The organism is Collinsella aerofaciens (genome assembly GCF_001404695.1).
GTDB classification, from domain to species: Bacteria; Actinomycetota; Coriobacteriia; order Coriobacteriales; family Coriobacteriaceae; genus Collinsella; species Collinsella aerofaciens_E.
On the sequence record NZ_CZAQ01000011.1, the window covers coordinates 13,270 to 62,396 of the forward strand.

Annotated in this window: 40 protein-coding genes and 5 tRNA genes; 29 read left to right on the plus strand and 16 right to left on the minus strand. The window is 59.4% G+C overall.

The annotated features are described in order from the left end of the window. Positions 1 to 100: 100 nt before the first annotated feature. Positions 101 to 3,298 (minus strand): hypothetical protein, encoded by a 3,198-nt coding sequence (locus tag AQ996_RS04140; RefSeq protein WP_055251310.1) that lies wholly within the window; start codon positions 3,296 to 3,298, stop codon positions 101 to 103. Positions 3,299 to 3,496: 198 nt separating this feature from the next. On the opposite strand from AQ996_RS04140, the gene AQ996_RS04145 reads away from it, so the two are divergent. Further along, on the plus strand, positions 3,497 to 4,519 hold the full coding sequence (locus AQ996_RS04145; protein ID WP_055251312.1) for a helix-turn-helix transcriptional regulator: 1,023 nt from the start codon (positions 3,497 to 3,499) through the stop codon (positions 4,517 to 4,519). After that, positions 4,506 to 5,423 (plus strand): helix-turn-helix transcriptional regulator, encoded by a 918-nt coding sequence (locus AQ996_RS04150; protein ID WP_055251313.1) that lies wholly within the window; start codon positions 4,506 to 4,508, stop codon positions 5,421 to 5,423. The genes AQ996_RS04145 and AQ996_RS04150 overlap by 14 nt, the downstream gene beginning before the upstream one ends. Here the strand turns inward: AQ996_RS04150 and AQ996_RS04155 are convergent. Together AQ996_RS04155 and AQ996_RS04160 are read right to left on the minus strand one after the other, a co-directional pair. Continuing rightward, positions 5,420 to 8,314: a helicase C-terminal domain-containing protein gene (locus AQ996_RS04155; protein ID WP_055251315.1), complete on the minus strand. Its 2,895-nt coding sequence runs from the start codon at positions 8,312 to 8,314 to the stop codon at positions 5,420 to 5,422. The genes AQ996_RS04150 and AQ996_RS04155 overlap by 4 nt on opposite strands. Further along, positions 8,308 to 9,273 (minus strand): D-alanine--D-alanine ligase family protein, encoded by a 966-nt coding sequence (locus tag AQ996_RS04160; RefSeq protein WP_055251317.1) that lies wholly within the window; start codon positions 9,271 to 9,273, stop codon positions 8,308 to 8,310. Before AQ996_RS04160 ends, AQ996_RS04155 begins: the two co-directional genes overlap by 7 nt. 85 nt (positions 9,274 to 9,358) lie before the next feature. Here AQ996_RS04160 and rlmN point away from each other — a divergent pair, with 85 nt between their 5' ends. Next, entirely contained in the window at positions 9,359 to 10,411 is a 1,053-nt protein-coding gene (gene rlmN, locus AQ996_RS04165) for a dual-specificity RNA methyltransferase RlmN (protein ID WP_055251319.1), read from the plus strand. Positions 10,412 to 10,609: 198 nt separating this feature from the next. Here rlmN and AQ996_RS04170 read toward each other — a convergent pair whose 3' ends face one another. The 9 genes from AQ996_RS04170 to rpmH all read right to left on the minus strand — a co-directional run bounded on the left by AQ996_RS04170 (position 10,610) and on the right by rpmH (position 15,649). Next, entirely contained in the window at positions 10,610 to 10,864 is a 255-nt protein-coding gene (locus tag AQ996_RS04170) for a hypothetical protein (protein WP_055251321.1), read from the minus strand. Continuing rightward, entirely contained in the window at positions 10,854 to 11,759 is a 906-nt protein-coding gene (locus tag AQ996_RS04175; RefSeq protein WP_172674610.1) for a ParB/RepB/Spo0J family partition protein, read from the minus strand. The genes AQ996_RS04170 and AQ996_RS04175 overlap by 11 nt, the downstream gene beginning before the upstream one ends. Further along, positions 11,752 to 12,552: a ParA family protein gene (locus AQ996_RS04180; RefSeq protein WP_055251322.1), complete on the minus strand. Its 801-nt coding sequence runs from the start codon at positions 12,550 to 12,552 to the stop codon at positions 11,752 to 11,754. The genes AQ996_RS04175 and AQ996_RS04180 overlap by 8 nt, the downstream gene beginning before the upstream one ends. Before the next feature lie 134 nt (positions 12,553 to 12,686). Further along, complete coding sequence (rsmG, locus tag AQ996_RS04185) at positions 12,687 to 13,352, minus strand: 16S rRNA (guanine(527)-N(7))-methyltransferase RsmG (RefSeq protein WP_253274601.1); 666 nt, start codon at positions 13,350 to 13,352, stop codon at positions 12,687 to 12,689. A gap of 168 nt (positions 13,353 to 13,520) precedes the next feature. Continuing rightward, positions 13,521 to 14,090 carry a Jag family protein gene (locus AQ996_RS04190; RefSeq protein ID WP_022093802.1) on the minus strand — a complete coding sequence of 190 codons (570 nt, stop codon included), beginning with the start codon at positions 14,088 to 14,090 and terminating at the stop codon, positions 13,521 to 13,523. Between the two features lie 44 nt (positions 14,091 to 14,134). Further along, the gene (locus AQ996_RS04195) at positions 14,135 to 14,905 is read right to left on the minus strand and encodes a YidC/Oxa1 family membrane protein insertase (RefSeq protein ID WP_055251326.1); all 771 of its coding nucleotides are present in this window, start codon (positions 14,903 to 14,905) and stop codon (positions 14,135 to 14,137) included. Positions 14,906 to 14,934: 29 nt separating this feature from the next. After that, the gene (gene yidD, locus AQ996_RS09640) at positions 14,935 to 15,159 is read right to left on the minus strand and encodes a membrane protein insertion efficiency factor YidD (protein ID WP_082435525.1); all 225 of its coding nucleotides are present in this window, start codon (positions 15,157 to 15,159) and stop codon (positions 14,935 to 14,937) included. Beyond that, a complete protein-coding gene (rnpA, locus tag AQ996_RS09645; protein WP_082435526.1) occupies positions 15,156 to 15,494 on the minus strand; it encodes a ribonuclease P protein component in 339 nt (112 codons plus the stop codon). Before rnpA ends, yidD begins: the two co-directional genes overlap by 4 nt. A gap of 20 nt (positions 15,495 to 15,514) precedes the next feature. Then, positions 15,515 to 15,649 carry a 50S ribosomal protein L34 gene (gene rpmH / locus AQ996_RS04200; protein ID WP_019127408.1) on the minus strand — a complete coding sequence of 45 codons (135 nt, stop codon included), beginning with the start codon at positions 15,647 to 15,649 and terminating at the stop codon, positions 15,515 to 15,517. Positions 15,650 to 15,994: 345 nt separating this feature from the next. Here rpmH and AQ996_RS04205 point away from each other — a divergent pair, with 345 nt between their 5' ends. The 14 genes from AQ996_RS04205 to typA all read left to right on the plus strand — a co-directional run bounded on the left by AQ996_RS04205 (position 15,995) and on the right by typA (position 31,067). Continuing rightward, a complete protein-coding gene (locus tag AQ996_RS04205) occupies positions 15,995 to 17,347 on the plus strand; it encodes an ATP-binding protein (protein ID WP_055251328.1) in 1,353 nt (450 codons plus the stop codon). Between the two features lie 15 nt (positions 17,348 to 17,362). Continuing rightward, positions 17,363 to 19,087 carry a DnaA ATPase domain-containing protein gene (locus tag AQ996_RS04210; protein ID WP_055251330.1) on the plus strand — a complete coding sequence of 575 codons (1,725 nt, stop codon included), beginning with the start codon at positions 17,363 to 17,365 and terminating at the stop codon, positions 19,085 to 19,087. 238 nt (positions 19,088 to 19,325) lie between these two features. Next, positions 19,326 to 20,429 carry a DNA polymerase III subunit beta gene (gene dnaN, locus AQ996_RS04215; protein ID WP_055251332.1) on the plus strand — a complete coding sequence of 368 codons (1,104 nt, stop codon included), beginning with the start codon at positions 19,326 to 19,328 and terminating at the stop codon, positions 20,427 to 20,429. Positions 20,430 to 20,438: 9 nt separating this feature from the next. Beyond that, complete coding sequence (recF, locus tag AQ996_RS04220; protein WP_055251334.1) at positions 20,439 to 21,545, plus strand: DNA replication/repair protein RecF; 1,107 nt, start codon at positions 20,439 to 20,441, stop codon at positions 21,543 to 21,545. Continuing rightward, the gene (locus tag AQ996_RS04225) at positions 21,532 to 22,095 is read left to right on the plus strand and encodes a DciA family protein (protein ID WP_055251336.1); all 564 of its coding nucleotides are present in this window, start codon (positions 21,532 to 21,534) and stop codon (positions 22,093 to 22,095) included. Before recF ends, AQ996_RS04225 begins: the two co-directional genes overlap by 14 nt. A gap of 105 nt (positions 22,096 to 22,200) precedes the next feature. Further along, positions 22,201 to 24,231 carry a DNA topoisomerase (ATP-hydrolyzing) subunit B gene (gene gyrB, locus AQ996_RS04230; RefSeq protein ID WP_055251338.1) on the plus strand — a complete coding sequence of 677 codons (2,031 nt, stop codon included), beginning with the start codon at positions 22,201 to 22,203 and terminating at the stop codon, positions 24,229 to 24,231. A 41-nt stretch (positions 24,232 to 24,272) separates the two neighbouring features. Further along, the gene (gyrA, locus tag AQ996_RS04235; RefSeq protein ID WP_055251366.1) at positions 24,273 to 26,990 is read left to right on the plus strand and encodes a DNA gyrase subunit A; all 2,718 of its coding nucleotides are present in this window, start codon (positions 24,273 to 24,275) and stop codon (positions 26,988 to 26,990) included. Positions 26,991 to 27,284: 294 nt separating this feature from the next. Next, positions 27,285 to 27,361, plus strand: a tRNA-Ile gene (locus tag AQ996_RS04240). Positions 27,362 to 27,428: 67 nt separating this feature from the next. Then, positions 27,429 to 27,504 (plus strand) — tRNA-Ala (locus AQ996_RS04245). A 4-nt stretch (positions 27,505 to 27,508) separates the two neighbouring features. Continuing rightward, positions 27,509 to 27,585: transfer RNA gene (locus AQ996_RS04250), tRNA-Ile, on the plus strand. A 158-nt stretch (positions 27,586 to 27,743) separates the two neighbouring features. Continuing rightward, the gene (locus AQ996_RS04255; RefSeq protein ID WP_055251340.1) at positions 27,744 to 28,244 is read left to right on the plus strand and encodes a bifunctional nuclease family protein; all 501 of its coding nucleotides are present in this window, start codon (positions 27,744 to 27,746) and stop codon (positions 28,242 to 28,244) included. 30 nt (positions 28,245 to 28,274) lie between these two features. Next, positions 28,275 to 28,631: a hypothetical protein gene (locus AQ996_RS04260; RefSeq protein ID WP_055251342.1), complete on the plus strand. Its 357-nt coding sequence runs from the start codon at positions 28,275 to 28,277 to the stop codon at positions 28,629 to 28,631. A gap of 30 nt (positions 28,632 to 28,661) precedes the next feature. Further along, positions 28,662 to 29,111: a hypothetical protein gene (locus AQ996_RS04265; RefSeq protein ID WP_055251344.1), complete on the plus strand. Its 450-nt coding sequence runs from the start codon at positions 28,662 to 28,664 to the stop codon at positions 29,109 to 29,111. Between the two features lie 117 nt (positions 29,112 to 29,228). Continuing rightward, entirely contained in the window at positions 29,229 to 31,067 is a 1,839-nt protein-coding gene (typA, locus tag AQ996_RS04270) for a translational GTPase TypA (RefSeq protein WP_006235837.1), read from the plus strand. Between the two features lie 129 nt (positions 31,068 to 31,196). Here typA and AQ996_RS04275 read toward each other — a convergent pair whose 3' ends face one another. The 4 genes from AQ996_RS04275 to AQ996_RS04290 form a co-directional block, all read right to left on the minus strand. Then, positions 31,197 to 32,342: a DUF8173 domain-containing protein gene (locus AQ996_RS04275; RefSeq protein ID WP_055251346.1), complete on the minus strand. Its 1,146-nt coding sequence runs from the start codon at positions 32,340 to 32,342 to the stop codon at positions 31,197 to 31,199. A 106-nt stretch (positions 32,343 to 32,448) separates the two neighbouring features. Continuing rightward, positions 32,449 to 33,138, minus strand: a complete 690-nt coding sequence (locus tag AQ996_RS04280; RefSeq protein WP_229057814.1) for a trimeric intracellular cation channel family protein — start codon at positions 33,136 to 33,138, stop codon at positions 32,449 to 32,451. 369 nt (positions 33,139 to 33,507) lie between these two features. Beyond that, positions 33,508 to 33,598: transfer RNA gene (locus AQ996_RS04285), tRNA-Ser, on the minus strand. Positions 33,599 to 33,646: 48 nt separating this feature from the next. After that, positions 33,647 to 33,737 (minus strand) — tRNA-Ser (locus AQ996_RS04290). 505 nt (positions 33,738 to 34,242) lie between these two features. Between AQ996_RS04290 and rpsF the strand changes: the two genes are divergently transcribed. The 12 genes from rpsF to carB all read left to right on the plus strand — a co-directional run bounded on the left by rpsF (position 34,243) and on the right by carB (position 49,034). Next, a complete protein-coding gene (gene rpsF, locus AQ996_RS04295) occupies positions 34,243 to 34,536 on the plus strand; it encodes a 30S ribosomal protein S6 (protein WP_006235831.1) in 294 nt (97 codons plus the stop codon). A 48-nt stretch (positions 34,537 to 34,584) separates the two neighbouring features. Beyond that, positions 34,585 to 35,037 carry a single-stranded DNA-binding protein gene (locus AQ996_RS04300; protein WP_006235830.1) on the plus strand — a complete coding sequence of 151 codons (453 nt, stop codon included), beginning with the start codon at positions 34,585 to 34,587 and terminating at the stop codon, positions 35,035 to 35,037. A 72-nt stretch (positions 35,038 to 35,109) separates the two neighbouring features. After that, on the plus strand, positions 35,110 to 35,376 hold the full coding sequence (rpsR, locus tag AQ996_RS04305) for a 30S ribosomal protein S18 (RefSeq protein ID WP_006235829.1): 267 nt from the start codon (positions 35,110 to 35,112) through the stop codon (positions 35,374 to 35,376). A 15-nt stretch (positions 35,377 to 35,391) separates the two neighbouring features. Next, positions 35,392 to 35,931 carry a 50S ribosomal protein L9 gene (gene rplI / locus AQ996_RS04310; RefSeq protein ID WP_022094073.1) on the plus strand — a complete coding sequence of 180 codons (540 nt, stop codon included), beginning with the start codon at positions 35,392 to 35,394 and terminating at the stop codon, positions 35,929 to 35,931. 218 nt (positions 35,932 to 36,149) lie between these two features. Beyond that, the gene (dnaB, locus tag AQ996_RS04315; RefSeq protein WP_055251350.1) at positions 36,150 to 37,547 is read left to right on the plus strand and encodes a replicative DNA helicase; all 1,398 of its coding nucleotides are present in this window, start codon (positions 36,150 to 36,152) and stop codon (positions 37,545 to 37,547) included. A gap of 93 nt (positions 37,548 to 37,640) precedes the next feature. Further along, on the plus strand, positions 37,641 to 38,927 hold the full coding sequence (locus tag AQ996_RS04320; protein ID WP_055251352.1) for an adenylosuccinate synthase: 1,287 nt from the start codon (positions 37,641 to 37,643) through the stop codon (positions 38,925 to 38,927). A 118-nt stretch (positions 38,928 to 39,045) separates the two neighbouring features. Next, complete coding sequence (purD, locus tag AQ996_RS04325) at positions 39,046 to 40,350, plus strand: phosphoribosylamine--glycine ligase (protein WP_055251354.1); 1,305 nt, start codon at positions 39,046 to 39,048, stop codon at positions 40,348 to 40,350. A gap of 21 nt (positions 40,351 to 40,371) precedes the next feature. Then, on the plus strand, positions 40,372 to 41,067 hold the full coding sequence (locus tag AQ996_RS04330) for an NUDIX domain-containing protein (protein ID WP_172622467.1): 696 nt from the start codon (positions 40,372 to 40,374) through the stop codon (positions 41,065 to 41,067). A gap of 247 nt (positions 41,068 to 41,314) precedes the next feature. Continuing rightward, the gene (locus tag AQ996_RS04335) at positions 41,315 to 43,087 is read left to right on the plus strand and encodes an ABC transporter ATP-binding protein (RefSeq protein WP_055251356.1); all 1,773 of its coding nucleotides are present in this window, start codon (positions 41,315 to 41,317) and stop codon (positions 43,085 to 43,087) included. Between the two features lie 19 nt (positions 43,088 to 43,106). Beyond that, positions 43,107 to 44,072 (plus strand): hypothetical protein, encoded by a 966-nt coding sequence (locus AQ996_RS04340; protein ID WP_055251358.1) that lies wholly within the window; start codon positions 43,107 to 43,109, stop codon positions 44,070 to 44,072. A gap of 206 nt (positions 44,073 to 44,278) precedes the next feature. Next, the gene (gene carA, locus AQ996_RS04345; protein ID WP_055251360.1) at positions 44,279 to 45,718 is read left to right on the plus strand and encodes a glutamine-hydrolyzing carbamoyl-phosphate synthase small subunit; all 1,440 of its coding nucleotides are present in this window, start codon (positions 44,279 to 44,281) and stop codon (positions 45,716 to 45,718) included. Position 45,719: 1 nt separating this feature from the next. Beyond that, positions 45,720 to 49,034, plus strand: coding sequence for a carbamoyl-phosphate synthase large subunit (gene carB / locus AQ996_RS04350; protein WP_055251362.1), 3,315 nt, complete (start codon positions 45,720 to 45,722; stop codon positions 49,032 to 49,034). Positions 49,035 to 49,127 lie beyond the last annotated feature (93 nt).

Genomic DNA, 49,127 nt, shown 5'->3' on the forward strand with positions numbered 1-49,127 from the left:
CAGCTCCAAACCCCAACGCAATGGCAATCAAGGTCAAAATCACGTAGACAGGCCAATGGCGCTTAATATACGAAAACACGTTGACTCCTTAGAGCTCCGTCTACGAACGGCGGATAACCTCGGTCACGACCTCGGATACCGTGGCAATGTTCGTCGGGCTGACATTGTGGGGCAGGTCGTCCTCGGTACGAGCGCAAGCCAGACGCGTGCCGTCCACGCCGGCGATGGTGAGGGCTCGGCGGCTCGCCTCGAGCGCGGCGTAGGCATCGGTCTTGGCATAGGGCATCTCGAGCGCGCCACAATCGACATGGAACGACTTGCACACCTTGCTGACCAGGTTCATGATGCGGCGATCGCCCTTGAGCAGCTGCTGTTCGCCCTCAACCGTCACCACCGAAAGCCTACCGGCGCCGACGGATTCAAGATTGATGAAGAAGACGCCGCGGAGCTTATCGCGATGCGAAGCCAAGAAGGCCTTCATACCGGCGCCATCACAATCCGAGGCGCCCGTTGCCACAAACCAGATATCGTGACCGAGCAGCTCATCGTCGCCCATAGAGGCGACAGCCGAGAGCATATCTTCGGAAGAAGCGCCGTCGGAAGACGTAGCGCCGCCCTTCCAGCCATCGTTATCGTCCTCGAAATTATCCCACGAACCGATGCCGCGACCGGACTTCTTGGCATCGTAATCGTCTTCGACGCCCAGCCAATCACTCATGCTGTCCTGTTCGTTTTTCTTTTTACGACCGAACAGGCCGCCCAGGCCGCGCTTGCGAGACTTGGGTGCCGCCGGGGCGGGAGCCGAAATGGTCTCGATCGGCTGAGCGCCCGACGCAACGGGCCTAGGAGGCGCAACGGGTGCCGATGTTGGTTCGGGACCCTGAGCGGTAGCAAAGGGGTCGTTGACCTGTGCGGAGGGGTCGGGAAGGTCGAACAGCGACGTGCGAGACGCAACGTTTGCCTGCTTCATCGACGGCAGCGACGGATCGGGGACCGAAGCCAGCGGAGACGAGGAAGGCGCAGGCGACGGAGCCGACGCCGGATCGGGAACATTCATCTGCGGACGCGGTGATGCCTGGGAGGAAATCTGGGCCATAAGGGAATCGACCGTTTCGTCCTGGGTGGGAGCAACATCGGCAACCGTGGCACCGGAACCACTCGGGGCCGGCATGGTGAAAATCTGCGTGGAGTAAGGCCTCGACTCATCTGTCTCGGAAGCTTCGGAAACCGCAGGCACTTCCTCCTGCTCGACCTCGGTCGAATCATCTTGCTCGGCTGCCGCGTATTGCTCTTCGTCAGAGTTGGCCTCGACGGGCTCGTCCTCGGCGACATCTTGGATTTCGACAGCATCAATGGGCTCGTCATCGTCTGCCGCGTCGCCCTGCTCATCGGAAACAGGAAGGGGCTCGGCAATCGCGGTGCCTTGCTTTTCAAACGTTATCGTGGAATCGAACTGCGCGGCATCAAACGACATGGTGCTATCGACGTGCTGCTGAGCCTCGAAAGACGTCGTCGCCTCAACAACATCCGTGGACGCCGGTTGCTGGGACTCAAAGGACGTTGTAGCTTCGGCAGCGTCGACGGGCACGGACTGCATAGCCTCGTTCTGCTCGAACTCTTGCGCCGCGCGCTCGCGAACCGCCTCGGCTGCCTGCTGCTGAGCGATAGCCTCCTGCTCGGCAGCCTCGCGTGCGACAGCGCGCTTCTCCTCGAAATCGTCGACAAATTTCTTGCCCTTTGCAAGCGCACCCTTAAAGAAGTTGGAAGCGCTGGCGCCAATCGAAGAGAACGCGGATGCAATATCGGCATGGGGCGTTGCCGCGGGAATCTCGGCCGAAAAATCAGTATCGCTCTCGTAAGACACGCGCCTCGGCTGTTCAACGTAATCGTCGTCAGGCTCGTCCGCAACGTCTTGCGCCGGCGCGGCGGGGGCCAAAATGTCCAGTCCTGCCGCGGGATCGATCGCGGACACCGCCTCGGGCTCGGCAACGGCAGCGGTAACCGCGGCAGACTCATCATCCACGGTGACGGCGGGCGCAGGTGCAGTCACGACGGGGGCAGGCTCGGGCTCAAACGTCGGCTCCTCGCCCTCCTCGTAATCGAGCGTGCAGGACTCGGGAAGCATCCCGAGCGCACGGATGGCATCCGAACCAAAGCGGATGTTGCCGGCGGCATTGCGATAGAGCTTGGGCTCGGGCTCGGCCGCGACAGGCTCCTCCGCCGGCTCGGCAGCGGAAACCTCGTCATTGAACTCTTCGGCCTGGACAGCCCGATTCTGATCCTCGGGCACAATGGCGCCAATCAGCGTCTCGTCGGCAGACGCACCCTCAAAGCCCTCGATCTGCTCGTCGAAATCCTCACCCTGTTCGGGCTCGGCCTGAGCGTCGGGAGCAATCGGCTGACCGAACTCATCCTCGGCGTAGGTAGGCTCTTCATACTCGATGGTGTTGCCGTAGTCGTTTTGCTGTTGGGCCGCGGCATACTCCGCTGCTGCGCGCGCCATCTCCTCGGCACGACGCTTCTGCTCCCCAAAATAGGTATCGAACGGAACATCGTCGGGAAACTCGTTTTCGCCCTGGAAGGGAGCAACGTTGTCCATAACGCCGAGCATAGCGGCGACAGAAGACTTGTTGCACACCGCGCCGGACGTATAGGGAAGAATGTAGCGGTTAGAAATGATGTTTGCCGCGTTGGCGAGCGCAACGAGGGAAGCGAGGATCGCGACAATCCACAGCAGAACCTTGAGCGCGCCGGGGAGCGGCAGGATACGCAGGATGGCAACGGCAGCAGGGGCAACCGTGGCAACGGGCAACAGCTTGGCGATGAGTGCACGATACGAAGCATAGGGCTCGCGGGCGAGCAGCTCAGCACGGGGAGAGTCGTAGTGTGCGACAACGACCACCGGGCGGTTGCGCGGAGACGCGAGCGGGCCCGAGGCCTTGTGGTAGGCGATGACATTTTGGCTCACGCCCGTCTTGCCCAGGCGCGAAACCACGGGGTGGCCCGTGCGCTCGAGCACGTAAAGAACGGCGCCGATAATGGCCAGCAAGGTGCCGACCAAGCCGATACCGCCGCCGATGCCCATCAGCAGGGCGCCGGCAAACGCAAGAATACCGGTAACGGCAAATGCCAACCTACTGGGCGCCGGGGCATTGAACTCCTGAACCTCGGGATCAAAGCCGTGGTTGCGGAAGATCTGAGCGATATCCTCGGCAGCCAAGCGCTCTTCTTCGCTGCATGCCGGCGTAATGCCGGTGTTCTGCAGCAGGTGGTTAATATAGTTCTGGGTGTTCGCCATGTGCGCTCCACATCCATAATCCGACAAATAGGCCCAATGCATGCACATTAGAACCGTATATAGTCGAAAGTATACCCCGAGCGAGCGCAAACGACCGAATTCGGGCCATCTTAACGCCCCGAGCGGACAAGGATATAGCCTAATCTCCATATCGGACTAAAATCATGGCAGCAAACCACCTTCTCATGCGAGGACTCTATGACGGCAAGCGACGCGACCGCAACAATTAAAAAGGGGAATTCGGAGCCCGGTTTCGATAAAACGGCTCAGCGCATCCTCAATCTTTTCTTTGTGCTCAACAGCTCCCCCGAACCGCTGACGACCGAGCAGATCGTCTTGGATTCTGACCTGGGATATGGCTCGGGCAATATCGACTCGGATAAGCGCAAGTTTCGGCGCGATCGTGACAAACTGCTCGAACGCGGCATCTTAATCAAGGAGGTTCGCCCCGCCGGCGCGCAGGAGACCGAGGAAAGCTCATGGACAATCGACCGCGAGCACACGTTTGCTGCAGGCGGCCTCATCACCGCAGACGACGCCGATATCCTGCTCAACGCCATCGACCAGACGCTAGCGGCCGGCTCATCCACTTTTGCCGCGCCGCTTGCCGATATTCGTTCCAAGATTGCCTACCTCACCGGCATGTCGGCGGTAGACGAAGCACCGATCCGCCGCTCTCCCACCGTCGATGCGGTATGGAGCGCCTTTGCCGAGCGATGCGCGCTGCGATTTTTATATCAGAACGGACGCGGTGAGCAGAAAGAGCGTACCGTCTGCGTCCACGGCATGTTCGAGCGCGAGGGCGTTGCGTACTTCTGCGGCCTCGACAATGCCACCGGCGACATCAGGACATTCCGCTGCGACCGTATCGTTCGCGCTTGGCGTCCTTCGAAGGCCTACGTTATCCCTGCGGACTTCAACCTCAGCGACTACCTGTTCTTTGAATTCGATTTTGCCGACCGCCCGCCCGTTGCGGCTACGTTCTCGTTCGCCCCGCAGACGCAGATCGATATGATCAACGGCCTCACGCGCGGGCGAGGTGAGCTCGCACACACCGATTCGGGATGGACTTGGACCGTTGACGTGCGCGATCTTGAAGCCGCCGCCTCATTTTGCATGGCCCACGCCATGGACGGCATGAGGCCCATGGCCCCCAAATCGCTCAAGCAGGCGTGGAACCACCTCATTGAAAGGACGGTGCACGAGCATGCCCGTGCGTAAACTCACCAGCGAGCAGAGGCTCTCGCGCGCCATCGACATCATGGAGGCCCTCTACGCCGCCGGCGAGAGCGGCATGACACGAACTGAGATTTGCAGTCGCTTTGACATCACGGGAGTGTCGCTCGACGAGATTCTCGAGATCGTCTCGACGCTCGCGGACCGAGAATCGGGTGCGCGCATCATCTGCGAATGCCACGGCGAACGTGTGGTCCTCACCGGTGACGCCGGACGTGTGCTACCGCTGCGCTTGAGTACCGCCGAGGGCGCTGTGCTCAACCACGAACTTGAATCGTTGGGAATCGAGCCGCAGACGGCAGCTCGGATTCGACACGCTCTTCTACCCGAAGAGCTCGGCTATAACCAGCGCGTCTTTGACACCGTCAACCACGGGTCGCACTGGCAGCAGCTGAGCTGCGCCATTCAGGACGGCGTTCGCTGCCTCATCTCGTATCGCTCGATGGACGATGCACGGCCACGCGAGCGTCTGGTCGACCCCTTGCGCATTACGGCAAACGGCGACCAAACATACCTGATTGCCTGGGACATCGCAGTCGATGAACAGCGCACCTATCGCATGGATAAAATCGAGGGACTCACCTTGACGGAAGATTCCGTCGTGCCTCACGCACCGGACGTTGCATCCCTCCACGATTCCCTTGCCCGGACGCAGCGTAGCGCAAAGCTCTTGATGCCATTCGACATGGCGGAGCATCTGGACTGGGCCGGCATCACCCTCATCGAGCGCAGCGGGGCAGACATGGCAACGGTAACCGTGCATTACGGCTCCGAGCGTTGGCTACTGAGCCAGATAATCGCAGCGGGCGGAGCCATCCGCATCTTGGATGACCCCACCCTGTCAAAGCATCTGTGCGATATGGCAAAAACCCTCGTCTGTCCGCTTTAGCGCCGCCGCTCGTGGCGTGCGCGCCACAGTTGCAGATAGTGACCAATCTGCGCCGATTCGATGCGCTGGTAGGAGCTCGTGGGCAGCGACGTTAAGAACTTCTTTCCGTAGCCCTTCGTCACCAGGCGCGGGTCGGCCAGAATCAGCACGCCGCAATCGGTCGACGAGCGGATAAGGCGGCCGGCCGCCTGCTTGACCTCGAGTACCGCCTCGGGCAGCGAATAGCGCGCCCAAGCGCGGTCTTCGCGCAGGTTGCGCTCGCACGAGAGCGGGTCCGTGGGGCTCGAGAACGGCAGCTTGGGAATGATGACGCAGCGCAGCGTCTCGCCGCTGGCGTCAAACCCCTCCCAGAAGGCCTTAAGCGCAAAAAGCGACGAGGTCGGCTCGTTGATAAACCGATCGCGCAGGCGACGAGGAGATGAGTTGCGCTGCTGGCAGTTGAGCTCCAGACCCGCACGGGCCATCTTGGGCTCAACGCGGGCGTACAGGTCTTCCATGTCGCGCCGATTGGTGAACAACGTGAGCACCGATCCGCCCATGGCAAGATGGGCGTCGACCAACACGCGCTCGAGCGCCGCAAGATAGCTCTCACGATCGCGTGGATCGGGGATATCGCCCGCAACGACTACAGCCATGTTCGAATCGAAATCATAGCTCGAATCCAAGTGCAGCGATGATGATGTTGAAGCACCGATGCGATCGAGGCCGACAGCATGGTTGAAGTGCTCAAAGCTTTTGGACACCGTCATGGTCGCCGAGGCAAAGATAGCCGTGTGAACCTCGGGCAGCCACTCGGTTGCCAAGGCCTCGCCAATGTCGATGCGCTCTGCGGTCATCGACTCTCCGCCGGCACGCAGCCTGCGATTGACCTGCAACGAATACACGTAGTGTTCATCGGTGCCATCAATGATGAGTTTGAGGTTCTCGGCCAGCTCGTGCAGGCGGCGCGAGATATCACCCAGGTCGACAACAACCTCGGGCTTGTCGGCGGCGACGGCTTGCACCAGCGCGTCGACGCTCTTGTCAGCTTGTTCCAATGCGTCGATGGCAGCGTAGGCCGACGGTAAGAAATCATGCCAGTCGTCAGATTCGCGCAGCTCGGGGCCAATCCATAGATTGGCATTGTCATAACCCCCACGCGCACGGCGGCCGAGCTCGCGAACGCCATCGAACACGTCGGCGATTGCCATGCTCGCGCGCGCAACCGTCGACGTCGCCTTGGCAGTAAGGCCCAGATAGAGCGTAGAGCCCTCGGATGTTGCCAAATCACGGGAAACCTGGCTTAGCGCGCCGGCGCTCGAGCCACCCAGGCGCTCAAACAGAACGCGTGATTCGTCCGCCGACACCACGCGCGCCCACTGACGGCGCGCCTCGCGCTCGATGGAATGTGCCTCGTCGATTACCCAATGACGAATCGGAGGCAAAATCCTGCCCTCTGCCGCGACGTTGCGGAACAGCAGGGAATGGTTGGTGACCACCACATCGGCATGCGCCGCACGACGGCGAGCGCCATGGACCAAACATTTATCAGGGAAAAACGGGCAGAGGCGACGAGCACACTCGCGCGAGGCCGTCGTAAAGTCGGGGCGGTTGACGCTGCGCCACCGAATGCCGAGCGAGTCGAGGTCGCCATCGGCTGATTGGCAGACGTACGCCATAATGACCGCGACCGCCGTGAGCGTGTCCGCCGGATCGCGCTTGGTGGTAATCTCGACTTGGCCGCGGCTCATGCGCTCAAGCTTGCGCAGGCACGGATAGTGGTCATACCCCTTGAGAGCGCAAAATGACAGACCACCGTCCAGTTGCTCGGCAAGTTTTGGCAGCTCATGGTACATGAGCTGGTCGGCAAGATTGTTCGATTTGGTCGCAATACCAACCGTGATGTTATTACGGCGTGCTGCCTCGGCAAAAGGCACCAGATAGGCCATCGATTTGCCGACGCCTGTGCCTGCCTCAATTACTCGATGAGTGCCCGTGACCAGCGCATCGCGGACCTCGAGCGCCATCGCGATCTGCTCATCACGCGGCTCGTAGGTGGGATACATGCGATTGACCAGACCACCTGGCGCATAGTCTGCCTCAATCTCCTCACGACTCGGCATCTTGAGTACCGGCAGTTCATCGGCGTCCACCCGATCGTCGGCGCGATCGGCCTTGAGAACGTCAGCACGAGCGGCGCTGAGAGAGAAGATAGAACCAGGGTTCTGCCCTGCCAAGAACGAGAAGATAGGACGATAGGACCAAGGCACGTCCGGATGCATGTCGGCTAGGCGCGCCATGAGGCCCTGGGGCAAGTCGGTGAGCGCCACGAGCAACACGCGCCATACGCCACACAGGGCGTCGACGTCGGCATTGGCACGGTGTGATACCGAGTCGCAGCCAAACAGATCGGCCATAAAAGACAGCTTGTGCGAGGCCAGGCGCGGAAGCGCGATGCGCGACAGCGCCAGCGAATCGATCCAAATATCGCTCACGTTGACGCCGCCTTTGACCGACTCGATAAACGAGCGGTCGAACGTGGCGTTGTGTGCGATCACCGGGCAGCCACCGACAAAATCGGCGAGAGCGGCGACGGCCTCAACGGCCGACGGGGCATCTGCCACATCGGCATTTGTAATGCTCGTGAGCTCGGTGATCTCGGCGGGAATCAGCTGCTTGGGATGCACGAAGGTATCGAAGCGGTCGACGATCTCGCGGCCCGAAAGACGGGCCGCCGAGATCTCGATCAGTTCATTGTCCTGCACCGAAAGACCCGTGGTCTCGGTATCGAGAACGATCACATCTTCCTCGATAAGACCGAAGGACTGCGTTTTGGCGCGTTCGGCAAGCGTGGCATAGGAGTCGATGACAAACTGCGGCGTTCCTGACGAAACCGCGTCCTCGATTAGCATGCAATGCCCGCTCGACGAAGGCCCATACGGATCAGGCTGTCACAGACCTGCGGGAACGTCATGTCGTCGGTGTGACGGATCTCATCCGGATACAGCGACGTATCGGTCATGCCGGGAATGGTATTGGTCTCGAGGATAACGGGGCCGTCCTCACTCACAATAAAGTCGCTGCGCGAGATACCCAGGCAACCGAGGGCCTTGTGAGCGGCACAGGCAAGTTCCTGAGCGCGAGCGTAATTCTCGGGTGAAATCTGCGCCGGAATGCGATGGATGTCCGTAGGGTCGATATACTTCACGTCCAGATCGTAGAACTCGCAGTCCTCGGGCTTACGAATCTCGACAATCGGCAGGGCGCGCACTTCATCTTCGCCGTATACGCCGACGGTGATCTCGGTACCCTCGATGCACTTCTCGACCAGCACTTTGTCGCCGTACTCAAACGCCTTGGCGATTGCCGCGGGCAGCTCGGAGGGCTCATGGACCAGGGAAATGCCATAGCTGGAACCGTTGACGGCCGGTTTCACAAAGCAGCGCTCGCCACAAACCTCGACGATATGATCGATATCGACTTCATCGCCCACCTCGAGCGCAAGGCCGGGGGCAATGGGAATGCCCGCCTTGGCGTATAGGAGCTTAGAGACCTCCTTGTCGGCACCGCAGGCGCTGGCAAGTACGCCCGAGGCCGTGTAGGGGATACCCAGGGTCTCCATGGCACCCTGCATGGCGCCATCCTCACCGCCGGCGCCGTGCATGGCGATAAATGCCACATCGAATCCGCCGGTCGCCATGGTTACCATAAAGTCATCGGCGGCCGTGTCAAGCAGCTCCACCGAGGTGTAGCCGGCTTCCTTCAGTGCCACCACAACGTTCTTTCCCGAATCGAGCGAGATCTCGCGCTCGGCGGAATGACCGCCCGCCAAGACTGCTACGTGCATGTTCTCTAGGCTTTTACCCGGCATGGGCAGACTCCTCCTCTATAATTTCTGCAGCTGATACCATATTGTAGCGATACCCTCTACGTTTCCCCAAAATCGAAAGGCTTCCATGAATCCCAGGACTAAATCTCAGGACATTCGCGACTTGAGCCAAAACGATATTCGCGAGCTCGTGGCCGAACTTGGCCAGCCCGCCTTCCGCGCGAAGCAGCTTATCGAATGGGTCTTTGAGAAGAACGTTTGTTCGTTTGACGATATGACCAACCTTCCCAAGGCTTTCCGTGAGCAGCTTAAAGAGGCTTTTGCCTTTGATACGCCGACTGAACTCACCAAGCAGGTTTCCAAAGATGGCTCGCGCAAGTATCTGCTCGAATACCACGATGGCATTTCCGTCGAGACTGTCGGCATGCCCCGTCGTAACAAGCTTTCCGTCTGCGTTTCCACCCAGGCAGGCTGCGGCATGGGCTGCGCCTTTTGCGCTACCGGTCTCAACGGCCTCAAGCGCTCTCTGACCGCTCAAGAGATCGTCGACCAGGTGCTTCATGTATCCAACGACTTTGGCGAGCGTGCCACAAGCGTTGTCTTCATGGGCCAGGGCGAGCCGTTTGCCAACTACGACGAGGTTCTCAAGGCGCTGCGAATCCTCAACGACCCCGATGGCATCGGTATCGGCGCTCGTCACCTCACCGTCTCTACCAGCGGCGTTATTCCCGGTATTCGCAAATTTGCCGATATCCCCGAGCAGTTCACTCTTGCCGTTTCCCTGCATTCCGCCATCCAGTCGACGCGCAATAAGCTCATGCCCGGTGTTAAGAAGTACACGCTGCTTCGCCTTCACGAAGCGCTTCAGCTCTACACCGAGAAGACTGGCCGCCGCCCGACCTATGAGTATGCCATGATCGAAGGCGTCAACGATACGAATCCCGAGATGCAGGCGCTCTGCGACTTCTGCGAGGGAACGCTGTGCCACGTTAACCTGATTCAACTTAACGACATCGAGGGCAGCCCACTCAAGCCGTCGCCGATTCATAAGGTTGAGGATCTTCAGCGTCGTCTTGAGTCCCGTGGCATCGAGACCACGATTCGTAACTCCCGTGGTAACGATATTGACGCCGCTTGCGGACAGCTGAAACAGCGCTTCAAAGTTCAGAAGAACGCATAGGGGAGTCGCACTCCAAAACGTTTCATGTGAAACATCGAATGGCCCCGGTTGCAGGATATGCAACCGGGGCCATTTCATTTATTGACCTCAATTTTGGACCGTTGCTAGCTTTCCCATTTTTTACGGACAAAATAAGCGGCCCTTGTCTCATGAATCAGGCAAGGGCCGCTCAAAATATGCAGGGTAATTGTTAGGTACCTAATAGCCTACATTTTCCCATTGGTTGCTAACCCAACCTTGATTAATCTTAGGATTTTTCGTTACCTGAGCAGTGCGCATGGCAACATCTTCTGTCATAACATCCATTTTCTTCTTGGATGTATCAACGATATCATGCGCACTACGAAGCAAACGACCTCGAAGTTCATCGTCTGTCGCGATCTTAAAGCCAGCAAAGGCACCAGCCGCGACAGTCGTCGCCAACGCAATCGCAGTAATAATCTTATTCCTCATCGTGGCCTCCTTGATCAAACTGAATCATTTCACCAAGAATACGAGAGAGCTCTTCCTCGTCTTTAAACTCAATCTCAATCTTATTCTTTCCACGCGAGCTCTTCACGCGCACGTTGGTATTAAATACCTGACGAAGTACACGCGCAGCCTTTTTAAAAGACTGAGGCGTTGCAGGCCTCGGCGTCTTAGGCGTCTCTCCGGCAGAAAACAATGGAGCAAGATTTTCTGTCGCTCTTACGGAAAGGCCCTCCGCAACAACCTTCTCTGCAAGTCGAATTCGAGCATCCTCATAGGGAACTGCAAGAATCGCACGTGCGTGACCAGCAGTAAGTTTACCCTCAAAAATCATCTGCTGAACTACTTCGGGGAGATCGAGAAGGCGCAGCGAGTTTGTAATTGCAGAGCGTGACTTGCTTACGGCCTTCGACAACGCCTCCTGGGTCATACCGCTAGCATCGATGAGCTGGCGATAGCCCTTAGCCTCTTCGACGGGATTCAGATCAGAACGCTGAAGATTTTCGATAAGAGCAAGAGCCAGCATCTCTTCATCATTAACATCTTTAATGATGACAGGCAGTTCCTCAAGACCAGCAAGCTTTGACGCCTGGTAACGACGCTCACCAGCGATGATCTCATAGCCGTTTCCATGCTTGCGAACCAAGAGCGGCTGCAAAACGCCATGTTCTTGGATTGACTCGCTCAACTCGCGAAGTTCAGTTTCATTAAAGTGAATTCGCGGTTGATTAGGGTTGGGAACGATATCCTCAATAGGTAGTTTTGTTTCAGATGCGGCATTTGAAGCAGATGCAGCAGAACCACCGGTCTCATACTCAGCCTCTGAGACCAAAGCATTGAGTCCGCGTCCCAATCCACCACGTTTCTTTGCACTAGGCACGCTTGATCACCTCTTTTGCAAGGTTCATATACGCTTTTGCACCCTTATTTTGAGGTGCATAGGTAATTACCGGTTCTCCAAAAGACGGAGCTTCAGAGATTTTAACCGTACGGGGAATCAGCGTCTTAAACGCCTTATCACCGAAGTACGATTGAACTTCCTCAACAACCTGATTCGACAAAGAAGTACGTGAGTCATACATGGTCATAAGCACGCCATAGGTGTCTAAGCCCTTGTTCAGACGTGATTTGACCATCTTCATTGACTCAAGCAGCTTCGTAACGCCCTCGAGTGCGTAATACTCACACTGAATTGGAATCAAAACGCTATCTGCTGCGGTCAAGGCATTGATAGTAAGCAGGCCGAGCGAAGGAGGACAGTCAATGAAAATAAAATCGAACTCGTCCTGAATCGGCTCAAGCAAATCTTTGAGGCGGGTTTCGCGAGCAATTGCACTTACGAGCTCAATTTCGGCACCTGCAAGCTGAATCGTAGCTGGAATTACGAATACCTTTTTGCAATTTGTATCAAGAACAAGCGATTCTGCCGGCACATCATTCAACAATGCATCATAGATGCAGTGATCAAGGTCTTCTTTTTCAATTCCAAATCCACTTGTACTGTTTCCCTGCGGATCAAAATCGACAATCAGTGTCTTACGACCCTGCTCACCCAGTGCTGCTGCAAGGTTTACAGCCGTCGTTGACTTACCGACGCCGCCTTTTTGATTAATGATTGCAATGATACGCGTGTCTTTTGCGTTCTTAGAACGCTTAACGTCGCGAAATCCCACGGTCCCTCCTGATGTGTATTAAAGCTGTCAAACGGAGGATGTTTCACGTGAAACATTCCGATTCGATATCAACCGCCATGTTTCACGTGAAACACTGCAAGTTGTTAGTATCCATTATGTTTCACGTGAAACATCTAGGCAAGCGGATTCTTCTTTGCCATGCCATTTGCACGAGGCAATGAAACGGATGCTGGATGACTCTTCTTAAAAACAATAAACTCCCTGTGTCCCAAGCCCTCAGGCAAATCGATTGCGTCATTCAGAAGCAAAGTGAAGCCACAAATCTTAGCTGCTGACATGCCGGAAGCAAGCTCCTCATCCGAAGGATTGCCCTTGGTGATAACAAATAGCCCTCCATCCTTGAGGAACGGAGCTGCATACTCAACAAGAATCGGTAGAGGAGCCAGTGCGCGGGCAGTTACGACAGAGAACTGCTTCTTATGGCTTCGAGCATATTCTTCAAGACGATCATGGACCGCATGAGCATGTTTCAATCCAAGAGCATGAACAAAAGAATTGACAGCATCAACCTTCTTGCCAACAGAGTCAATATAAGTAGCTTTACGATGCGTGGTTATGGTTAAAGGAATACCTGGGAAGCCCGCACCTGTTCCCATATCGAGCAAAGCTCCCTCAGGAGCCTTATTGATATAAGGGAGCAACACAAGTGAGTCGAGGATATGAAGCACTGCAGCATCTTCTACGTTAAGAATACTTGTGAGATTGGTTGTCTTATTTGATTCCAGAACCAAATCCAAATGCTGAATACATTTCCTCAGCTCAACATCAGTTACGCTCAAGGAATACTCTTTGCAATAAGAAGTTAGACGACTCAACATCTTGTCAGCCTGCTGATCAGTAAGTACTATCAACGGAAACTCCTTTCTGACAAAAATCAGTGTATCGAGAACTTTTGACAAAAAAAGGGGACGTGGAAACCACGTCCCCTTAGCATAAGCTCGAACAGATTATCGAGCAACAATCACCACATGGCGATCAGGGTCAGAACCCTCAGAATGAGTATCGACGGCATCATTGCCACGAAGTGCAATGTGAACCAGTCGGCGCTCGTAGGCATTCATGGGCGGAAGCGAAACACTCTTATGAGTGCGGATGGCACGCTCGGCAGCAGACTGAGCCATGGAGGCAACCTTGTCCTGACGGCGGCTCTTGTATCCCTCGACGTCCACTACAACAGGATACCTAAAGCCAAGCTTGCGGCTCACCAGCAATGAGAACATAACCTGAAGGGCATCAAGGGTGCGACCATGACGGCCAATGAGAACAGCAAGGTCGGGAGCCGTTACATCCAAAATCAGCTCACCCTCGTCGCCCTCATACTCATCGATAGGAGAGTTGGCAGCATCGAAGTGCGAAAGGATGGAACGCAGGATGGAAATCGCGACATCGGCAATGGTGTCGAGCTCCTCGTCGGTCAGCTCTTCACCGGCCTTGTAGCGCTGTGCAATCTCGGGATAATCGCCCGCGACCTGCGGGGCAACCTCCTCAAGCATATCCTCGATGATCTCTTCAGACATAACGTACTCCAAAAGTTAGGTACCTAAATAAGATTGATATCCCGCTACTTCTTCTTGTGCGGGCGCGGCTTCTTCTCGCGACGAGTGACCTCAACCTGCAGCGGCGCGTTCTTAAGGCGCTCCTCCTCATCGGCCTTCGCCTTGTCGATGACCTTCTGCGTCACAAAAATCTGCTGGATAACCTGCCAAGCAGACGAGACGTCGTAGTACAGCAGAACACCAACGGGAAGGCTCCAGCCCATCCAAAGCATCATGACCGTCATGACAACGGCCATCATACGCATGCTCTGAGCCTGCTGGCCGGTCTGGTTGCGCGACATATAGAGCTGCGGAATCAGGGTCAGGACAGCGAACAGGATCAGGCAGACCAGCGCAGGCAGCGCGACCATAAAGCCATCGGCAAAGGAGGCACTCGGCGTGGTGGTCAGGTCGGGCAGAATATTAAAGAACGAGAACGTGCCGTCGTTAAAGTAGTCCGGCAGGTTACGCAGCAGCGTAAATAGGGCGAACAGGACAGGCATCTGAATCAACAGCGGCAGACAACCAGCCATCGGGTTGAACTTGTTCTCGCTGTAGAACTTCTGCATTTCCTCGGCCTGACGCTGGGGGTCGTCGGCATAGCGCTCCTGGATCTCGAGCATCTTGGGCTGCAGCACCTGCATGCGTGCCGTCGACTTAGTCGACTTGAGCATAAGCGGCGTCAGCAGCAGACGGATGATGACCACCAGGATGATGATGGACAGGCCCCAGTCGACCGCAAAGGTCTGGATGAGCTTGAGCAGCTCGAAAAGGATGTTAACGATCCAATCCCACATGTAAGTTTTCCTCCGATAGCGAGTGCCCGCTAGGGCACAGGGTCATAACCGCCGACGTGCAGGGGATTGCAGCGAGCGATGCGCCTCACGGCAAGCCAGCAGCCTCTCAAAACACCGTACTCCTCAATCGCCTGGACGGCGTATTGCGAGCACGTTGGATAATAAATGCAGGCGTCAGGCAATAAGGGCGAAATAACCTGTTGATATATGCGAATAGGAGCGATGGCAACACGTCGCAAAACGTGATTGCTCATCGCTCCTCCCCGGCAACGCCGGCGCGTTTCATAAGCGAACGCAATGCATTGTCCATCTCCTGAGGCGAAGAAACCCTCGTCTTGGGAGTTGCGAACAAGATGATGTCATAACCCGCAACGGGAAATCCACAGCTGCGGGCGGCCTCGCGCATCACACGCTTAGAACGGTTGCGCACGACAGCACAACCGAGCCGTTTAGCACCAACGAAGGCGACCCTTCCGGAGTCGCCTTCGCCAACCGATTCACATATGGTCATTCGAATCAGAGGGTGATTGAAACGACGCCCCTGACTGAACACATGCTCGAAATCTTGCCGAGACTTAATAGTCTTCATGCGAGATGTGTGTATCGCTGCTAGACAGTGAGACGCTTGCGGCCCTTGGCGCGACGACGGGCGAGCACGGCACGACCACCCTTAGTGGCCATACGGGCACGGAAGCCATGGGTCTTGGCACGCTTACGCTTATTAGGCTGATACGTACGCTTCATCTTAAGTTCCTCCTGCTGCATTTCGAGTGTCCGCGGGGGCGCGGACGCAGATATAGACACGTGAGCTTGAAGATTGTAGGGAAATCAATGTTCAAATGTCAAGAAATCAAAGGTAAAAGGTTACGCAGTTCACACGGTTCCCCCATAAGCCGAGCTCGATTTAGCGGTGCATGGCAACTTTTCACGATATTTCATCGAGTTTTCAACAGGTCATGTTGGCAATGTTGAGAACTTTTCGTCCGTTTTCCAAAGTTTTCAACAGGTTTTGAAAAGTTGTCGAAAGATGAGAAACATTGCACGGTGAGCTACTATTTGTTCGAAACCTTTTGAAAGATTGCGAGCGGCATGTCTGACGACTTTTACACCATGGTCGATTCCGGAGACCCGGCACCCGACAACGAGCACATCACCGGCGTGCGCGAAGAGCGTGAGGAAGGCGAGCAGACGACCACGCAGGCGCCAAAAGCCATGTACGCCGCGCGCATCGCCGTCTATGACGATATGCTGTCGACACCGCGTGTGATCGTCATTGATCCGCAAGATGTCCGCACGTATTTGGAAGAGACGACCAACACCGTCTACCAGTGCATGAAAGAACAAGGTGGCCATATCTCGCTCATGGTCATCCGCGAGATTGTCGAAAACTTTATCCACGCGCACTTTGCCGAGCCCATCATCTCGATTCTGGACGGCGGAGACACCATCCGCTTTGCTGATCAAGGACCCGGCATCGACGACAAGGAGCGTGCTTTCGACTTTGGCGTTACCAGCGCAAACAGCAAGATGAAGCGCTATATCCGTGGAACCGGAGCCGGGTTTCCCATGGTGCAGGAGTATTTGGAAAACGCCGGCGGGGCCGTGTCCATCGAGGACAACATGGGCAACGGCACCGTGGTTACGGTAAGCCTGGACCCTAAACGCGTGCAGGAAATCGAACGCGCCGGCGGGCGCGGTGCTGCCGTGCGGCCCGAGACGGAGCAGCCCGCATATCCCCTGCCGGGAGCTTTTGCGCAGCAGCCCATGGCAACGCAACAGATGCAGCCCCGCGTGGGACAGATGCAGCAGCCCGGAATGCTTCCTACACAAGAGTCCCAGGCGGCGTCGATGTCGATGCCGCCAAACGTGCCAGAGGCCATGCCGCTGGCGGATCAGGATGCAGCAGCAATGCAGCAGGCGACGGGGGCACCGGGTGGCCAGCAAATGGGATATCAGCCGTACCAACAGGGATATCCATATCAGCAGATGCCGCCACTGGGGTATGGCCAGCAGTTCCCACAGCAGTACCAGCAGGGATATCAGCAGCCGTACCAGCAGATGCCGCAGCAGCAGTACAACCCCTGGGCTCAGCAGATGACTCCGCAGCCTTATCAACAGTGGCCTCAAAGTTTTCAACAGCGAATGCCGCCGATGCAGAGTTCTCAACAATCAGCAGCTCAAATGATGTATCCTAATGCAGCAAATCAGTATGCGCAGCCACAGCCGGACGTGTTCGTAAGCGATCGCGGCAACGCCGCGCTGAGCTATCTGGCGCAAAATCAAGCGTGCGGTGCAACCGATCTGGCGAGGGCGTTTGGAAACTCGGCCCCCACTTGGTCACGCACGCTCAATGACTTGGCGCAGGCCGGCTTGGTCATCAAGCATGGCCAGAAATACCATCTGACCGAACTCGGCGCCGCTCGCGTGCGAGCTCAGAGCTAAGGAACGGGAGAGACAGTGGACGAGGAAGCAAGCATCATCCTGGGGGATGCCATCGCCTTTTGCCAGCGCGACGGCCAAGATGCACGCCTCATCAACATGCTGGGGCAATCGCGCGCCATAAGCCTGACCGAAGATACGCTCACGATCGAGGCCCCCTCGCGCTTTGCCATCGCGCAGCTCAAAAAGCATCAGCCGACTATTGAGGCCTATCTGGAAGAAATCGCCTTTGCACAGATTGCGCTCGACATCGTGGCACCGCAAGGCGCAACGGCCGAATCTGCTGCCGCGACGGCGCCCGCCACGGCTCCCGCTGCTTCCCCGGCGGTGCCGGCCTCCGCAGGCGACGTGCCGACAATCGAGCACCAGCACGGCGATGTTTCCCGTGAAACCATGGCACCGTTGCCGACCGCGGCGGCGACGTCAACGAACGCACCCGTCACGCACATGCCTATCGCTCACGACGCAGCGGCGGGCGCGGATTCGGGCATTGCAATCAAGAACACGCTCTCGGCCGATGATTTTCGTCGCATGATGAACCAGATGAAGGGCGGAGCGCCGACTAAGTCCACGCAAGCTGCGACCCCCGCTTCACCCATGCCGGCACCGACCGTACCGGCCGAGCAGAATGCGGATGGAGCCCCGCTCGCCGCGAACTCAAAATTTACCTTTGAGAACTTTGTCTACGGCCCCGAGAACAGCCATGCCTATCGCTCGGCACTCAAGTTTGCCGCCCTCGCGGACGAGCGCGGCACGTGCACATCACTGTTCATCTACGGCAAATCGGGCCTGGGCAAGACGCACCTGCTGCTTGCCATCAAAAACGAGCTCGCCGAGAAGTCGCCCGAGATCAAGGTCAAGTATGCCAACTCCCAGGCATATCTGGACGACCTGATGACCGAGTTCGACCGCCAAAAGAAGAGCAACGCCCCTATCATGCAGGCATACCACGGCGTGGACGTGCTCATCATCGATGACATCCAAAACATCATCGGCAAGCGCGCGAGCGTGGACTACTTTTTCCAGCTCATGGACGAGTTCATCCGCAACAACAAGAAGGTCGTCATCGCGGCAGACCGCGCCCCCAAGGACCTGAGCATGGACGAGCGTCTGACCAGCCGCTTCAACGCCGGCATGCTCTGCCTGGTCGCAGAGCCCAGCTACGAGATGAAATACAAGATCTTGCAGCGCTATTACGAGAACACCATCGTCGCCGCTCCCGAGGCAGGCGACGACTCGCTGCTGGCGGCCTATGGGGGCGACGGCGGGCACCTGACCGACGAGCACTTTAAACACATGGCCGAGGTCTCGGGCACCAACATCCGCGAACTCGAGAGCTTCTGCGAGCGCTGCGCCGGCGAGGCGGGCGACCGCGAGCGCGAGGGCGGGGAGCTCACCTTTGACGATATCGACGCCATCGCCAGCCAGTACTTCGACACATCGGCCAAAAAGATCAACGTCCAGACGGTTCAGTCCGTCATCGAAGAGCAGTACGGCGTGACGCACGAGGAGCTCATCGGCCCGCGTCGCAACGCCAATATCGCCAAAGCACGCCATATTGCCATCTATCTGGCCATCGAGATGTGCGAGATGACGACCACGGCGGTGGGCGCCGAATTTGGCAACCGCAACCACTCGACCGTCAGCACGAGCTACAAAAAGGTCCAGAAGATGATCCAGGAAGACCGCACCGTCACCGAAGACCTCAAGTCGCTGCGCGATAAAATTACACTGCGCTCGTAGGGAAATAGAGACACCTGTTGAAAACTTGTCGAAACCACGGGCATAAGGTGTCTAAAACCCAACACGCGGTGATGAAAAGTTTTGCGCAGGTTTTGAACGTGGAAAACCACCCCTGTTGCACACAGGTTGCTGTCGATTCTCTTTCTGGGTCTGGCCTGCGTCTTTGGGAGTAATCAACAGTTTCGTCAGTGCTATTACTATTATTAAGATATTTATATCTATAGAAAGGTATTAAAAGATGAAGTTCACCGTCAGCCAGAGCTCGCTTACACAAGCCATCGGCGTCGTTATGAAGGGTGTCGCTTCGGCATCCACCCTCCCCATCCTGTCGGGCGTGCTCGTTAAGGCCCAAGACGGCATCTTGGAATTCCAGACCTCTAACTACACCATCTCGATCCGTCATCGCATCGCGGCGCATGTCGAAGAAGAGGGCGAGATGGTTATCCCCTGTAAGATGCTCTCCAATATCACCAAGACCCTCCCCGATGCCCCGGTCACCTTTGAGCTGTCCGAGCGCCAGGTGCTGATTGGTTGCGAGAAGAGCTCTTTTAGGCTGAACACGCTCGATGCCAATGACTTCCCCGAGTTTCCGGCCTATGCCATCGAGAGTGCCGTGGAGCTGCCGACCGATGTCTTGTCCGAAATGGTCGGCCGCGTGTGGCGCGTCACCTCGACCGACAAGGCTCGCCCCATCCTGGGCGGCGTGCACATGAAGGTCGAGAACAACACCGTACGCCTGGTAGCGACCGATTCCTTCCGCTTGGCCGTGTGCGATACGCAGGTCGAGACCTCGACCCTCGAGGGCTCCTTTGAGCTCAACGTTCCGGCTGACGCCTTTAACGACGCGCTGAACATCATGGCCAGCCAAGCGACCATCATGATCGGGGCTACCGACACCCAGGTCGTCTTCGAGGCCGGCAACACCACCTACGTGTCGCGTCGCATCGAGGGCGTGTACCCCAACTACAAGCAGCTCATCCCCGATTCGTGCGTGACGAGCGTCAAGATCGACGTCGCCGCCTTTAACGCCGCCCTCAAGCGCGTGGCCGTTATCGCGAGCGCCAACCCCGCCGTCAAGTTCGAGATCGATGTCGAGAACGGGCAGATGGGCCTGTCCTCCATTTCCAATGACCAGGACCTTGCGCAGGAGACGATCGATGCCGAGGCCGAGGGCGAGTCGGGTACCATCGCCTTCAACTACCACTACATCTTCGGCTGCCTCAATGCCCTGTCCAAGGAGAAGGAGATCACGCTGGAGCTCAAGAGCTACTCGCAGGCGGGCATCTTTAAGTCCTACGACAAGATCAACTACCTGTACCTGGTCATGCCGGTCCGCATCTAGCGCTGCGCCATGACCATGTTCGCCCGCGATCTTTCCGTCGCGCACTACCGCAGCTTCGATAGCTATCACCTTGCCCTGGACGAGGGCGTGACGATACTTGCGGGACCCAACGCGGCGGGAAAGACCAATCTCATAGAGGCGCTGCAGCTGCTGACGAGCGGCGCCTCGTTTAGGCATCCGACCGCAGCCGAGCTCGTCCATGACGGCGTGGGCTCGTGCAAGATCGAGCTGAGGCTCGAGGGCGACGGCCGCGTGCTTGATATGGGATTGAGCGCGGAGGACGGTAAGCGCTCGTTTAGCCGCAACGGCAAGAGATGCTCTGCCGCCGGTGTGCGCGGGGTTCTTCCGAGCGTGCTGTTTTGCCCCGACCATCTGGACATGGTTAAGCGTGGCGCCAGTGTGCGCCGCGCCGCCCTCGATGACTTTGGCATGCAACTGAGCGCACGCTATGCCGATCTTGCGAGCACCTATGGGCGCTGCGTGACCCAGCGTAACGCCTTGCTCAAGGAGACCTGGTGCTGCCGCGAGATGCTCGGCGCGTGGAACGATTCGATTGCCCGCGCGGGCTCGGCCCTGCTCGTGCACCGGTTGGCTCTGCTCGACCGGCTGGCGGGCCATGTGCACACTGCCTACGGGCAAGTAGCGTCAGGTGAGGCCGCCAACGTGACCTATGCGTCCACGCTGGGGGCTTTGCCCCAGGTCGAGGATCGCGAAGAGCTGAAGGGTTGGGCGTACGAGCGCATGCTGGCCGCCCTTGACGAGCATGCCGACGAGGATATTCGCCGCGGCGTGACGTTGGTGGGACCGCATCGCGACGAGATTGAGTTTACCGTGGCGGGTCGCTCCGCCCGTTCATTTGCCAGCCAAGGACAGCAGCGCACGCTGGTGCTGTCCTGGAAGGTGGCCGAGGTTGCCGTGGCTCGCGATGTCCTGGGCACCGCCCCACTGCTGCTTTTGGACGACGTGATGAGCGAGCTCGACGGCGAGCGTCGCGGCGCTTTCCTGCGGCTGATTGGCGATGATATCCAGACGGTCATAACTACGACCAACCTGGGGTACTTTACCGATGACCTGCTTGATCGAGCCAAGGTGGTGAGCATGGGTGAGACGTGCTAATTACGAGCGCGAGAGCGAGACAGTCGCCTTCAGCGGGTTTTTGAACGCAGAGCGCCAGCGCATCCTGGCGGCTGCAACGCCTAAGCGCCGTGCGCAGATGGAGGCCGCCGAGGAGTCGCGCACGGTCTATCGCGCATGGAACGCGGTGTGCTCGGGCACGCGCGAGGGGCGGCATGTGACGGGACTGCGCTACCTGCCCGAGTCCAATGAGCTGCTGGTGTATCTCGACTCGCCCTCGTGGACGCAGGAAATGACGTTGTTGCGCGAGATCATCCGCGCGCGCATGGAGCGCGCCGGTGCGCATGTGGACGGCCTGGTGTTCAAAACCACCGCGCCCGGTCACACGCCGCCCGCCGCCAAGGAGCGCCTGTGCCCGGCGACGACCGAGCGCCCGCCGGCCCCGCACGCCGACCTAAGTGAGGCCGAGTGCACCGAGATCGAGCGCCGGGTGGCGCCCATCGAAGACCAAAAACTGCGCGAGGCCCTCGAGAATGCCATGAGAGCCAGTGCCGAGTGGGCCAAGGGCGTGCAAAGCAAAAAAGAGCCTTAAATCGCATCTGGTGGCCTTGTAGAGCCAAATACCCTCGGTCTCGAGGGTATTTTTTTACGATAAACTAGTAAGGCTGTACACATTTTCTTGACTGAAGGAGGACGTGTGGCAAACGAAAACGATTACGATGGCGGCGAGATTAAGATTCTCGAAGGTCTCGAGGCCGTTCGTAAGCGCCCGGGCATGTATATCGGCTCGACGAGCGCCAGCGGTCTGCATCACCTGGTGTGGGAGATCGTTGACAACTCCGTCGACGAGGCCATGGCCGGTTTCTGCACCGAGATCCAGGTGACGGTCCACGCCGACAACTCCATCACGGTCGTCGACAACGGGCGCGGCATCCCCGTCGACGAGCACCCTGTTAAAAAGATCCCGACGCTCGAGGTCGTTATGACGATCTTGCACGCCGGCGGTAAGTTCGATAACTCGGCCTATAAGGTCTCGGGCGGCCTGCACGGCGTAGGCATCTCCGTCGTCAACGCACTGTCCAAGCGCGTGGTCGTTCAGGTTCGTCGCGATGGCAACACCTACGAGATGGAGTTCTCGCGCGGCAAGACCGTCAAGAAGATGGAGGTCGTGGGCACCTCGGATTCGACGGGCACCACCGTCACCTTCTGGCCCGACGACGAGATCTTCGAGACCTGCATCTACGATTTCGATACGCTGCACAACCGTCTGCAGGAGACAGCGTTCCTCAATAAGAACCTCAAGATCGTGCTGACCGACGAGCGCGAGGCGACTCCCCACGTGGAGGAGTTTTGCTACGAGGGCGGCATCATCGACTTCGTCAAGTTCCTCAACGAGGGCAAGGACGTCCCCGAGGCCTTTAAGGAGCCCATCTACATCGAGGGCAAAACGGACCCGGACGCTCCCGTGGCCAAGATGGGCGAGGTCGAGGTTTCCCTGCAGTGGAATAGCGGCTACGGCGAGAACGTCATGTCGTTTGCCAACGACATCTACACTCCCGAGGGCGGCATGCACCTTGAGGGCTTCCGCACCGCGCTCACCCGCGTGATCAACGACTACGCGCGCAAACAGAACCTGCTCAAGGAAAAAGACGCCAACCTGACCGGCGACGATGTGCGCGAGGGCCTTTCGGCCGTTATCTCGGTCAAGCTGCCCGATCCGCAGTTTGAGGGGCAGACCAAGGCCAAGCTCGGTAGCTCCTATATGCGCGCGCTCACGCTCAAGATCGTGACCGACGGCCTCGCCGATTACTTGGAGGAGCATCCCAAGCCCGCCCGCGAGATCGTCAAGAAGGCGCAACAGGCCTGCAAGGCGCGCAACGCCGCCCGCAAGGCGCGCGAGGCGACCCGCCGCAAGAGCCTGCTCGAGACGGCGTCCCTGCCCGGTAAGCTCGCTGACTGCTCAGTGCGCGATGCCGAGCTGACCGAGCTCTTCATCGTAGAGGGCGACTCGGCAGGCGGTTCGGCCAAGGACGGCCGTCGCCGAGACATCCAGGCGATTCTGCCCCTGCGCGGCAAGATTCTGAACGTCGAACGCGTTGGTGACCATCGCGCGTTCTCGAGTGACACCATCCAGTCGCTGATTACCGCGATCGGCTGCGGCGTCACGACGAGTGCCGGCGACGGCGGCGACTTCGATATCACCAAGGCGCGCTACCACAAGATCATCATCATGACCGATGCAGACGTCGACGGTGCGCACATCCGCATCCTGCTGCTGACGTTCTTCTACAAGTACATGCGTCCGCTGATCGATGCCGGCTACGTCTATGTTGCCTGTCCGCCCATCTTTGGCATTAAGGTGCGCAACAAGATCCACTATGTGTATCCCAACGGCCGCCAGCCCGAAGACGAGATCCTGCGCGACACCATCCAGAGTCTGGGCCTGAACCCCGACGATAACGACGAAGACAGCAAGGCCAAGGATGGCAAGATCACCAAGAAACGCAAGGGCTATACCGTCCAGCGCTACAAGGGTCTGGGCGAGATGGACCCCAAGCAGCTCGCCTCGACGACGATGGATCCCAAGACCCGCATCCTGCAGCGCGTGTCGATCGAGGATGCCGTGGTGGCAGACCGCGCCGTGCGCGAGCTGATGGGCTCCGAGGTCGGCTATCGCCGCGAGTACATCGAGAAGCATGCACATGATGCACGCTTCCTTGACGCTTAAGAGGAGGTAACGTGGCAGACGATACCAACAATAACGAGGGTATGGGCGAGGCCGGCGATGCCGGCATGCCCGACGATCTGAAGCGCCTGCTTGCCCGTGCTGAGCAGGGCGAGGACGGCGATCCTGACGCCTATAACCCCGATGCCGATGATGACGAGGAAGAGGACGACGACGGTGAGCTCGAGGAGAGCTTTGGCGAAGTCGATCGTGGCGCCTCGGCCGGCGAGGATATAAACGGCGGCCAGCTCCAGATTTCGGAGTTTGGCCGCGAGATGAAGCAGTCATTCATCGAGTATTCGATGTCGGTCATCACGGCGCGCGCCCTGCCGGACGTGCGCGACGGCTTAAAGCCGGTGCACCGCCGCATCCTGTACGCGATGAACGAGAGCGGCATCTACCCCAACCGTCCGCACAAGAAGTCCGCTTGGACGGTCGGCGAAGTTATCGGTAAGTACCATCCGCACGGTGACTTCGCGGTCTACGAGGCCATGGTTCGCCTGGCGCAGTGGTTCTCCATGCGCACGCCGCTCATCGACGGCCACGGCAACTTCGGCAACATCGACGGCGACGGCGCGGCGGCCATGCGTTACACCGAGAGCCGCCTGGCAAAGCCCGCCATGGAGCTGCTGCGTGACCTGCAGAAGGATACCGTCGACTGGCAGCCCAACTACGACGAATCACTCGCCGAGCCCGTGGCACTGCCTGCGCGCTTCCCCAACCTGCTGGTCAACGGCAGCCAGGGCATCGCCGTCGGCATGGCCACCAATATCGCCCCGCATAACCTCACCGAGGCGATCGAGGCAACCTGCTACCTGATCGATAATCCCGACGCTACTGTCGACGAGCTCATGCAGATCATGCCCGGTCCGGACTTCCCCACCGGCGCCATCATCATGGGCAGCGCCGGCATTAAGCAGAGCTACGAGACCGGCCGCGGCTCCATTACCGTGCGCGCCAAGGCCCACGTGGAATCCACCAAGACCGGCAGCAACCGCCTGGTCTTTACCGAGATTCCCTACATGGTCAACAAGGGCACCCTGCAGGAGAAGATCGCCCAGCTCGTCAACGACAAGCGCATCGAGGGCATCTCGGACATGCGCGATGAGTCCAACCAGAAGGGCATCCGTCTGGTCATCGAGCTCAAGAAGGGCGTCATTCCGCAGGTCGTGCTCAACAACCTGTATAAGTACACCTCGCTGCAGACGACCTTCGGCGCCAACAACCTGGCGCTCGTCAACGGCGTTCCCAAATGCCTGAGCCTGCGCGAGATGCTGCAGCACTACATCGATCACCAGGTCGACGTCGTCACCCGTCGCACCCGCTTCGACCTTAAGAAGGCCCAGGCCCGCGCGCATATCCTCGAGGGCTACCTGATGGCTCTCGACCATATTGACGAGGTCATCAGCATCATCCGTTCCTCGCAGACCGATTCCGAGGCCAGCAGCCGCCTGATCGAGCGCTTTGGCTTTACGCCCGAGCAGACCACGGCCATCCTCGAGATGAAGCTGCGCCGCCTGACCGGCCTGGAGCGCGACAAGATCCAAGAAGAGTTGGACGGCCTGCGCCGTGCCATCGCCTACTACGAGGACCTGCTGGCGCACGAGGAGAAGATCCTGGGCGTCATTAAGGAAGAGATGCGCGAGATCTCCAAGAAGTTCGGCGATAAGCGCCGCACCGAGATCAGCCATGTCGAGAAGGACCTGGACGTCGAGGACCTCATTGCCGACGAGGACATGGTCGTGACCATCACCCACACCGGCTATGTCAAGCGCATCCCGGTGGCCGCCTACCGCGCCCAGAAGCGCGGCGGCAAGGGCGTCTCGGGCGTCAACCTCAAAGAGGACGACGTCATCGACGAGATGTTCATCGCGTCCACGCACGAGTACGTGCTGTTCTTCTCGAGCAAGGGCAAGGTCTATCGCCTGAAGGTGCACGAGCTGCCGGTGGGCACGCGCCAGGCGCGCGGTACCGCGATTGTCAACCTGCTGCCCTTTGAGGAGGGCGAGAAAATCGCGAGCGTCATCAGCTGCCGCGAGTTCCCGGCCGACGAGTACCTGATGTTTGCCACCAAGAGCGGCATGGTCAAGAAGACCGTGATGAGCGCCTATGACCGCAGTCGCCGCGATGGCTTGATCGCCATCAACCTGAGGGACGATGACGCACTGCTCGCCGTGCGCCGTGTGCGCGAGAGCGACAAGATCATCCTGGCCACTACCGCGGGCAAGGCAATCATGTTCCCCGAGGACCAGGTCCGTGCCACGGGTCGCGATACCAGCGGTGTTCGCGGCATCGGCATGAAGGACGGCGTGAGCGTTTTGGGTATGGAGGTTACCAACGGCAACGGTGACCTGTTCGTCATTACCGAGCGCGGTTACGGTAAGCGTACGCCGGTTGCGGACTACCCGGAGCAGAACCGAGGCGGTCAGGGTGTCTACACCATCCAGATGACCGAGCGCAAGGGCAACCTTGCGGCCATGAAGACGGTGGGCCCGCAGCATGAGCTGTTCATCGTGACGGAAGGCGCGACGGTCATTCGCGTCAAGACCGACGAGATCAGCCAGACCGGCCGTGCTACCCAGGGCGTCAAGATGATGACTGTCGACGACAACGACCGCGTATGCGCCGTCGCCCGCATGACGGCCGCCAAGGAGAAGCCCGAAGACGAGGACGTCGAGGGTGAGGGCGTGGCCGACGCCGAAAAAGCCCCCGTCGACCTAGGCGACGGAAACGAAGTGCCGCAAGATCTCCTAGACGAGTAAGTGGCCCTTGCTGGCAAAACCTTCAGACCCCTTATATCGGCGGTCGGCGCACTGCGCGCCGACCGCTTTTTTGTCAATCTTGGAACCTGTGTCTGGCGGGCGGGCGAGATGGGTTAGGTTTGTCGCGAGTTCCGCACGCAAAGAAGGCCACTTAATGTGGCCTTCGTCTTGCGCAGGACTGCCCGAGCAGCAAACCTAACCCATCTCGCCCGCCCGCCAGACACACCCCCAAAGATTTTCAAAAAAGTTGTTGACGTGCGCGTAACGACTCGTCTAATATATCCCTTGCGCGATGGACCTGTAGCTCAGTTGGTTAGAGCGTCCGGCTGATAACCGGGAGGTCACAAGTTCGAATCTTGTCAGGTCCACCACTTTCTTTCGCAATAAACACCCCAGCGAGAGCCGAGTCGCCGCTGGGGTGTTTATTACTGTCTCCGTGGGGGTTTAGCTCAGCTGGGAGAGCGCGGGCTTTGCAAGCCTGAGGTCAGGGGTTCGATCCCCCTAACCTCCACCATGATGGACCTGTAGCTCAGTTGGTTAGAGCGTCCGGCTGATAACCGGGAGGTCACAAGTTCGAATCTTGTCAGGTCCACCATCAAAACTGTGAAGAGCCCTGGGGCGTTGCCTCGGGGCTTTTTCTTGTCTGTGATAAATCTCATTTTGGTTTTGTGTGCTGTGCGAAAGATTGGGTAGTATAGCTATTCAATGCGGTGGAGCTGCCGCGTGTTAACCGCTACGTACCGGAGGTGTTCCATGGTTCGTGTCGACATAGAGACCATCGTCATGGCCGCCGGTCCCGTGCCATCGCTTATCGTGCTTCGTGAGCGCTGCGGCAAGTCGGATTCGACGGCACCGCTGCGTTCGCTTTCCATTCAGACCGGCTCGTTTGAGGCCGCGGCCATTAGCCGTGGCATCGATAGCGGTCGCGCCGAGCGCCCGATAACGCATGACCTGCTGCTCGATACCGTTGACGCCCTGGGCGCCAAGCTCGAACGCATCGAGATCGTTCGTGCCGAGCCGCCGGTGTTCTATGCGACGATTGTCGTGCTGGCCGATGGTGACGAACGAAAGATTGACGCCCGCCCCAGCGACGCCATTGCCCTTGCCGTGCGCAGCAATGCCCCCATGTTTGTGGAGGACGACATCATGAATCGCCTGGGCACTGTTTCCACCCACGCCGAGGAAGTCGACGACGAGCGGGAGTTCGAGAAGTTCGACGAGTTCGTCCATACGCTCTCCCCCGATGACTTCTAAATGTCTGGCACGCGAGCGGAGAGGTCGCTGATGGGTACCCGCGTATCGGCTGAAGCGGCCGCCATCGCGCGTGAAGCCCAGATGCGCTCGGAGGCTTCTGAGGCGGCTCGCATTGCCTATGTGACGCAGGCCCGCACGCTTCGCGAGCGCCGCGGCTCGTTTATCAAGATGGTTGTCGTCTCCGCCCTTGTCGCGGCAATCTGCTCGCGCCTTCGTGGTACAGTTGGTGCGCTTGGGTTTTCGATTTCAACAGGCTTGGTAATCTGGGGTGTGGTCGATGCAGTAATGCTGACCAACCAGATCAAGGTACTCGACAAGCGCGCGATGGATATGATGCGCGCCCGCGACGCTGCCGCCAAGATCGCTGCCGAGGCACAAGAACTGTAACGACGCCAGACTCGATGGGAAGGTCTAAAGATGGCACAGGATATGCAGGACGCCGGTAACGTCTCCGCCGAGCTCGACGCCATGGTGTGTGACCTGATTGGTGCGTTCTTGGACGACCTTGCCGCCGGCGAGAATCCGGGCGTAGTTGTGGCGATCGAGGACGCTGCTTCCAACCGATATCTGGCGGCGCTCGACGAGGACGGCGAAGAGGCGTGCCTCGAGGCGGCCACCAACTTTATCTCCGAGCACAAGATGGGTCTTAAGGACGAGGGCCTGGGCCGCATCGCCCGCTATGCCATCGGCTACACCGGTTGTGTCGAGATTGACGGCGGCTACCACGACGCCCTGCTCGTGAGTTTCTTTGAGACGGCGCTCGAGAGCGGTTTTTCGGCATATGTGCTGTATGAGGGCATGGGCGCCGGCGATGGTTTTATGTGGAGCGACCCTGAACCTGCAGGTGAGGAAACCCCTCTTATCTAAAATCGCTAAAATAAACGAGTTTTCGGTAAAAGGCTCAATATTCCCGCTGAGCGTTGTGTTGCTGGGCGGGTCGCATACGCGTGCCGTTTGTATATAGATAGAAGATAGGGGAACTACATGCGCGTAGACAATCTGAGGAACATCGCCATCATCGCCCACGTCGACCACGGCAAGACGACGATGGTCGACAAGCTCCTGCGTGCCACGGACGCCTTCCGTGCTAACCAGCAGGTCGAGGACCGCGTCCTGGACTCTAACGACCAGGAGCGCGAGCGCGGCATTACGATTCTCGCCAAGAACATCTCTATCGAGTACAAGGACGTTAAGATCAACGTCATCGACACCCCGGGCCACGCCGACTTTGGCGGCGAGGTCGAGCGCGTGCTGCGTATGGCCGACGGCGCCCTGCTGCTGGTTGACGCTTTTGAGGGCCCCATGCCCCAGACCCGCTTCGTGCTGCGTCACGCTATCGACACCGGCCTCAAGATCATGATCGTCATCAACAAGATCGATCGTCCGGGCGCCAACCCCGAGAAGGCCTACAACGACTGCCTGGACCTCATGGCCGACTTGGGTGCCACCGACGACCAGCTCGAGTTCGCCATGGAGCACGTGGTCTACGCCAGCGCCATGAATGGCTTTGCCCGCCTTGACCCCAACGACGGCAACATGGACATGTACCCGCTGCTCGACATGATCATCGACGACATGCCCGCACCCGAGGTTGACGAGAACGCCCCGCTCGCCATGCAGTGCGTGACCATCGACCACTCCAACTTCGTCGGCCGTATCGGCATCGGCCGCGTGTACTCCGGCACCATCCACCAGGGCGACCAGATCCTGGTTGTCAAGAACGACGGCTCCAGCGCCACCGCTACCGTCAAACAGCTCTTTACCTTCGACTACCTGGGCCGCACCGAGTGCCAGGAAGTCGGCGCCGGCGACATCGCTGCCGTCGTGGGCATCGACCGCACCGATATCGGCGATGTCTACACCGATCCCGAGAACCCCGTTGAGCTCGAGCCCATCGAGATCGACCCGCCGACCCTGTCCATCGTCTTTGAGGCTTCGACCTCCCCGCTCGTCGGTCGCGACGGTGACATCGTTGGTGCCCGTCAGCTCAAGGAGCGTCTGTTCAACGAGGCCGAGAACAACGTGACCATGAAGATCGAGGAGCTCGAGGACAAGAGCGGCGTCGAGGTCTCGGGTCGCGGCATCCTGCACCTGTCCGTTCTGATGGAGTCCATGCGTCGCGAGGGCTTTGAGTTCCAGGTTGGCCGTCCCCGCGTTCTGTTTAAGAAGGACGAGAACGGCAACAAGATGGAGCCCGTCGAGCAGGCCGTCGTCGAGTGCCCGGACGAGTACTCGGGCAAGGTCGTTGAGGTCTTCGGTACCTCCGGCGGCATCATGACGAGCATGGATACCTCGGGCATCGTGACGCACCTCGAGTTTAAGATCCCGACCCGCGGCATCATGGGCCTTAAGAACCGCATCATGAACGTCACCCACGGCGAGGGCGTGTTCTACCACACCTTCTTGGAGTATGGCCCCTACGCCGGCGAGATCGGCAACCGTCAGAACGGCGCCATGATCTCCATGACCACCGAGAAGGCCGTTGCCTATGCCCTGGGTACGCTGCAGGAGCGCGGCCAGCTGTTTGTTGAGCCGGGCACCGAGTGCTACGAGGGCATGATCGTGGGCGAGCGCAGCAAGGCCGGCGACATGGTCGTCAACATCGCCCGCACCAAGAACCTGGGCAACCAGCGTTCTTCGACCTCCGATATCTCCGTCCAGCTGGTGCCGCCCCGCACCTTCTCGCTGGAGGAGGCGCTGGAGTACATCGCCGACGACGAGCTGGTCGAGATTACCCCCAAGAACATCCGCCTGCGCAAGCGTCTGCTCAACGCCACCGACCGCAAGAAGGCTGCCGTCCGCGCCGGTCAGGTCAACAAATAAGCGCTGGGGCTTATAACCGCCAATAAGAAAGGGCGTCGACCGCGATGGTCGGCGCCCTTTTTGGTGCAAGGGGGACAGGTTCGCTTGCACCACCACAAAGGTGCCTGTCCCCTTTGTGGTGGTTGGCGGCTAGGCGGTGGGGAGTTCCGGCGTATTAGCCGGCTGTTGCGACTTGAGGTGAGCGTTGCGCCAGATGATCTGGATAACATAGCCGAGCGTGAAGACAAAGGCCACGCCGCTGATGAAATCGCCTACGAGGGGGATTGCCGTAAGTGCACCTGCGATCACGCCGCCGGCGGCCGCCATGGCGTAGCGGTTCTGGCTGTGTCCGACCATGCGCGCGATCGCGCACCCTGCAAAGGCACTCGACACCAGCGCGATGCCAATAACACCGCACATGAGGGCTCCGGCAAGCGACAGACCAGCGATAGAGATAATTAGCAGTAGGACGGCGGGGACGATAGCAATCGTGCCCAGAAGACCGCTCACCCACAGGGGCATGGGGCGCTGGTGGAGCATGCCGGCGGCGCTGGCGGTTGCGCGCGGAAAGACGAGTTCGAGCAGTAGGGCGACAAAGCAGGTCGAGAGTGCCGCGGCGACGATACCGCCGATGACATCGTTAACGGTGGAAGTATCCTCGCTCTCGGTGCGGTCGATCTTGAGCGCGCCGACCTCGGCTCCCGCGGCGCGCTCGGGGTCCTCGGAGACGTGCGCGTTCACGGTGCCGGTGATGTGGGCGTTCTTGCCCAGGATGAGCTTATCGGCCCAAACCTCGACATCGCCCTCGACGGTGCCATCGATAGTCACCGTATCGCCCGCAAGCGCTGCCGACTTGGTAGAGCCGCGCAGGGCAACCGTCTCGCCTATCGCATAGAAACAGTTGGCGGTGCTGTCGGAATTGAGCACGACATGCTGGCCGGCAACGGTCACGCTGCCATCAACCGTAGTCTTGGCAATGTCGATGGTGCGCGCCGCCAAGCGGACGGCGCCGCCCACCGTGCAGTCGCGGATGGAGAGGCTCTCGCCTGCTGCAATTATGTCGCGGCCGATGGACGCATCGTCCAAGTTGAGGGCCTGACCTGCCCAGTACAGGTCACCTTCGACGCCGGACGAATTGGCGTCATTGTCGGTCGCAAGTACGTTGCCTGCGGTGTCTGTGCCGGCGAACGACGCCGTGGGAAGTGCGGTGACCGCTAGGGCGACGAGCGCGAATAGGATCGTGATGCGGACCCACGCTTTACGGCGCTGGGTCGACGGGAATTGATTACAGGGCATAGTGAATCCTTCGTCAGATGCTCGACATACACCTAACAGGGTACCCAACGCGTGGGCGCTCTAAAAGAACCTCTCGGTTGCATTTCGAAGGGTCGTGCCGTGCTGTTTACTTTTTACGGTGCAAGAAGCGCGCGATATCTTCTTCGGTGGGGCTTTTGATGTCAAAGCGCAGCGAGAGCCAGCGCAGACCCATGGTCACGACAACGCATACGACCAGCGCGGCGACATTGCTCATAATGCCGCTCATAACGAGACACACATAGCTTGTCGATCCGGCGATGGCGGCGATGGCATAAAAGTTAGTACGTTGGAAAATGCCTGGAACCACGCCCATAAAGCCATCGCGCAACATGCCGCCGCCCACCGCGGTGAAAAAGCCCATCATGATGCACACCGCCGGTGCAAAGCCGTAGACCAGCGCCTTGTCTGCTCCAGTGGCGGCGTAGATGCCGACCGAGATGATGTCGAGCAGGGGAATGAGTTTTTCGGGCTTGTCGACGATTGCCGGGAAAATATAGATGATGGCTGCCGTGGCAATGGAAAGCGGCAGCGCCATTGGCTGGTTGAGGATGTAGACGTTGCCCACCTGCAGCGTCATGTCGCGTAAAAGACCGCCGCCCAAGCCACAGACCACGGCGAGCGCAACTGCACCCACCAGGTCGAGTTTGTGCTCGCGCGCGACCAACACGCCCGAGATTGAAGCCGCGACGACGGCGAACATTTCGAGCCAAAACGGGATGGCGACCATGGCATCCGTGGCGTGTGAGGTAACGGTCATAGCGGCGACGACGGGCAAGATGGGGTCCTTTGGATTACGGATTTGGACAATGCCCGTACATAGTACATGTTCGGCGCCGATTGCGACCCTATTGCTCGGCAAACGGTCGGGGCTGGATGCGGGCGTAGGTTCCATGTTTGGGGATCTGGGTCGATGCTGAACGCGATGGGGGCGTGGTTGAATAGGAGGGATGTCTAAATTTTGAGCAGCGCTCAAAATTTATCCGGTCGGCTTACGCCGACCGCGCTGCGCTAAAAACGCGCCACTGGCGCGTTTTCTTTACGCTCCGCGCCCTGGCGGGTTCGAATCCCTCCTCCTCCGCCGTATTTGCTTGTAAGGGACTCTAAACAAAAAAGCCCCCGTTTTCGGGAGCTTTCTCAACCAAAATGGCGGAGGAGGAGGGATTCGAACCCTCGTGACCTTATACAGGTCAAACGGTTTTCGAGACCGCCGCATTCAACCACTCTGCCACCCCTCCGCGTGGGGTAAAAACAAAGCAGGCTCGAAGGCCTGCTTTGGAATTAACTGGCGGAGAGTCAGGGATTTGAACCCTGGAGACGCTTTTGACGCCTACACGATTTCCAATCGTGCTCCTTCGGCCACTCGGACAACTCTCCGTTAAATGCGAAAGTCAGTATACACGAGGAATCGCAAAGTGCAAACAGAAAAGTTGGCATTTTTTAAAACGCTTGGCCGTGCTTGGCGCTGCAGTGGGGCTTGAGGTGCCAAAAAACGGCTTCCGACCAGCGTGGTTGATCAACTCAATTGTTCAAAAAAGGGTATTCATAAGCGACTTGGCAATGAATTTAAAAATCTTTGGGTGGTGCTGTGGGCCACTGGTATGCATTTTGCGACCACAGCCTTGTGCCCGTTGACCTGCGGCTTGGCTCAGCTTGTCCCCACGGCACCGTATCTTGTCCACAGATCCGTCAAGCTTTTGGTCAGCATTTGGTTGGAATGCGCATGAAACGTCGTGCGAGTATGGGCATATGTGGAGGTCATGAGGTTGTAGCTGCATATTCTTGCAGCCTAGGAGGTTGAAAGATATTATTACCAAGTCTTTTCCTGCTTCAGGCGCACCTTCACGACCTGAAGCCACATTTGCCCAGAGGAGGTGACAATATGAAGGCTTATGAACTGCTGTTCTTTGTTGACCCGTCGCTCGACCCCGAGACTCGTCTCGCTGTTATGAAGCGTATCGATACCACGATCGCTGAGGGCGCTGGCAAGGTCGACTCCGTTGACGAGTGGGGCAAGCGCAAGCTCGCCTACGAGATCAACGACCTCACCGATGGTGACTACACCCTCATCAACTTCCACGCAGATCCTACCCAGATCGCCGAGCTTGATCGCGTCCTGCGCATCACCGACGCTGTGGTCCGCCACATGATCGTCCGTCGCGACGACCAGGAGTAAGACTGTCGTTTTGGACTGGGCTTGTGCCCCAAGAGGAAGTAGTGAGTTATGAGCATCAATCGAGTGAACATCACCGGTAACCTCACCCGCGATCCCGAGCTGCGCGCCACCGCCGGCGGAACCCAGGTTCTGTCCTTTGGCGTCGCCGTGAACGATCGTCGCCGTAACGCGCAGACTGGCGAGTGGGAGGACTATCCCAACTTTGTCGACTGCACTATGTTCGGCACCCGCGCCGAGGCCGTGAGCCGTTTCCTGGCAAAGGGAAACAAGGTCGCGATCGAGGGCAAGCTGCGCTACAGCTCTTGGGAGCGCGACGGTCAGCGCAGGAGCAAGCTTGAGGTCATCGTCGATGAGATCGAGTTTATGAGCTCCCGTGGTGGCCAGGGTGGCTACGACCAGGGCGGTTACGCCCCCGCAGCTCCCGCGCCCGCAGCACGTCCTGCCGCACCGGTGGCTACGCCGCCCGCGGTCGACGTCTACGATGAGGACATCCCGTTCTAAGGGTTGTTCACCTATTTTTGAGTGAGAGGCGGCTTCGGTTCGCCGAAGTTGCCAAATGAAAGGTATTTTGACATGGCTAATGATTTTTCTGCACGTCAGCCGCGTCGTAAGTACTGCCAGTTCTGCAAGGAGAACACTGAGTTCATCGACTATAAGGACACTCAGCTTCTCCGTAAGTACATGACCGACCGTGGCAAGATCAAGCCCCGTCGTGTCACTGGCGCTTGCACGCAGCATCAGCATGACATCGCCAACGCCATCAAGCGCGCCCGCGAGATGGCTCTCCTGCCGTACACCGTCCCCGTGGTTTCCTCTCGTGGCAACCGCGACCGCGGCTAAGAAGGGAGACGCATCATGAAGGTTATTCTTCTCGATGAGATCAAGGGCAAGGGCGGCGAGGGTGACGTCGTAGAGGTCGCTCAGGGTTACGCTGAGAACTTCCTGTTCCCCAAGAAGCTCGCTGTTGCCGCCACCAAGGGCAACCTCAAGCAGCTTGACGAGCGTCGCAACAACATCGCCAAGCGCGAGGCCGTCCGTCTGGCTACCGCCAACGAGACCAAGGCTGCCTTCGAGGGCAAGACGGTCACCGTTGACGTCAAGGTCGGCGACGAGGGCATCCTCTTTGGCTCCGTTACCGCCGCTATGATTGCTGATGCCATCAAGGCTCAGCTCGGTATGGACATCGACCGCAAGCGCGTCGAGCTCGGTAAGCCCATCAAGGTTGCCGGTGCCCACACCGTTGCCATCTCGCTGTACCGCGAGATCAAGGCCGAGGTTGTCGTTCTCGTCGGCGTTACCGCCGAGGAGCTCGCTGCCGAGGCTGAGGTCGAGGAGGCCGCTGAGGTCGCCGAGGCCGAGACCGCCGAGGTCGAGACTGAGGCTGCTGCCGAGTAGCATTTGCTGCAACGCAACAATCTTGTTCTAAGAAGGGCGCTCTGGGAAACCAGGGCGCCCTTTTGTTTTTTGCGCTGAGTGAGTGTCATGGTGAACGTTGCGTCGAAGTCCTATATACAGGACCGTTCATCCGTTTGGTTCGGTGATGATTGGCGGCGCGCGGCGCGTTTTGGGACCGTGGCTGATACTATGGATGCTCGCAAGCGATATGAATGAGGATGCTCATGGCATATGACGATAGGGAGACCGGGCTGACGGTTGAGGACCGTGGCTCAAAGTTGGGTCTTCCCCAAAACCAAGATGCAGAGGCCAATGTACTGGCCGCTATGCTGCTATCGCCCGAGGTGGTCGAAGAGGCCCAGGTCGAGCTGCAGCCCGATGACTTCTACCGGCCCATTCATAAGACCATCTATACCGCGATGGTCGATATGTACAATAGCCGCATTCCCATCGACTCCATCTCGCTGATCGATTACCTGCGAAGCATCAACAAGCTCGATGCCGTGGGCGGCGAAGCGTACATTTTGGAGTTGATGGGTCAGACCCTGTCGCTCGTCAACTGGCAGCACCATGCCGCTATCGTTCGCCGCGATTCGATGCTGCGTGAGCTGATCGGCGCTACCAACGAGATCAACGCGCTGGCCTATAACGCCCCCACCGACACCAAAGAGGTCGTGGAGCTGGCCGAGAGCAAGCTGCTCAAGGTTACGGCGCGCGAGGTCAAGTCGAGCTACAAGACGCTGACCGAGTTTATGGTCGAGGCCTATAACGAGGCCGAGGAAGTGTGCCAGGCCGGTGGCCAGACGGCGGGCGTGCCCACGGGCTTCCCGTCGCTCGATCGCATGCTCATGGGTTTCCGCGAGGGCCAGCTCATCATCATCGGCGCCCGTCCTGCCGTGGGTAAGACGTCGTTCGCTCTGAATCTGGCGCTCAACGCTGCCGCTGCTGGTTATACCGTCGGCTTCTTCTCTCTGGAGATGTCGGGCAAGGAAATTGCCCAGCGTCTGATTTGCGCCTACGCCATGATCTCGATCAGTGACTTCCGCATGGGCCGCATTAGCCCCGAGCAGTGGGCCAATATCAACGAGGCCACGCAGACCTTGTCCAAGCTCGATATTCTGATTGACGATACGCCTGGCACCACAGTGACCGAGATTCGCGCCAAGAGCCGCCGCATGCTCCATAACAAGGAGAAGGCAATCATCATCCTGGACTACCTGCAGCTGGTGAGTCCTCCGCCGGGACGCCGCTCCGAGAGCCGTACCGTCGAGGTCTCCGAGATGTCGCGTGGTCTGAAGATCATGGCCAAGGAGCTCAAGATCCCGCTCATCGCGCTGTCGCAGCTCTCGCGTCAGGTCGAATCCCGTACCGGCAAGCGCCCGCAGCTTTCCGACCTTCGTGAATCGGGCTCCATCGAGCAGGACGCCGATATCGTTATGTTCTTGGACCGCTCCGCCGACGAGGCCGAAGCCTCGCGCGACGATCGACCCGACGAGGGCGTTACGCGTATCGTCGTGGCTAAGAACCGTTCGGGACCGATCGGCGACGTCGACCTGATGTTCCTGCCGGCATCCACCAAGTTCTATGAGCTTGATGGGGCACATGCCGAGGAGTAGGACAGGCGCCCGTTGCACGGGTATACTGGGAATGTTTTGTGCTTCTGCGTGCCGGCGTGGCGCGTAGACAGTCCATGAATGTAAGGAGTAAACATGCCGTCAACCGTTTTGGTCGGTGCCCAGTGGGGCGATGAGGGCAAGGGTAAGATTTGCGACCTGGTCGCCGGCGACTTCGATGCCGTCGTGCGCTACTCGGGCGGCAACAACGCCGGCCACACCATCGTCGTCAACGGCAAGAAGTACGGCCTGCACCAGGTGCCCTCCGGCATCATGTATTCCGACCACGTGTCGGTGATCGGTAACGGCTGCGTCGTCAACCCCAAGGTTGTCCTTGAGGAGATCGACATGTTCGAGGCCGACGGCATCACCACCAAGAACCTCAAGATTAGCGGCAACGCGCATGTCATCATGCCGTACCACATCGATCTGGATGGCGCCTTTGAGCAGAAGCTCGGCAAGAAGAATATCGGTACCACCAAGCGCGGCATCGGTCCGTGCTATCAGGACAAGATGGCCCGCATTGGCCTGCGCATGCAGGACATGCTGGACGAGGCACTGTTCCGCGACAAGCTGGAGACCGCTCTTGCCCGCGTGAACCCCGAGCTCGAGCTCATCTACAACCTGCCCACCTACACCGTGGACCAGATTTGCGACGAGTACCTGCCCATGGCCGAGCGCCTGCGTCCCTACATCACCGAGACGAGCCTGCTGCTCAACAACATGATCGATGAGGGCAAGGACCTGCTGTTTGAGGGCGCCCAGGCGACGCTGCTCGACATCGATCACGGCACCTATCCGTACGTGACGTCTTCCAACTGCACCGCCGGCGGCGCCATCACCGGCTCCGGCGTGGGCATGAAGAACGTCGACCGCGTGCTGGGCGTCATGAAGGCCTATATCACCCGCGTTGGTTCGGGCCCCATGCCCACCGAGCTTTCCTATGAGTCCGAGGCCGGTCACACGCTGACCGAGGAGGGCTATGAGTACGGCGTGACCACCGGTCGCCGTCGTCGCTGCGGCTGGTTCGACGGCCCCATCGCCAACTACGCCTCGCGCGTCAACGGCCTCACCGATATCGCCCTGACCAAGCTCGACGTGCTTTCGGCCTTCGACACCATCAAGGTGTGCGTGGCCTACGACGTCGACGGCGAGCGCTACACCAGCGTGCCCGAGCATCAGGTGCGCTTTGAGCATGCCAAGCCCATCTACGAGGAACTCCCCGGTTGGAAGTGCGACATCACCGGTTGTCGCAGCTTTGATGAGCTGCCGCAAGAGGCTCAGGACTACGTGGCGTTTATCGAGGATCTGGCACACACCCGCGTGACGTTCATTGGCGTTGGCGCTGGTCGCGAGCAGATCATCAACCGATTCTGGAAGTAATCGGGACTATTTGGTTATTGCGATATACCCCTTTGCAGCCTGGACGGGCGGCCGAGGGGTATATTTGCTTGCAAAGGGCTCGCGCGGAGCGGGCCATTCATCCATAGAGGAGGCACCCTTGAAGGCGGACACTCAAACCATCGACATCCTGTTGTTGGGCAGCGGCGGCCGTGAGCATGCTTTGGCAGCTAAGCTCGCAGCATCACCGCGCGCCGGCAAGCTCTACATCGCGCCGGGCAACGGCGGCACCGCGAGCTGTGGCGAGAACGTTGTTCTCGACGATTGCGATCCTGCGGCCGTGGCGGCGTTTGCGCAGAGCCACGGATGCGGACTCGTGGTAATTGGCCCCGAGGCTCCGCTCGTGGCGGGCGTGGCCGACGCCGTGCGCGCGGCGGGTATTCCCTGCTTTGGCCCAGGTGCCGAGGGCGCCCAGATGGAGGGTTCCAAGCTGTTCTCCAAGCAGCTCATGGAGCGTGCGGGCATTCCGACGGCAGCCTATGGTTCGTTTACCGACGAGGCTTCGGCTCTCGCCTACGTGCGCGAGCAGGGCGCTCCGCTGGTCGTGAAGGCCGACGGCCTTGCCGCGGGCAAGGGCGTTATCGTGGCGACCGAACTTGAGCAGGCCGAGGAGGCCGTGCGCGAGTGCTTTGGCGGCACCTTTGGCGATGCCGGCAACACCGTGGTTATCGAGGAGATGCTCGTTGGTCCCGAGTGCTCGCTGCTCGCCTTTACCGACGGCAAGACCGTGCGCCCCATGGCCACCTCGCAGGACCACAAGCGCGCCCTCGAGGGCGACAAGGGCCCCAACACCGGCGGCATGGGCGTCTACAGCCCGGTGCCCATCGTGACCGACGAGGAGCACGCCACCATGGTGAAGGTCATGGAGCAGACCGTTGCCGAGCTCGCTGCCGAGGGCATCGACTACCGCGGCTGCCTGTATGGTGGCTTTATGCTCACGCCTGCCGGCCCCAAGGTGCTGGAGTTCAATGCCCGCTTTGGCGACCCCGAGACGCAGGTCGTGCTGCCGCGCCTTAAGAACGACCTGGTTGAGGTCATGCTCGCCTGCGCCAACTGCGAGCTCGATCAGATTGAGCTCGACTGGCGTGACGAGTGGGCTGTGGCAGTTGTCCTGACGAGCGCGGGCTATCCCGGCAGCTACGAGAAGGGCAAGGTCATCACCGGTATCGCCGATGCCGAGGTCATGGAGAACGTGACCGTGTACCACGCGGGCACTGCCGTGGTGGACGGCCAGCTCGTGACCAATGGTGGCCGCGTGCTTGCCGTGACCGCTCTGGGTGACACGTTCGAGAACGCTCGCAACCTTGCCTACGAGGCCTGCGAGAAGATTGATTTTGAAGGCAAGACCCTGCGCCACGACATCGGCCTGCGCGCGCTGCGCGGCCGCGACGCCTGGGATGCCTAAAATCCGAGAGGAATGAGACGGATGGACGAGAAGAACGAAGAGCTCGTGGATGCGCAGATCGTTGAAGAGGACAGCCGCATGTATGGGCACGCCGAGGGCGAGCCTGGCGGCGAGGTCGCTGACGAGCCGGCGCTGGTGCTGGGTGACGACGACCCGCACGATGCCGAGCTGCACGAGAAGATTCTTTCGGAGGAGTGCGCCTGGAAGGGCAAGATCCTCGACGTCCACCGTCTTGAGGTTGAGCTGCCCAACGGTCGCCGCAGCGCCCGCGATATCGTTCGCCATCCGGGTGCGGCGGCCGTTGTGGCGCTGACCGAGAGCGGCAAGATCGTACTGGTGCGTCAGTACCGCACCGCTATCGACCGCGTGACGGTCGAGATTCCCGCCGGCAAGCTCGATCCAGGCGAGGACCCGCTCGATTGCGCCAAACGCGAGCTGCATGAGGAGACGGGCTTTAGGGCTGGTCGCATTCGCTTTTTGACGTCGATTGTCACGTCCTGCGGTTTTTGCGATGAGATCATCCACATCTACTTGGCTACCAAGCTCGAGTTTGATGCGCCCAACCCCGATGATGACGAGTTTGTCAACGTGGACCTGGTGCCGCTGCACGAGCTGATCGACGCCGTGCTCGACGGCAAGATCGAAGACGCCAAGACCGTCGTGGGCGCCTTGGCCTGCGATAGCATCGCGCATCGCCTTGGGGGTGCGGAGCTCTAGGTTACGCGGTTTTACCAAACCGCGTAACGAGTCGACGCTGCAAACGCCCCTAAGCGGCAATCTGCCTTTCAATCGTCGCTCGCGTACCGAAGTACGCGTCGCTCCTCTTTCAAGGCACCTTGCTCGCTTAGGGACGTTTTCGCTGACGCTGCCAGAACATCGGCGTTATGCTTGTTGGGACGCTTTGTTTTCAGCCTGACCGGTTCAACCGGATTTCTCACGCTATTTATTTCTCTTCGAGGATTGCATGTTTAAAAGGTTTCTCTCGTATTACGAGCCCCAGATGGGGCTTTTTGTTGCCGATACTGTTTGTGCTCTGGTGCTTGCCGCCATTGACCTGGCGTTCCCCATTATCCTGCGCAATTTGACCGGTGGGCTCTTTACTCAGGGTCAGGCTGTCATTATGCAGGCGCTCGGCATGATTGCGGTGGGCTTGGTGCTGATGTATGCCGTCCGCTGCGCCTGCCGCTATTTTGTGAGCTATTGGGGTCACGTGATGGGCGCGCGTATGGAGTCCAAAATGCGCGAGGACCTGTTTGACCAGTATGAGCGCTTTAGCTTTGCGTACTTTGACCGCAACAGCTCGGGCGATATGATGAGCCGCGTGGTCAACGACCTGTTCGATATCTGCGAGGCGGCACACCACGTGCCCGAGTGGATCATCATCTGCGGCATCGAGATTATCGGCTCGTTTGTGATCCTCTTTACCATCGCCCCGGTGCTGGCGCTCGCTATGGCCGTGGTGACGGCGGCGTTTGCGGTCATCATGTTTTGGCAGAACATGCGCATGCGCGAGGTCTTTAGCGACAACCGCAAAAAGATCAGCGGCATCAATGCGCAGCTGCAGGATTCGCTGGCGGGTATGCGCGTGGTCAAGAGCTTTGCCAATGAGGAGACCGAACGCTTCAAGTTCCGCGCCTCCAACAATCGCTATCTTTCGTCCAAGGAGAACATGTATCACGCCATGGGCGTCTATACTGCGACGTATGGCCTGCTCTCGGGTGTGCTCTATGTGATCGTGGTACTGCTGGGCGGCTGGCTGGTCGCCCAGGGACAGCTGCAGGCGGTCGATATGGCGACCTTTGCACTCTATATTTCGCTGTTCTGCACGCCGCTCGAGACACTCGTCAATTCGGCCGAAACGTATCAGAAGGCTATCGCCGGCTTTAAGCGTATGGACGAGGTGCTCTCGACCGCGCCGGATATCCAGGACAAGCCGGGCGCCACGGATCTGCAGGTGACTGCCGGCGCCGTGGATTATCACGACGTGTGCTTTAACTACGAGGACGTTGAGCTGGGCGAGGGTGATGCCGACGAGCGTCCCGTTATCGACCATATGAATCTGTCCATCAAGCCCGGGCAGACCATCGCTTTGGTTGGCCCTTCGGGCGGTGGCAAGTCCACGACCTGTTCGCTGCTGCCGCGCTTTTATGACGTGGCTGCCGGATCCATTAGCATCGACGGCCAGGACGTGCGCGATGTGACGCAGCAGAGCCTGCGCCGCGCCATCGGCCTGGTGCAGCAGGATGTCTACCTGTTTGACGGAACAATCGGCGAGAACATCGCCTACGGCAAGCCGGGCGCTACGGCAGAAGAGATCGCCGAGGCCGCCCGTCGCTCCAACATCGATGCCTTTATCGAGTCGCTTCCACAGGGCTATGACACGGTCGTGGGCGAGCGCGGCAGCCGTCTTTCGGGCGGCCAAAAGCAGCGCGTTGCCATTGCGCGTGTGTTTCTCAAGAACCCCAAGATCCTAATTTTGGACGAGGCGACGAGTGCTTTGGATAACGAGAGCGAGGAGGCGGTGCAGGAGTCACTCGAAGAGCTGGCACGCGGCCGCACCACGATTATCATCGCCCATCGTCTTTCGACCATTAAGCATGCCGATGAGATTGCGACCGTTGAGCATGGTCGCGTTGTGGAGCGTGGCACGCACGAGGAGCTTCTCGCCCGTGGCGGCACCTATGCCCGTTACTATCGAATGCAGTTCGAAGGTGCGCGTGCGCACGAGCTCGACTGATTGATATGACAGGAAGTTTATGGCTGACAAGAACCCTTTGACTCCGGAAGAAGTGACGGAGTTATTCTCCGAAATCGATGCATCCGGTGTCTTGGATCCCACGCTTGCCAAAAAGCGAACCGAGCGCATGCGTGAGAAGGAGGCTGCGGCCAAGCGCGGTGACAAAGCGGCGCTAGCGCAGCTGCGCAGCGAGGACCGCGCGAGCCAGGCAAAACATATCGACCCGCTGTCCGAGGACGATCCTTCGGGCTCGCAGGTGAGCCATACCATTACGAAGACCGCGATGGCCGTGGTCATCGGTATTCTGGTGCTGATCGTGGGCATGCAGATCGGCTACGGCGTGATGCGCCGTCTGAATACCGCCAACCTGTCCGAGAGCGTTTCGGTGGATACCGTCTCGACCGCGCTCAAGGGTGGACTCGAATGGGGCAACGGCTTTACGCAGTTCCCGCTTGATTTTTCTGTCGACGAGGCCGATGAGCGCACGGGCACGGTTGAGGTGACGGTGTTGGACACGTCGTCTGCCAATGAGCTCGAGCTGCTGTCCAACGGGCAGATCCAGGCCGCGGCGCTTGCGACCAACGCCCTGCTCAACGACAAGATTGACCGCGTGGTGTATAACGTTCACGCCTATATCGACGAGGATAGCAACATTCAGCACGATTCCTTTTTTGGCATGTTCCCCGCGCGGGGTCATCAGAGCGCCATTTTGACGTTTGTGTGGACCAAGAGCTCATCCAACGCCACGAGTATCGACTGGAAGATGCGCATCGTAAGCATGGACGACACCATTGCCGAGCGCATTCAAAAACAGGTGAACTCGGTTTCGTCGCTGATCGAGGACCCGGTGGTGAGCCAGACCAAGATTGACGAGGAAAAGGCCGAACGTGACCTGGAGCATCGTCTGCATGGCCGCGAGATTTTCCGCGGCGGCAAGCCCGATCGTTCACCGTCCGATCTGCTGGAACAGGACAAGAAAAAATAAGACGCCATCATCCCGTGTGAGCCACAAGCCCCGCGGGATGATTTTTAATCCCCGTCCCAGAAAAATCATTATGCATAGAAAGTCATAATTATCATTTCGTAAACATTTCGATGAAATTAACGCCATGAGGCATGCTTGCGGTTACAATACCGCGAGGCCTAACTACACACCTTTAAGCCGGTCCTGTGAGACCGGGAAGGAGAATTATGGCGAACAACCATACCGCGGGCGCTGCCGCCCGCACCTTCGCGCCCAGCGAGCTTTGCCAGCATATGCTGGCCAAAACCAGCAAGGGCACCTGCGGTCCCTGTATCCTGTATCTTGAGGATGGGACCATTTTTTATGGACGTGCATGCGGCGCCGAGGGCACCGCGACCGGCGAAGTCTGCTTCAACACCTCGCTTGAGGGCTACTTTGAGGTCATGACCGACCCGAGTTATGCCGGCCAAATTGTAACCATGACCTATCCGCAGATCGGCAATTACGGTATCGACGAGACCGATGTCCAGTCGGCCTTCCCCGGCGACGCCGTGCGCCCTGCGAGCGCTCCGGCTATGCGCGGCATGATCGTTCGCGACATGTGCGCCACGCCTTCTAACTGGCGCTCGGCCGTCAGCGTGCCGGAGTACCTGCGCGCTCACGGCATCGTCGCTATCGAGGGTGTCGACACCCGCGCTCTGGTGCGCCATCTGCGCGACAATGGTTCCAAGATGGGCATTATCTCGACAGAGATCTTCGACGTCGACGAGCTCGCCGAGCGTCTGGACGCAGCGCCCACGCTGGTGGGCGAGAACCTGGTCAAGACCGTGAGCTGTCCCGCGCCTCACGAGTTTGTGGCCGCCGACCTGCCTGCCACGCATGGCTTTGCGCTTGCGGCTGCCGCTCCTGCCCGTCACAAAGTGGTCGCCTACGACTGCGGTGTGAAGCGCGGTATTCTGGAGGGCCTGGTCCGTGCCGGCTGCGACCTCACCGTCGTGCCGTGGGATACGCCCGCCCAGCAGGTGCTCGACATGAATCCTGATGGCGTCTTTTTGTCCAACGGCCCCGGCGACCCCGATGCCGTGGTGGAGACCTACGAGCAGGTGCAGCAGCTGATCGGCAAGGTGCCGGTCTTTGGTATTTGCCTGGGTCACCAGATGATCAGCTTGGCCTGCGGCGCCCAAATGGAAAAGCTTAAATTCGGTCACCGTGGCGGTAACCAGCCGGTTATGAATCTGGTGAGCCGTCGCGTGGAGATCACCGCGCAAAACCACGGCTTTGGCCTGCTGTTCCCCAGTCTGGGCAAACTGATTCCGGAGCTTTCCGGCGGCGAAACCGAGCATGCGGCCGATGGCGACCTGCGCGCCTGGGTGCGCCGCGGTATCGCGCCGGTCGTGATGAACGAGCGCTTTGGCCGCATTCGCCTGACACATGTGAACCTCAACGACGGCACCGCCGAGGGCATCCAGCTGCTCGACGCCCCGTGCTTCTCGGTCCAATACCACCCCGAGGCTTCGCCCGGCCCCACCGATGCCCACTATCTCTTTACCGCCTTTACGCGACTCATGGACGGCGAGGAGAACTACCTGGACATCGACACCGCGAAGGACCGCCTCGCCGGCTGGAATTTCGCCGAGTCCGAGAACGCTGCGACCGAGGAGAACTAACATGCCTAAACGTACTGACATCAAGCGCATCCTCGTTATTGGTTCGGGCCCTATCGTCATTGGCCAGGCCTGTGAGTTCGACTACTCCGGCGCACAGGCCTGCAAGGTGCTCAAGGAGGATGGCTTTGAGGTCATCCTGGTCAACTCCAATCCGGCGACCATCATGACCGACCCGGGTCTTGCCGACCGCACCTATGTCGAGCCCATCACCGCCGAGTTTATCGAGCGCGTAATCAAGAAAGAGCGCCCGGACGCGCTGCTGCCCACGCTGGGCGGCCAGACCGGTCTGAACGCCGCCGTCGAGCTGGCAAAGGACGGCACGCTCGACAAGTACGGCGTCGAGATGATCGGCTGCGACCTGGCCGCTATCGAGCGCGGCGAGGACCGCAAACTCTTTAACGAGGCCATGGCCGAGATCGGCCTGGAGGTTGCGCGCTCGGGCTATGCCTACAGCGTGGCCGACGCCGAGGCTATCGCCGAGCGCGTGGGATATCCCTGCGTACTGCGCCCGAGCTTTACCCTCGGTGGCGCCGGCGGCGGCATCGCGCATACCCACGAGGAGCTCGTCTCCATCGTGAGCCAGGGCCTTGAGCTCTCGCCTGCCCACGAGGTGCTGGTCGAGGAGTCCATCGAGGGCTGGAAAGAGTACGAGATGGAGGTCATGCGTGACCACGCCGGCAACGGCATCATCGTGTGCTCCATCGAGAATCTCGACCCCATGGGCGTGCATACCGGCGACTCCATCACCGTGGCGCCGGCGCAGACACTAAGTGACCTTGAGTACCAGCGCATGCGTGTCGCCTCGCTCGCCATCTTGGAGAAGATCGGCGTCGAGACCGGCGGCTCCAACGTGCAGTTTGCCGTGAACCCCCAGACCGGCCGCCTGATTGTCATCGAGATGAACCCGCGCGTGAGCCGCTCGTCCGCACTGGCCTCCAAGGCCACGGGTTTCCCCATCGCCAAGGCCGCCGCGCGCCTGGCCGTGGGCTATACACTCGACGAGATCGTCAACGACATCACCAAGGCAACGCCCGCCTGCTTTGAGCCCACGATCGACTACTGTGTGGTCAAGGTGCCGCGCTTTGCCTTCGAGAAGTTTAAGGGTACCGACCCCACGCTCACCACGCGCATGAAGGCCGTGGGCGAGATTATGGCGATCGGCCGCACCTTTGAGGAGGCCTTCGGCAAGGCCATGCGCTCACTGGAGGACGGTCGCCAGGGCATCTGCGCCGGTGGCAAGGAGGGTGCCGACAAGCTGAGCGACGATGAGCTCGCTCAGGCCGTGGCAACCCCGACCGAGCACCGCATCTTCTTTGTGGTCGAGGCCCTGCGCCGTGGCTGGGACATCACCCACATCCATGCCATCTGCGGTATCGATCCGTGGTACCTCAACCGTATCAACGACATGGTGCAGGTCCAGGAGAGCATCCGCGGCCTGCGTGTGGAGGATATCGACGCCGACGCGATGCGCCTGCTCAAGCAGTACGGCACGAGCGACGCCGAGATTGCCGCGCTGACCGGCTCGGACGAGCGCTTTGTGCGCGCCTATCGCAAGGGTCTGGGCGTGGTTCCCAGCATGAAGACGGTCGATACCTGCGCTGCGGAGTTTTCGAGCGCCACGGAGTACCACTACAAGACGTACGAGAACATCTACCGCACGAGCCCGGATGCCAAGAAGTGCGTGGCTCCCGACGAGACCACGCCGGCGGACAAGCCCAAGGCGATGATCCTGGGCGCCGGCCCCAACCGCATTGGCCAAGGTATCGAGTTCGATTACTGCTGCGTGCACGCGAGCTACGCACTGGCGGCTCGCGGCTTCGAGACCATCATGGTCAACTGCAACCCCGAGACCGTTTCGACTGACTACGACACCTCGGACCGCTTGTACTTTGAGCCGCTCACCTACGAGGACGTCATGGACGTTATCGATGTCGAGCGCCCCGACGGCGTCGTGGTGACGCTCGGCGGCCAGACTCCGCTTAAGCTGGCGCGCATGCTCGAGGAGAGCGGCGTGAACATTATGGGCACCAAGCCCGATGCCATCGACTTTGCCGAGGACCGCGAGCGCTTCGCCGCTCTGCTCGACAAGCTGGGCATCATGTACCCGCCGGCGGGCCAGGCGACCTCGTTTGAGGAGGCCGAGGCCGTGGCCGCGCACATCGGCTATCCGCTGCTGGTGCGCCCGAGCTATGTGCTGGGCGGCCGCGGCATGATGATCGCCTACGATGCCGAGCATCTGCGCGATTACATGGCAGAGGCTGCGCGCATCAGCCCCGACTACCCGGTGTATCTGGACCGCTTCCTGGAGGGCGCAATCGAGTCCGATGTCGACGCCCTGTGCGATGGCGAAGAGGTATACATCGGCGGCATCCTGGAGCATATCGAGGAAGCCGGTATTCACTCCGGCGACTCCGCGACCTGCATCCCGCCGTTCAGCTTTAGCGAGAGCCTGCAGGCGAAGCTCCGCGAGATCACGCGCCGCATCGCGATGGCGCTGGGAGTCCGCGGTCTGGTCAACGTGCAATATGCCATCAAGGGCGAGACCGTCTACGTGATCGAGGCCAACCCGCGCGCCAGCCGTACCGTGCCGTTTATCTCCAAGGCCACCGGTGTGCCGCTGGCCAAATGCGCGGCGCGCATCATGGCAGGCGATTCCATCGCGAGCTTGGGCCTGCCGAGCGACGAACGTCAGCTGGACTGGTTCTGCATGAAGGAAGCCGTCATGCCCTGGGGTCGTTTCCCGGGCGCCGACGTCATCCTGGGGCCCGAGATGAAGTCGACGGGCGAGGTCATGGGTATCGCCAAGAGCTATCCCGAGGCATACGCCAAGACGCAGCTGGCGATCGACTACAAGCTGCCCGACCCGAGCGCCGGCAAGGTGTTCATCAGCGTGTGCGACCGCGACAAGCGCCACATCCTTTCGGTCGCGCGTATCCTGCGTTACCTGGGCTTTGATATCTGCTCCACCGAGGGTACGGCGCGCGTGCTGCGTGGAGGCAACGTGACGTGCGAGATCGTGGAGAAGATTAGCGGCCCGCACGACGGCGAGCGCCCCAACATCGGCGACCTCATCGCCGATGGCAAGATCGCGGTGATCATCAACACGCCGTACGGTCCGGGCTCGCGCGGCGACGGCTATCTGCTGCGCACCGAGGCAGTGCGACGCGGTGTGACCTGCGTGACCGCGATGTCTGCGGCCAACACGTACGTGAGTGCCATCGAGGCGGTGCGCGAGGACCAGCAGGGTCACGGCAGCGCCAACGACATGGGCATGGACGTCATCGCCCTGCAGGACCTGCCGCAGCACACGGTGTAGTGTGACCTGGTCGGCCGGGGCGGGAGGGGCCGAGATTTCCCCCTTTCGCTCCGGCTGCAAGCAGAGTCGCTCAGGAGGAAACTCGGCCCCTCC

What these genes read in the sequence shown, in the direction of transcription:
- AQ996_RS04140 (WP_055251310.1), bottom strand. Translation starts at nt 3,298, where the DNA reads ATGGCGAACACCCAGAACTATATTAACCACCTGCTGCAGAACACCGGC.
- AQ996_RS04145 (WP_055251312.1), top strand. Translation starts at nt 3,497, where the DNA reads ATGACGGCAAGCGACGCGACCGCAACAATTAAAAAGGGGAATTCGGAG.
- AQ996_RS04150 (WP_055251313.1), top strand. Translation starts at nt 4,506, where the DNA reads ATGCCCGTGCGTAAACTCACCAGCGAGCAGAGGCTCTCGCGCGCCATC.
- AQ996_RS04155 (WP_055251315.1), bottom strand. Translation starts at nt 8,314, where the DNA reads ATGCTAATCGAGGACGCGGTTTCGTCAGGAACGCCGCAGTTTGTCATC.
- AQ996_RS04160 (WP_055251317.1), bottom strand. Translation starts at nt 9,273, where the DNA reads ATGCCGGGTAAAAGCCTAGAGAACATGCACGTAGCAGTCTTGGCGGGC.
- rlmN (WP_055251319.1), top strand. Translation starts at nt 9,359, where the DNA reads ATGAATCCCAGGACTAAATCTCAGGACATTCGCGACTTGAGCCAAAAC.
- AQ996_RS04170 (WP_055251321.1), bottom strand. Translation starts at nt 10,864, where the DNA reads ATGAGGAATAAGATTATTACTGCGATTGCGTTGGCGACGACTGTCGCG.
- AQ996_RS04190 (WP_022093802.1), bottom strand. Translation starts at nt 14,090, where the DNA reads ATGTCTGAAGAGATCATCGAGGATATGCTTGAGGAGGTTGCCCCGCAG.
- AQ996_RS04195 (WP_055251326.1), bottom strand. Translation starts at nt 14,905, where the DNA reads ATGTGGGATTGGATCGTTAACATCCTTTTCGAGCTGCTCAAGCTCATC.
- yidD (WP_082435525.1), bottom strand. Translation starts at nt 15,159, where the DNA reads ATGAGCAATCACGTTTTGCGACGTGTTGCCATCGCTCCTATTCGCATA.
- rnpA (WP_082435526.1), bottom strand. Translation starts at nt 15,494, where the DNA reads ATGAAGACTATTAAGTCTCGGCAAGATTTCGAGCATGTGTTCAGTCAG.
- rpmH (WP_019127408.1), bottom strand. Translation starts at nt 15,649, where the DNA reads ATGAAGCGTACGTATCAGCCTAATAAGCGTAAGCGTGCCAAGACCCAT.
- AQ996_RS04205 (WP_055251328.1), top strand. Translation starts at nt 15,995, where the DNA reads ATGTCTGACGACTTTTACACCATGGTCGATTCCGGAGACCCGGCACCC.
- dnaN (WP_055251332.1), top strand. Translation starts at nt 19,326, where the DNA reads ATGAAGTTCACCGTCAGCCAGAGCTCGCTTACACAAGCCATCGGCGTC.
- recF (WP_055251334.1), top strand. Translation starts at nt 20,439, where the DNA reads ATGACCATGTTCGCCCGCGATCTTTCCGTCGCGCACTACCGCAGCTTC.
- gyrA (WP_055251366.1), top strand. Translation starts at nt 24,273, where the DNA reads ATGGGCGAGGCCGGCGATGCCGGCATGCCCGACGATCTGAAGCGCCTG.
- AQ996_RS04255 (WP_055251340.1), top strand. Translation starts at nt 27,744, where the DNA reads ATGGTTCGTGTCGACATAGAGACCATCGTCATGGCCGCCGGTCCCGTG.
- AQ996_RS04260 (WP_055251342.1), top strand. Translation starts at nt 28,275, where the DNA reads ATGGGTACCCGCGTATCGGCTGAAGCGGCCGCCATCGCGCGTGAAGCC.
- AQ996_RS04265 (WP_055251344.1), top strand. Translation starts at nt 28,662, where the DNA reads ATGGCACAGGATATGCAGGACGCCGGTAACGTCTCCGCCGAGCTCGAC.
- typA (WP_006235837.1), top strand. Translation starts at nt 29,229, where the DNA reads ATGCGCGTAGACAATCTGAGGAACATCGCCATCATCGCCCACGTCGAC.
- AQ996_RS04275 (WP_055251346.1), bottom strand. Translation starts at nt 32,342, where the DNA reads ATGCCCTGTAATCAATTCCCGTCGACCCAGCGCCGTAAAGCGTGGGTC.
- rpsF (WP_006235831.1), top strand. Translation starts at nt 34,243, where the DNA reads ATGAAGGCTTATGAACTGCTGTTCTTTGTTGACCCGTCGCTCGACCCC.
- AQ996_RS04300 (WP_006235830.1), top strand. Translation starts at nt 34,585, where the DNA reads ATGAGCATCAATCGAGTGAACATCACCGGTAACCTCACCCGCGATCCC.
- rpsR (WP_006235829.1), top strand. Translation starts at nt 35,110, where the DNA reads ATGGCTAATGATTTTTCTGCACGTCAGCCGCGTCGTAAGTACTGCCAG.
- rplI (WP_022094073.1), top strand. Translation starts at nt 35,392, where the DNA reads ATGAAGGTTATTCTTCTCGATGAGATCAAGGGCAAGGGCGGCGAGGGT.
- dnaB (WP_055251350.1), top strand. Translation starts at nt 36,150, where the DNA reads ATGCTCATGGCATATGACGATAGGGAGACCGGGCTGACGGTTGAGGAC.
- AQ996_RS04320 (WP_055251352.1), top strand. Translation starts at nt 37,641, where the DNA reads ATGCCGTCAACCGTTTTGGTCGGTGCCCAGTGGGGCGATGAGGGCAAG.
- AQ996_RS04330 (WP_172622467.1), top strand. Translation starts at nt 40,372, where the DNA reads ATGGACGAGAAGAACGAAGAGCTCGTGGATGCGCAGATCGTTGAAGAG.
- AQ996_RS04335 (WP_055251356.1), top strand. Translation starts at nt 41,315, where the DNA reads ATGTTTAAAAGGTTTCTCTCGTATTACGAGCCCCAGATGGGGCTTTTT.
- AQ996_RS04340 (WP_055251358.1), top strand. Translation starts at nt 43,107, where the DNA reads ATGGCTGACAAGAACCCTTTGACTCCGGAAGAAGTGACGGAGTTATTC.
- carA (WP_055251360.1), top strand. Translation starts at nt 44,279, where the DNA reads ATGGCGAACAACCATACCGCGGGCGCTGCCGCCCGCACCTTCGCGCCC.
- carB (WP_055251362.1), top strand. Translation starts at nt 45,720, where the DNA reads ATGCCTAAACGTACTGACATCAAGCGCATCCTCGTTATTGGTTCGGGC.